The 54,776-nt window shown below is 37.4% G+C and carries 48 protein-coding genes; 46 read left to right on the forward strand and 2 right to left on the reverse strand.

Annotation, left to right across the window (positions count from 1 at the left end; translation table 11 throughout):
- Window positions 1-225: 225 nt before the first annotated feature.
- From argC to HMPREF0381_RS02940, 32 genes are all read left to right on the forward strand, one after another.
- Entirely contained in the window at window positions 226-1,266 is a 1,041-nt protein-coding gene (argC, locus tag HMPREF0381_RS02785; RefSeq protein ID WP_008750349.1) for an N-acetyl-gamma-glutamyl-phosphate reductase, read from the forward strand.
- Entirely contained in the window at window positions 1,233-1,724 is a 492-nt protein-coding gene (locus tag HMPREF0381_RS02790; RefSeq protein WP_050784241.1) for a GNAT family N-acetyltransferase, read from the forward strand. The genes argC and HMPREF0381_RS02790 overlap by 34 nt, the downstream gene beginning before the upstream one ends.
- Window positions 1,725-1,794: 70 nt before the next feature.
- Window positions 1,795-3,021, forward strand: coding sequence for a bifunctional ornithine acetyltransferase/N-acetylglutamate synthase (argJ, locus tag HMPREF0381_RS02795; RefSeq protein ID WP_008750351.1), 1,227 nt, complete (start codon window positions 1,795-1,797; stop codon window positions 3,019-3,021).
- A gap of 11 nt (window positions 3,022-3,032) precedes the next feature.
- Window positions 3,033-3,893 carry an acetylglutamate kinase gene (gene argB, locus HMPREF0381_RS02800; RefSeq protein ID WP_008750352.1) on the forward strand — a complete coding sequence of 287 codons (861 nt, stop codon included), beginning with the start codon at window positions 3,033-3,035 and terminating at the stop codon, window positions 3,891-3,893.
- A gap of 3 nt (window positions 3,894-3,896) precedes the next feature.
- A complete protein-coding gene (locus HMPREF0381_RS02805; protein ID WP_008750353.1) occupies window positions 3,897-5,084 on the forward strand; it encodes an aspartate aminotransferase family protein in 1,188 nt (395 codons plus the stop codon).
- Between the two features lie 14 nt (window positions 5,085-5,098).
- Complete coding sequence (glnA, locus tag HMPREF0381_RS02810) at window positions 5,099-6,403, forward strand: type I glutamate--ammonia ligase (RefSeq protein ID WP_008750354.1); 1,305 nt, start codon at window positions 5,099-5,101, stop codon at window positions 6,401-6,403.
- Window positions 6,404-6,435: 32 nt separating this feature from the next.
- Window positions 6,436-6,987, forward strand: a complete 552-nt coding sequence (locus HMPREF0381_RS02815; protein ID WP_008750355.1) for an ANTAR domain-containing response regulator — start codon at window positions 6,436-6,438, stop codon at window positions 6,985-6,987.
- 18 nt (window positions 6,988-7,005) lie between these two features.
- The gene (gene dapF / locus HMPREF0381_RS02820) at window positions 7,006-7,809 is read left to right on the forward strand and encodes a diaminopimelate epimerase (protein ID WP_008750356.1); all 804 of its coding nucleotides are present in this window, start codon (window positions 7,006-7,008) and stop codon (window positions 7,807-7,809) included.
- 327 nt (window positions 7,810-8,136) lie between these two features.
- Window positions 8,137-9,225 (forward strand): PucR family transcriptional regulator, encoded by a 1,089-nt coding sequence (locus HMPREF0381_RS02825; RefSeq protein ID WP_008750357.1) that lies wholly within the window; start codon window positions 8,137-8,139, stop codon window positions 9,223-9,225.
- 106 nt (window positions 9,226-9,331) lie between these two features.
- Complete coding sequence (locus tag HMPREF0381_RS02830; protein ID WP_008750358.1) at window positions 9,332-10,648, forward strand: S41 family peptidase; 1,317 nt, start codon at window positions 9,332-9,334, stop codon at window positions 10,646-10,648.
- 2 nt (window positions 10,649-10,650) lie between these two features.
- Window positions 10,651-14,079: a DEAD/DEAH box helicase gene (locus tag HMPREF0381_RS02835; RefSeq protein WP_008750359.1), complete on the forward strand. Its 3,429-nt coding sequence runs from the start codon at window positions 10,651-10,653 to the stop codon at window positions 14,077-14,079.
- A gap of 34 nt (window positions 14,080-14,113) precedes the next feature.
- Window positions 14,114-15,043 carry an HPr(Ser) kinase/phosphatase gene (gene hprK / locus HMPREF0381_RS02840; RefSeq protein ID WP_008754372.1) on the forward strand — a complete coding sequence of 310 codons (930 nt, stop codon included), beginning with the start codon at window positions 14,114-14,116 and terminating at the stop codon, window positions 15,041-15,043.
- Between the two features lie 21 nt (window positions 15,044-15,064).
- Window positions 15,065-15,946: a UDP-N-acetylmuramate dehydrogenase gene (gene murB / locus HMPREF0381_RS02845; RefSeq protein WP_040461092.1), complete on the forward strand. Its 882-nt coding sequence runs from the start codon at window positions 15,065-15,067 to the stop codon at window positions 15,944-15,946.
- Window position 15,947: 1 nt separating this feature from the next.
- The gene (gene rapZ / locus HMPREF0381_RS02850) at window positions 15,948-16,823 is read left to right on the forward strand and encodes an RNase adapter RapZ (RefSeq protein WP_008750362.1); all 876 of its coding nucleotides are present in this window, start codon (window positions 15,948-15,950) and stop codon (window positions 16,821-16,823) included.
- Between the two features lie 7 nt (window positions 16,824-16,830).
- Window positions 16,831-17,793, forward strand: a complete 963-nt coding sequence (gene whiA / locus HMPREF0381_RS02855) for a DNA-binding protein WhiA (protein WP_008750363.1) — start codon at window positions 16,831-16,833, stop codon at window positions 17,791-17,793.
- Complete coding sequence (locus HMPREF0381_RS02860) at window positions 17,786-18,046, forward strand: HPr family phosphocarrier protein (protein ID WP_008750364.1); 261 nt, start codon at window positions 17,786-17,788, stop codon at window positions 18,044-18,046. Before whiA ends, HMPREF0381_RS02860 begins: the two co-directional genes overlap by 8 nt.
- Before the next feature lie 209 nt (window positions 18,047-18,255).
- Window positions 18,256-19,083: a basic amino acid ABC transporter substrate-binding protein gene (locus HMPREF0381_RS02865; protein ID WP_008750365.1), complete on the forward strand. Its 828-nt coding sequence runs from the start codon at window positions 18,256-18,258 to the stop codon at window positions 19,081-19,083.
- A 1-nt stretch (window position 19,084) separates the two neighbouring features.
- Window positions 19,085-19,777, forward strand: a complete 693-nt coding sequence (locus HMPREF0381_RS02870; protein ID WP_008750366.1) for an amino acid ABC transporter permease — start codon at window positions 19,085-19,087, stop codon at window positions 19,775-19,777.
- Complete coding sequence (locus tag HMPREF0381_RS02875) at window positions 19,767-20,504, forward strand: amino acid ABC transporter ATP-binding protein (RefSeq protein ID WP_008750367.1); 738 nt, start codon at window positions 19,767-19,769, stop codon at window positions 20,502-20,504. Before HMPREF0381_RS02870 ends, HMPREF0381_RS02875 begins: the two co-directional genes overlap by 11 nt.
- A 145-nt stretch (window positions 20,505-20,649) precedes the next feature.
- Window positions 20,650-22,041 (forward strand): ATP-dependent Clp protease ATP-binding subunit ClpX, encoded by a 1,392-nt coding sequence (gene clpX / locus HMPREF0381_RS02880; RefSeq protein WP_008750368.1) that lies wholly within the window; start codon window positions 20,650-20,652, stop codon window positions 22,039-22,041.
- An 8-nt stretch (window positions 22,042-22,049) separates the two neighbouring features.
- Window positions 22,050-22,529, forward strand: a complete 480-nt coding sequence (lspA, locus tag HMPREF0381_RS02885) for a signal peptidase II (RefSeq protein ID WP_008750369.1) — start codon at window positions 22,050-22,052, stop codon at window positions 22,527-22,529.
- A gap of 13 nt (window positions 22,530-22,542) precedes the next feature.
- Entirely contained in the window at window positions 22,543-23,808 is a 1,266-nt protein-coding gene (locus HMPREF0381_RS02890) for an HlyC/CorC family transporter (protein ID WP_040461094.1), read from the forward strand.
- Window positions 23,808-24,452, forward strand: a complete 645-nt coding sequence (locus HMPREF0381_RS02895) for an HAD-IA family hydrolase (protein WP_008750371.1) — start codon at window positions 23,808-23,810, stop codon at window positions 24,450-24,452. Before HMPREF0381_RS02890 ends, HMPREF0381_RS02895 begins: the two co-directional genes overlap by 1 nt.
- Window positions 24,446-24,766, forward strand: a complete 321-nt coding sequence (locus HMPREF0381_RS02900) for a hypothetical protein (RefSeq protein ID WP_008750372.1) — start codon at window positions 24,446-24,448, stop codon at window positions 24,764-24,766. The genes HMPREF0381_RS02895 and HMPREF0381_RS02900 overlap by 7 nt, the downstream gene beginning before the upstream one ends.
- On the forward strand, window positions 24,754-25,296 hold the full coding sequence (locus HMPREF0381_RS02905) for an NUDIX domain-containing protein (RefSeq protein WP_008750373.1): 543 nt from the start codon (window positions 24,754-24,756) through the stop codon (window positions 25,294-25,296). Before HMPREF0381_RS02900 ends, HMPREF0381_RS02905 begins: the two co-directional genes overlap by 13 nt.
- A gap of 147 nt (window positions 25,297-25,443) precedes the next feature.
- The gene (locus HMPREF0381_RS02910) at window positions 25,444-26,583 is read left to right on the forward strand and encodes a trans-sulfuration enzyme family protein (RefSeq protein ID WP_008750374.1); all 1,140 of its coding nucleotides are present in this window, start codon (window positions 25,444-25,446) and stop codon (window positions 26,581-26,583) included.
- A gap of 11 nt (window positions 26,584-26,594) precedes the next feature.
- Window positions 26,595-27,770, forward strand: coding sequence for a MalY/PatB family protein (locus HMPREF0381_RS02915; protein ID WP_008750375.1), 1,176 nt, complete (start codon window positions 26,595-26,597; stop codon window positions 27,768-27,770).
- A gap of 171 nt (window positions 27,771-27,941) precedes the next feature.
- Window positions 27,942-30,200 (forward strand): endopeptidase La, encoded by a 2,259-nt coding sequence (gene lon, locus HMPREF0381_RS02920; RefSeq protein WP_008750376.1) that lies wholly within the window; start codon window positions 27,942-27,944, stop codon window positions 30,198-30,200.
- A 30-nt stretch (window positions 30,201-30,230) separates the two neighbouring features.
- Complete coding sequence (locus HMPREF0381_RS02925; protein WP_008750377.1) at window positions 30,231-31,400, forward strand: iron-containing alcohol dehydrogenase; 1,170 nt, start codon at window positions 30,231-30,233, stop codon at window positions 31,398-31,400.
- A gap of 97 nt (window positions 31,401-31,497) precedes the next feature.
- Window positions 31,498-31,998: a QueT transporter family protein gene (locus HMPREF0381_RS02930; RefSeq protein WP_008750378.1), complete on the forward strand. Its 501-nt coding sequence runs from the start codon at window positions 31,498-31,500 to the stop codon at window positions 31,996-31,998.
- Between the two features lie 712 nt (window positions 31,999-32,710).
- Window positions 32,711-34,363, forward strand: coding sequence for a glycosyl hydrolase family 18 protein (locus tag HMPREF0381_RS02935; RefSeq protein ID WP_008750380.1), 1,653 nt, complete (start codon window positions 32,711-32,713; stop codon window positions 34,361-34,363).
- A gap of 110 nt (window positions 34,364-34,473) precedes the next feature.
- Window positions 34,474-36,915: an IdeS/Mac family cysteine endopeptidase gene (locus HMPREF0381_RS02940; protein ID WP_008750381.1), complete on the forward strand. Its 2,442-nt coding sequence runs from the start codon at window positions 34,474-34,476 to the stop codon at window positions 36,913-36,915.
- 65 nt (window positions 36,916-36,980) lie between these two features.
- On the opposite strand, the gene HMPREF0381_RS02945 is transcribed toward HMPREF0381_RS02940, so the two are convergent.
- A complete protein-coding gene (locus tag HMPREF0381_RS02945; RefSeq protein WP_008754359.1) occupies window positions 36,981-37,736 on the reverse strand; it encodes a DeoR/GlpR family DNA-binding transcription regulator in 756 nt (251 codons plus the stop codon).
- Window positions 37,737-38,052: 316 nt separating this feature from the next.
- On the opposite strand from HMPREF0381_RS02945, the gene HMPREF0381_RS02950 reads away from it, so the two are divergent.
- The 8 genes from HMPREF0381_RS02950 to fucO are packed head-to-tail and all read left to right on the forward strand — an operon-like array spanning window position 38,053 to window position 47,201.
- Window positions 38,053-39,465 (forward strand): rhamnulokinase, encoded by a 1,413-nt coding sequence (locus HMPREF0381_RS02950; RefSeq protein ID WP_008750383.1) that lies wholly within the window; start codon window positions 38,053-38,055, stop codon window positions 39,463-39,465.
- Window positions 39,466-39,475: 10 nt separating this feature from the next.
- Window positions 39,476-41,257, forward strand: coding sequence for an L-fucose isomerase (locus HMPREF0381_RS02955; RefSeq protein WP_008750384.1), 1,782 nt, complete (start codon window positions 39,476-39,478; stop codon window positions 41,255-41,257).
- A gap of 54 nt (window positions 41,258-41,311) precedes the next feature.
- Complete coding sequence (locus HMPREF0381_RS02960) at window positions 41,312-41,971, forward strand: L-fuculose-phosphate aldolase (protein WP_008750385.1); 660 nt, start codon at window positions 41,312-41,314, stop codon at window positions 41,969-41,971.
- A 12-nt stretch (window positions 41,972-41,983) separates the two neighbouring features.
- The gene (locus HMPREF0381_RS02965; protein WP_008750386.1) at window positions 41,984-43,483 is read left to right on the forward strand and encodes a sugar ABC transporter ATP-binding protein; all 1,500 of its coding nucleotides are present in this window, start codon (window positions 41,984-41,986) and stop codon (window positions 43,481-43,483) included.
- Complete coding sequence (locus HMPREF0381_RS02970; protein ID WP_008750387.1) at window positions 43,483-44,457, forward strand: ABC transporter permease; 975 nt, start codon at window positions 43,483-43,485, stop codon at window positions 44,455-44,457. Before HMPREF0381_RS02965 ends, HMPREF0381_RS02970 begins: the two co-directional genes overlap by 1 nt.
- A 13-nt stretch (window positions 44,458-44,470) precedes the next feature.
- A complete protein-coding gene (locus tag HMPREF0381_RS02975; protein WP_008750388.1) occupies window positions 44,471-45,592 on the forward strand; it encodes an ABC transporter substrate-binding protein in 1,122 nt (373 codons plus the stop codon).
- An 8-nt stretch (window positions 45,593-45,600) separates the two neighbouring features.
- Window positions 45,601-46,032 (forward strand): RbsD/FucU family protein, encoded by a 432-nt coding sequence (locus HMPREF0381_RS02980; RefSeq protein ID WP_008750389.1) that lies wholly within the window; start codon window positions 45,601-45,603, stop codon window positions 46,030-46,032.
- A gap of 20 nt (window positions 46,033-46,052) precedes the next feature.
- Window positions 46,053-47,201: a lactaldehyde reductase gene (gene fucO, locus HMPREF0381_RS02985; protein WP_008750390.1), complete on the forward strand. Its 1,149-nt coding sequence runs from the start codon at window positions 46,053-46,055 to the stop codon at window positions 47,199-47,201.
- Window positions 47,202-47,272: 71 nt separating this feature from the next.
- On the opposite strand, the gene HMPREF0381_RS02990 is transcribed toward fucO, so the two are convergent.
- Window positions 47,273-48,655, reverse strand: a complete 1,383-nt coding sequence (locus tag HMPREF0381_RS02990; RefSeq protein ID WP_008750391.1) for an APC family permease — start codon at window positions 48,653-48,655, stop codon at window positions 47,273-47,275.
- A gap of 221 nt (window positions 48,656-48,876) precedes the next feature.
- Between HMPREF0381_RS02990 and HMPREF0381_RS02995 the strand changes: the two genes are divergently transcribed.
- The 6 genes from HMPREF0381_RS02995 to HMPREF0381_RS03025 all read left to right on the forward strand — a co-directional run bounded on the left by HMPREF0381_RS02995 (window position 48,877) and on the right by HMPREF0381_RS03025 (window position 54,465).
- Window positions 48,877-50,193 carry a YARHG domain-containing protein gene (locus HMPREF0381_RS02995; RefSeq protein ID WP_008750392.1) on the forward strand — a complete coding sequence of 439 codons (1,317 nt, stop codon included), beginning with the start codon at window positions 48,877-48,879 and terminating at the stop codon, window positions 50,191-50,193.
- Window positions 50,194-50,204: 11 nt separating this feature from the next.
- Window positions 50,205-51,194 carry a YARHG domain-containing protein gene (locus tag HMPREF0381_RS03000; protein ID WP_008750393.1) on the forward strand — a complete coding sequence of 330 codons (990 nt, stop codon included), beginning with the start codon at window positions 50,205-50,207 and terminating at the stop codon, window positions 51,192-51,194.
- A gap of 58 nt (window positions 51,195-51,252) precedes the next feature.
- Window positions 51,253-51,708 carry an OTU domain-containing protein gene (locus tag HMPREF0381_RS15265; protein ID WP_008750394.1) on the forward strand — a complete coding sequence of 152 codons (456 nt, stop codon included), beginning with the start codon at window positions 51,253-51,255 and terminating at the stop codon, window positions 51,706-51,708.
- Between the two features lie 156 nt (window positions 51,709-51,864).
- Entirely contained in the window at window positions 51,865-52,509 is a 645-nt protein-coding gene (locus HMPREF0381_RS03015; protein WP_242824384.1) for a hypothetical protein, read from the forward strand.
- 143 nt (window positions 52,510-52,652) lie between these two features.
- Window positions 52,653-53,312 carry a hypothetical protein gene (locus tag HMPREF0381_RS03020; RefSeq protein WP_008750396.1) on the forward strand — a complete coding sequence of 220 codons (660 nt, stop codon included), beginning with the start codon at window positions 52,653-52,655 and terminating at the stop codon, window positions 53,310-53,312.
- A gap of 481 nt (window positions 53,313-53,793) precedes the next feature.
- The gene (locus HMPREF0381_RS03025) at window positions 53,794-54,465 is read left to right on the forward strand and encodes a hypothetical protein (protein WP_008750397.1); all 672 of its coding nucleotides are present in this window, start codon (window positions 53,794-53,796) and stop codon (window positions 54,463-54,465) included.
- Window positions 54,466-54,776: the final 311 nt, after the last annotated feature.

Below are 54,776 nucleotides of genomic sequence, written 5' to 3' on the forward strand. Positions count from 1 at the left end.
ATACCTCCGAATATAAAATATTCTTATGTTTTTAGCATAACACAGTTGTAATCAACTGTAAATATTTGATTACATGAAGCATGGCAGCACCCACATTACGCTGCCGGGCTTTTTATTTGCTCAAAATTTTTATGCACAGAACCTTGATTTTATTCATAAAAAGTGTATAATTATAAAACTATAAAAGTGATTATAACAAAGTAGGAAAGGAAATGAGGTGTTTTTATGATAAAGGCGGGTATTGTGGGAGCTACAGGGTATGCAGGAGCCGAGCTTGTAAGACTGTTGTTACAAAGAGATGATGTGAAAATAGTGGGATTCGGTTCAAAGAGCTTTGCGGGAGAGAGTTACTCACGTATATTTAGAAGTATGTATAAATATGCAGACGATATTTGTGTAAACGACAATGTGTCGGAATTGTCAAAGAAAGCCGACATTATATTTACGGCTACACCTCAAGGTTTCCTTGCTGAAAATATAAATGATGAAGTGCTTGCAAATGCTAAGGTAATAGACCTTTCGGCAGACTTCAGGATAAAGGATGTGGATGTATATGAAAAGTGGTATAAGCTTGAGCATAAGGCTAAGGGGCTTATAGAAGGGGCGGTATACGGTCTGCCTGAGCTTTATCGTAAAGAGATAAAGAAAGCAAGACTGATTGCAAATCCCGGTTGTTATCCTACCTGCTCGATACTTTCATTATATCCGCTGTTAAAGCATAAACTGATAGATGAAAAGAGTATCATAATAGATGCAAAGTCGGGAACTTCAGGTGCGGGAAGAAGTGCCAAGGTTGATAATCTTTTTTGTGAAGTGAATGAAAATATAAAGGCATACGGAATCGGAAGTCACAGACATACTCCTGAAATAGAAGAACAGCTTTCGAAGGTGGCGGGAGAGGATATTGTGATAAGTTTTACACCCCATCTGGTTCCTATGATGAGAGGAATCTTGGTAACGGCATATGCCGCACTGAAGCCCGGAATTGGCGAAGAAGATATAAAAAATGCTTATGAGAGTGAGTATGCAAATGAGAAGTTTATAAGACTTCTTAGAAAAAATGAAAATGCGGAAACGAGATTTGTAAAGGGTAGCAATTTTGTAGATATAGGTTATGTAATAGATAAGAGGACAAACAGGATAGTGGTGACAGGTGCCATTGATAACCTTATAAAAGGAGCGGCAGGTCAGGCCGTACAGAATATGAATTTAATGTTTGGGATAGATGAAGAATGCGGATTAAAAAGTTTACCGATGTCAATATGATGAAAAAAGATATAGAAATAAGGACAATGAAAATCGAGGACTACACCGAGGTAATGTCGCTTTGGCAAAGTATAAAGGGTTTTAGAATCAGGGCGGTTGATGATGATTTTGAACATATAAAAAGATTTCTTGACAGAAATGTGGGGCTTAGCGTTGTGGCAATAAAGGATAATCATATAGTAGGAACCATACTTTCAGGTCATGACGGCAGGCAGGCGACATTTTATCATGTATGTGTGGATTCAAAGTTTAGAGGTGAGAATATAGCGGCAAAGATTGTAAAGGAAGCCATAGATAGAGTAAATGCCGAAGGAATAAGCAAGATAACTCTTATAGCGTTTAAGAAAAATCTTGCAGGGAATATTTTTTGGAAGAGTCAAAACTGGAAGCAAAATAAAGAGATAAACAGCTATGAGCTTGTACTGAATGAGGAAAATATTTCAAGTATAGTAGCATAATCGGCTATACAGGGATTAAAGCTTTGAGTAGATGCTACAGTTAATCATAAAAGCAATATAAGGAGAAAGTATGAAGATAATAAAAGGCGGAATATGTGCAGCGAAGGGATTTTTTGCAAGTGCAACAGAGGCGAATATAAAATATAAAAACAGAACTGATATGGCTATGATTTTTTCAAAAGTTCCTGCCATATCCGCAGGAACCTATACTACAAATCTTGTAAAGGCGGCACCTGTGCTTTGGGACAGAAAAATAACAGACAGTGAAACTTATGTAAATGCAATAGTTATAAATTCAGGTATTGCAAATGCCTGTACCAAGGATGAGGGCATGGAATACTGTAAGATGAGTGCAAAGAAAGCGGCCGACAAGCTTGGAGTGGGAGAGAATTCAATACTTTTGGCATCCACAGGTGTTATAGGCATGCAGCTTCCTATAGACAGAATCTGTGCCGGTATAGAATCACTTTCCAATTCTTTAGAACAGAGCGAAAGGGCTGCAAATGAGGCTGCAAAAGCTATAATGACTACTGATACCGTATCAAAGGAAGTTGCGATAGAGTTTGAAATATCCGGAAAGCCTGTAAAGATGGGTGCTATGTGTAAGGGTTCGGGAATGGTACATCTGAATATGTGTACAATGCTAGGATTTATCACAACCGATGTGAATATTTCAAAGGAACTTTTATTAAAGGCTCTAAAAGAAGATGTTGTCGATACCTTCAATATGGTAAGTGTGGACGGAGATACATCTACAAACGACTCTCTTATAATACTTGCAAACGGACTTGCGGATAATGAAAAGATAGTTAATGAAAACAGTGAGGAGTATAAGACATTTAAGCACAATTTAAATTTTGTCACAACCGCTCTTTCAAAGATGATTGCAGGAGACGGTGAGGGAGCCACCGCACTTTTTGAAGTGGTGGTGAAGGGTGCAAAGACTAAGGAGGCTGCAAGAACTTTGGCAAAGTCTGTAGTCACCTCATCACTTACAAAGGCTGCAATATTCGGACATGATGCCAACTGGGGCAGAATACTTTGTGCTTTGGGTTACAGCGGTGAAAAGTTTGATCCCGATAATATGGAACTGTATTTTGAAAGTGAAAACGGAAGGATTTTGATATATAAGGACGGTGTATCTGTAGGCTTTGATGAGAAAGAGGCTACAAAAATTTTATCTGCAAAGGAAGTAAGAGCTGTTGTAGATTTAAATATGGGAGATTTTGATGCAACGGCATGGGGTTGTGATTTGACATTTGATTATATAAAGATAAATGCGGATTACAGAAGCTAGAGAGGTGTTTTATGGATAAATTACTTGAAAAGGCGGGGACTCTTATTGAGGCTTTGCCGTATATACAGGCATTTAATAAAAAAACAGTGGTTGTAAAGTATGGCGGTTCGGCAATGCTTGATGAGAATTTAAAGAAAAAGGTAATACAGGATATTGTGCTTTTAAAGCTTGTAGGTATGCAGCCTGTTATAGTACATGGAGGAGGCAAGGAGATTTCAAAATGGCTTGAAAAAGTGAATATTGAACCTCATTTTGTAAACGGATTAAGGTTTACAGATGCTGCCACTATGGAAGTGGTGGAAATGGTGTTAAACAAAGTGAATAAAGAGCTGGTGCAGATGATCGGAGAACTTGGAATGAAAGCTGTAGGTATCAGCGGAAAGGACGGATTACTGCTACATTGCCATAAAAAGGAAGTGGAAGGAGAGGATATCGGTCTGGTCGGAGAAGTGAGTGAGGTAAACCCCGATATTATCTTTGATCTTTTGGAAAGGGATTTTTTACCTGTAATATGCCCGGTGGGTTTTGATAAAGAGTATACAAGTTACAATGTAAATGCCGATGATGCGGCATGTGCCGTTGCAAAGGCGTTAAAAGCTGAGAAACTGGCATTTCTTACAGATGTGGAGGGAGTGTACAAAGACTTTGACGATAAGAGCAGTTTGATAGAAAAGATAAGTATAAGTGAAATAGAAAAGCTTATAGAAAACGGACAGATGGGAGGCGGTATGTTGCCGAAGCTTTCAAACTGTGTAGATGCAATAAGAAACGGAGTAAACAGGGTGACAATAGCTGACGGCAGGGTGGCACATTGTCTTTTGCTTGAGATGTTTACAAACAAGGGTATCGGTACCATGATAGTAGGAGATTAAGTTATGAAGATGAAAGAGTCAATGGATTGTGCAGAACAATTATTATTAAAGACATATAACAGGTATCAGGTGGTATTTGATCATGGCGACGGGATAAAGCTTTTTGATACCGACGGAAATGAATATCTGGATTTTTTTGCGGGTATTGCCGTACAGGGGCTTGGGTATAACTATAAGGGAGTGAATGAGGCACTGAAAGCTCAAGCGGATAAGCTTTGGCATATATCAAACTATTTTTATAATGAGCCTGTGATAGATGCAGGGCAAAAGCTTCTTAAAATAAGCCAAATGGAGAAGGTGTTTTTTACAAATTCAGGTACTGAGGCAATTGAGGGTGCGATAAAGATTGCGAAAAAATACGGTACAAAAACCGGTGAAAGATTTGAAATAATTGCGATGGAAGGAAGCTTTCACGGTAGAAGCTTGGGGGCACTTTCAGTAACCGGAAATGAGCATTACAGAGAGGACTTTTATCCTCTGATTCCGGGTATAAAATTTGCAAAATATAATGATATCGAATCTGTAAAAAATCTTGTTAGTGACAAAACCTGTGCTATAATACTTGAGACGGTACAGGGTGAGGGCGGAATACATCCTGCCGCAAAAGAGTTCCTTACAGGTATCAAAAATCTTACAGATGAACATGATTTGATACTGATTTTGGATGAGATTCAATGTGGAATGGGAAGAACCGGAAGGTATTTTGCATGGCAGGAATACGGTATAAAGCCGGATGTGATGACTGTGGCAAAGGCACTTGGTAACGGAGTACCTATAGGTGCCTTTTTGACATCAGGTAAGGCAAGTGGTGTTTTAAAGCCCGGAGATCATGGCTCCACATACGGAGGAAATCCTTTGGTGTGTGCGGTGGCATCCAAGGTACTTGATATCTTTACGGAAGATGATATAACAGGAAATGTAAAAACGGTGGGAGACTATCTCAAAAAAAGCTTGGAAGAGCTGGCAAAGTCATATCCTTTTATCAAGGAAGTCAGAGGAAAGGGATTGCTTCTTGGAATGGAGTTTGACAGACCTGTGGCTGATATTATAAAATCGGCAATTATTGATGAGAAATTGGTACTTATCAATGCCGGAAGCAATGTATTGAGATTTATTCCGCCACTTATTATTTCAAAAGATAATGTTGATGATGCACTCGAAAGGTTAAAAAGGGTGCTTGATAAGTTTTAGAAAAAAGGTGAGCGATGACGAAGGAAGAGATTTTTGCCATAGTTGAAGAGGAAGATGTAGAATTTATCAGATTGCAGTTTACAGATATTTTCGGAACTTTGAAAAATATTGCGATAACTGCAAGTCAGCTTGAGGATGCACTTGAAAATAAGATTCTTTTTGACGGTTCAAGTGTGAAGGGATTTGCGCCTATAGAGGATTCGGACTTGTATTTACATCCGGATCTTTCTACCTTTTGCATCTTTCCATGGAGACCGCAACAGGGTAAGGTGGCAAGATTTATCTGTGATATATACAGAGCCGACGGAAGTATATTCGGTGCGGACCCCAGAGCCGTACTTTTAGATGCATGCAAAAGGGCAAAGGATGCAGGTCTTAATATATTTATAGAAGCTGAATGTGAATTTTTCTTGCTGAATACTGATGACAGCGGAGAAATCAGCCTCAAAGTAAAAGAAAAAGCCAGCTATTTTGATATAGGACCGCTTGATATGAGTGAGAATATCAGAAGAGATATAGTGTTGAATCTTGAAGATATGGGCATAAATATAAAAGCGTCACACCATGAGATTGCCAAGGCACAGCATGAAATAGACTTTACCAATCAGGATGCTCTTTCTTGTGCGGATGCAATACAGACCTTCAGAATGGCGGTCAAGACATTGGCAAAAAGACATGGACTCAGTGCATCATTTATGCCGAAGCCTTTTGGTAATGAGAACGGAAGCGGAATGCACTTTAAAATTTTGATTTTGGATAAGGACGGCAATAATTTGCTTGAAGAAGACAAAAAATTAAGCAAAAAGGCGGGAGCGGCAATAGCCGGAATACTGCACCATGCCTGTGCCGTTTCACTTATAAACAATCCGCTTGTGAACTCATATAAAAGGTTAAAGCCGGGTTTTGATGCACCGGTATATGTGTCATGGAGTTCCAATTCCAACAGAAGCACACTGCTTAGAATAACCGGCGAGAGAAACAATCAGATAAGACTTGAACTTAGAAGCCCTGATTCCGCTACCAATCCATATCTTTGTATTGCAATGCTTGTATATTCAATACTTGAAGGAATAGAAAAAAATTTAGCTTTAGAAGAAGCTGTCAATGAAAATATGTATTCAAATGAGATTACAAATATCAGGAAGTTGCCAAGTACATTAAAAGAGGCTATTGAAGAGTTCAAAAATTCACACTTTGTGAAGGAAAAGCTCGGTACGCATATATTCAGAGAGTATTTAAGTGCAAAAGAGAATGAGTGGGATGAGTTTAACAACGCTATTACAGATTGGGAAATAAAAAAGTATTTGGAAAGATACTGAGTTTATGCGGTATCATTGGAGAAAGGACAATAATGTCAGATATAATCATTGCATTTCCAAATCCCGGTGACAGCAAGGTTTTAAGGTCTATTTTGATAAAAAACGGATATTCAATTGTAGGAGTAGTTGCATCAGGTGCCAAGGCTATAAATCTGTGTGATGATATTGATTACGGTATTGTGATATGTGCTTACCGACTCGGTGATATGCAATATATGGAGTTAAGTGAAAATATCAATGAGAGTTGTGAACTTTTGCTCATCTGTTCTCCAAATAAATTAAATGAGCCGTTGAGTGAGAATATAAATTTTTTGCCGATGCCTTTTAAAGTAACAGAGCTTGTAAAAAAGGTCGGTGAGATATCAGATAAGCTTTATTATGAGAGAAAGAGAAAGAAAAAGCAAACAGAACGTGGCAGTAAGAATTTTCTTACAATACAAAGAGCTAAAGAACTTTTGATAAAGTATAAGAAGATGACTGAGCCGCAGGCACATAAATATTTACAAAGCAGCAGTATGAAAAACGGAGACACTATCATAAGTACGGCAAAAAAGATTTGTCTGTTATATGGTGGTAAGGAATAGATAGATGGAGAAAATTATATGAAGTTTGTAAAAATGCAGGGAGCAGGCAATGACTATGTATATGTGGACTGCTTTAAAGAAAAGATAAAAAATCCAAGTGAGATTGCAATAAAGGTAAGTGACAGACATTTCGGAGTTGGCAGTGACGGACTTATACTTATCTGCCCTTCAGATATAGCGGATGTTAAGATGGATATGTATAATGCGGACGGCAGCAGGGGACTTATGTGCGGAAACGGTGCAAGATGCGTAGCAAAATATGCTTATGATCATGGCTATGTAAAATCTGAAAATTTCACCATGGAAACAGGTGCAGGTATTAAGTATATCAAGGTGGAACCTAAGGACGGTAAGGCGGAATATATCAATGTGAATATGGGAAAGGCCGTTATTACATCTGAATTTCCTGAGAAAATATTGATAAACGGTGAGGAGAAAGAGTTTATAGGAGTTGATATAGGCAATCCGCATGCAGTCTATTATATAGATTCATTGGAGAAACTACAGAATATGGATCTTAACAGAGTGGGAGAATACTATGAAAAGCATGAGAGATTTTCGCAGAAGGTCAATTCGGAGTTCATTTATATAAAGGACAGAAAAAATATCTACATGAGGGTATGGGAGAGAGGCTCCGGAGAGACTCTTGCCTGCGGTACAGGAGCCTGTGCCAGTGCCTTTGCCACAATGAAAAAAGGTGCCTGTGATACATCGGTCAGAGTACATCTGCTTGGCGGAGACCTTGATATCAGCTTGGAAAATGATGAAATATATATGAGGGGAAAAGCCGAGTATGTATTTACAGGTGAAATAAACTTTTAAAGTTTTTAGTTATTATTTACAATAAGCAAGCAAAATATAATTTTCCTGTCAATATCATGGTAATCTTTTAACAGATTGAACTTATACTCAATGGTGTATAGGCAATTTTACATAAACAAAAGTAAAAAAACCTTTTTTGCTATTGATTTACTCGTGATAATGCATTATTATTTATATGAAAGTTGTTAATATCTACTATCAGATATTTAGATAATATCGAATTGTAAAATTAGTCCTTGTCAAAAGTGACGAGTGATTAGTGACTGTCTCATCATATTTTTTGTATGAGATGGTGGGGTAAAGTAATAGAGAAAAGGAGATAAATATATGATCTCAAACCAGATTCTTCAAAATACTATAGACGGACTGAAAAGTATTACAAGAACTGAGCTTTGCGTTTGTGATATTGAAGGCAAGGTCTTGGCAACTACCTTTTCAGAAGCGGAGACCTATGGTTTACAGGTAAACACATTTGCCAATTCATTGGCGGACTCACAGGCTATCGGTGGGTTCCAGTTTTTTAAGATTTTTGATGAGCATCAGCTTGAGTATATTCTTTTGGTAGAAGGTACCACAGATGACACATACATGGTAGGAAGGTTGGCTTCATTTCAGGTGGAGAACCTTCTTGTAGCATACAAGGAGAGATTTGATAAGGATAACTTCATCAAGAATCTTTTGCTTGACAACTTGCTACTTGTAGATATCTACAATAGAGCAAAGAAGTTGCATATTGAGACAACTGTAAGAAGAGTGGTATATATCATTGAGACTAAGAATGAGAGGGATGTATCAAGTCTTGAAGCTGTGAAGTCGCTTTTTTCATCAAGGAACAAGGACTTTGTTACGGCGGTTGATGAGAGAGACATCATCCTTGTCAAAGAGATGAAGGAGGGTTCGGCATATGAGGATCTTGACAGGGTGGCCAGGTCCGTTATAGATGAGTTGAACTCTATAGGTATCTTAAACGTTACCGTCTCATACGGTACTATAGTCAATGAGATAAAAGAGGTTTCAAAGTCTTATAAAGAAGCTAAGATGGCGCTTGATGTAGGCAAGATATTCTATACATCGGAAAATATAGTAGCTTACTCAAGGCTTGGAATAGGAAGACTTATATATCAGTTGCCTATACCGCTTTGCAATATGTTCATTAAGGAGATCTTTGACGGAAAGAATCCTGAGGACTTGGATGAGGAAACACTTACCACTATCAACAAGTTCTTTGAAAACAGTTTGAATGTGTCTGAGACTTCAAGACAGCTTTTTATCCACAGGAATACGCTGGTATATCGTTTGGATAAGTTACAAAAGAGTACAGGTCTTGACCTTAGAATGTTTGAGGATGCCATCACATTCAAGATTGCCCTTATGGTTGTAAAATATATGTCATATATGGATAGGGTAGGTTACTAAAATAAAATATAAAGTTTCAGATAAATATGGGGAGATTTATATCTCCTCTTTGTTTTTTATGTAAGAGATGGTATCATAGAATGAAATATGGATTTGGAGGGTTTATATGTTTGAAAATCATGAAAATGACGATTTAAAAGAATATATCAAAGAACGAAAAGACGGAAAAACAGCTACAGATGCAGGGTACAGGATAGAAGAAAGAGCAAAGCGGCGAAAGGGCAGGCTGAACGGAATTGTATGTTTTATAGCCGGAATGATAGTTTCGTTTGTACTTGTTTATGTGGGATTTGTTATTGCACTGAATAACGGGGGCTTTACATCAGGACTGGCGGCTACTAATGTAAGTAAGCTGGATTATAGAAAGATAGAGGAAAAGACATCACTGTTACAAAGTATTATAGATAAATATTTTCTCTTTGATGAGGATATGACAAAGGTGGAAGACGGTATCTATGCAGGAATGATGAACGGGCTTGACGATCCGTATACGGTATATTATACCAAGGAAGAGTATAAAGCACTCAATGAGGATACTGAAGGTAAGTATTCAGGTATAGGTGCTACAGTTTCACAAAATCCCAAATCAAAGATTATTACAATAGTAAATGTATTTGATAACAGCCCTGCAAAGGAAGGCGGACTGTTGGCCGGAGATATAATATATAAAATAGACGGTGAGGAAGTAACAGGTACAGACCTGGATGTATTGGTAAAAACAAAGATAAGAGGCGTGGAAGGCTCAAGTTTTACCATGACGGTAATCAGAGGTGACGACAGAAAACAGATAGACTTAAATCTTACAAGAAGGTCAATAGAGATACAGACCGTAACATCAAAGATGCTTAATGACGGGATAGGCTATGTGGCTGTAAGTCAGTTTGATGCGTTGACATCGGAGCAGTTTAAGTCAAATATAGAGTCACTGAAATCACAGGGAATGAAAAAACTGATAGTAGACCTGCGCGGTAATCCGGGAGGACTGCTTGATCAGGTTGTGGATATGTTGGATTATATATTGCCTGAAGGTCTGGTTTTATATACGGAGGATAAAAACGGCAATAAAGAAGAGTATTATGCTAAAAATCCGGATGAACTTAAGATTCCGATGGCGGTACTTGTAAATGAAAATTCGGCATCGGCATCGGAAGTTTTTACAGCGACTTTCAAAGATTTCAAATGGGGTAAGGTAGTGGGAAAGACAACATTTGGAAAAGGCATCGTTCAAAATGTGCTTCCTCTTGGTGACGGCACAGCAGTAAAAATCACCACACAGCATTACTATCCGCCGTCAGGTTATGATTTGCACAAGGTCGGTATAAAGCCTGATGTGGATGTGGATTTGAATGACGGTGCAGTGATTGGCAGCGACTCCGACAATCAACTTGGCAAAGCTGTGGAAATACTAAAGAGTGAGGAGTAAATATGAGCTTCAATCCGTTTGAGGGGCTAAAAAAAGCAGGTGAACTGAAAAAAGAAAATGAGAGTATAAAGAAAATAAAGGCGGATATAATATCCGCCTCTGGTACTGATGAAAAAAAGGCTGTTTATAAATACTTCAGCGGAGAGGATATTATAGATAGCCTTTCGATGACTACAGATATTGCAAAAAAAGCAAAGGAACTGATAAAAAAGGGACAGGTAAAACTGGAAAGTGTTGAGGAAAACACCAGAAAATATGATATGGACTACGGCTACTACTTTGAACAGGATACTGGAGTATACGGTAGGGCAAAGGCACATATAGGGTCGGATGATTGTAATGTCAGGATAGATTTCAGTAAAAATGAACTTACAGATGCAACATGTGATTGTGCAAGGTGCTTTAACAAGAACAGAATGAGCATGTATTATGGCAATGACAGGAGAAATTGTGAACATGTAGTAGCTACGGTTTTTTTATTGAATGCATATCTGGACAGCCATGAACTTGGTGATGAGACCAACTACTTTGGAGATTCTTTTCTTTCATACTACGACAATGAGGCAAGTGATGAGGGCAGCATAAATGTGGTTCCGAGACTGATACTTTCAGAAGGCCCGAATGACACTGTCGGAGCTTTTATTCAGTTCAGGATTGGCAAAAAAAAGCTTCTGATGATAAAAAACTATGTGAGCTTTGTGAATGCCATAAAGGGAAATGAAATTTATCCGCTGGGTAAGAAAGACAGTGTCAGACTGTCTTATTCCGTATTTGATGAGGAAAGTCTGAAGTATGTAAAATTTATAGAAACTTTGATTGAAAAAGAGACGGCTATCAGTTATAATCTGCTGGATTATGCCAGAACAAGATTTAATGTCTCAAGAATACAGTTGGATCCGTCAAATGTGGATGATATATTTGATTTACTTGTGGGCAAAAGAATAGAGCTTGTAAAAGAACCGCTTACAAAAAAGAATATTACTACGGAGATTGAGTTTAGAGAACACAGTCAAAAGATAAGGATAAATATAACTCCTATATACAATGACGGGCAGTTTGGAGGAATAAATTTAAGATTAAAATTTCCTCTGTTTATTCAAACCGGCAGAAATGTATATTGTATAAGTGATACATATTTTGATAAATGTGACAATAAAATTCTTGACCTGGTTAAAGCCTTAAGAGTTCAGGATTTCGGATATCATGATGTTAAGATAGGAAGAAAAAATATAGGCAGATTTTATTCAAAGGTGTTGCCGATTATAAGAGACAGTGCGATTATAAAAGATGAAGCACCTGAGGCAATAGAGTTTATACCTGAAGAAGCGGATATTACATTCTATCTGGATATGGAAGGCGACAATGCAATCGGAAAAATCGAGGCAAATTACAGTGGCGGAAAAGTGGATGTACTTTCAGGTAAAGTGCTTGAGAGAACAGAGGGTGAACTGCTTAGAGATCTGAAGCAGGAGAGCAAGGCGGTAGATGTTTTAAAAAAATTTATGCCTGATAATTCAAACGGTGACTATCTGTCAACAAATACTGAAGATGAGCTGTATGAACTTAAGGTATCAGGTATTGATGTTTTGAACAGATATGGCAAGGTACTTGGAAGTGACGGATTCAATAATGTCAGAGTTTATAAAAGGCCGTCTACAAGTATCGGTGTGTCGGTAAAGTCAAATCTTTTGCAACTTGAGTTGCTTTCAGATGATATGAGTCCTGAAGAGCTTGTAGATATTGTGTCAAGCTACAGAAAGAAGAAAAAGTACTACAGGCTGAAAAACGGTGCTTTTGTAAATATGGATTCCGAATATATGGAAAACTTTGATGAGATGCTGAATGTTCTTAATATTTCTTCAAAAGATCTGAGGGCGGGGGCATTAAGTGTACCGCTGTATCGTTCAATCTACATTGATGAGATGATGAAGGAACATAATGAGCTGATTGAAAAAAGAGATAAGAGCTTTGAAAAACTTATTGGTAAGTTTGACAGCATAAAGTCCATAGATTTTATACCGCCTGATGAGGTTATAAATGTCCTTAGAGGATATCAAAAAGAGGGATTTAAATGGCTTCGTTCTGTAGAAGAACTTGGCTTTGGCGGAATATTGGCAGATGATATGGGACTTGGAAAGACCTTGCAGGTCATATCACTTTTGATAGATGCAAAACAAAACGGCAGGTTGACTAAAGCTCTTATAGTATGTCCGGCATCTTTGGTATATAATTGGAGTGAGGAAATCTCAAAGTTTGATAATGAAAATATACTTAAAGTGTCCGTGCTGGCAGCCGCAAAGGAGGAAAGGCAAAAGAGCCTTGAAGAAAATGAAGATGTGGATATATATATCAGCTCATATGATACACTACGAAGAGATATAAGTCTTTATCATGATATGAGATTTTCACATCAAATAATAGATGAGGCACAGTTTATAAAGAATCAAAATACAGGTGTGGCAAAGGCGGTAAAGGCTGTGCAGGCCGATGTAAAATTTGCCCTGACAGGAACACCTATTGAGAACAGACTGAGTGAGCTGTGGAGCATATTTGACTATATTATGCCGGGCTTTTTATATAGTTATACCGCCTTTAGAACCAGATATGAGAATGATATAGTAAAGACGGGAAATGAAGACAGTGCAAAGCTTTTATCTAAGATGATAGCTCCGTTTGTTCTAAGGCGACTTAAGTCGGAGGTGGCACTTGATTTGCCTGACAAGATAGAAGAAGTCAGAGTGTCAAGATTTGACAGGAAACAGCAGTTGGCATATGACGGTGAACTTAGCAATCTGAAGAAGATACTGCTTGGTGACAAAGACTATAACAATAAAAAGATGATTGTTCTGGCAGAGATTACAAAGCTTAGGCAGATATGTTGTGACCCGAATCTGATTTTTGATGATTACAGCGGTGAGTCTGCCAAGCTTGATACATGTATAGACTTGGTGAAAAGCGGTATAGAAGCGGGACATAAGATACTGCTGTTTTCGCAGTTTTCTTCAATGCTTGATATTATAAGTAAGCGATTTGAAAAAGAAAAAATCACAAGCTTTATGATTACAGGTTCTACACCTAAGGATAAAAGGCTTACACTGGTAAATAAATTCAACCATGATGATACAAATGTATTCCTTATCTCACTTAAAGCGGGAGGTACAGGACTTAATCTGACCGGGGCGGATATAGTGATTCATTATGATCCATGGTGGAATTTTGCGGCACAGAATCAGGCTACGGACAGAGCGCATAGAATCGGACAAAAAAATACGGTAACGGTATACAGACTTATTGCAAAAGGCACTATAGAAGAGAGAATAGTCAAGCTTCAAGAGTCAAAGAAGGATTTGGCGGACAGAGTACTTAACTTTGAAGAGGGAATGTCACTGTCAAATATTTCAAGAGAAGAGCTGTTGGAGCTTTTGGGATAAGATTTTGACAGGGGGAGCAGTGATCGGAGGTAAAATGGGAGAAAATGTATCAATTAAGGAACTTATTAATGAGTTAAAGCTGAAGGATTTTACACCGGGAATAGACACCGAGTCTATAATAATAAAGCATCCGGAGATAAACAGACCGGCATTGCAGCTTGCAGGTTTTTTTGATCACTTTGACAGTGAGAGAGTGCAGGTACTTGGTAATGTGGAGAATGCATATATTCAGACAATTGATGAGAGTACAAAGAAAAAGACTTATGACAAATTATTGTCATATAAGGTGCCATGTGTACTATATGCAAGAGGTATAGAGCCTGATGAGGATATGCTCTCATATTGTTTACATTACGGTGTACCATGTCTTGGAACCGAGCAGTCCACCACATATCTTACAGCTGAACTTATCAGATGGCTGAATGTGAAGTTGGCTCCGGTTATATCAATACATGGAGTATTGGTAGATGTATATGGTGAGGGTGTACTTATTACAGGAGACAGCGGTATCGGCAAAAGTGAGGCGGCACTTGAACTTGTAAAAAGAGGACATAGACTTGTATCGGATGATGTTGTAGAGATAAGGAAGGTGTCACAGCAGACACTTGTCGGAACCGCTCCCGATATCACAAAGCATTTTATTGAGCTTAGAGGAATCGGTATCATAGATGTAAAAGCACTCTTCGGTGTACTGAGTGTAAAGGATACTCAGTCAATAGATCTGGTTATACAGCTTGAGGACTGGGTACAAAATAAAGACTATGACAGACTGGGACTTGAGGACAACTACATTGAATACTTGGGAAACAAGGTAGTATGCCATGTTCTGCCTGTCAGACCGGGAAGAAATCTGGCAATCATTGTAGAAACCGCCGCCGTAAATCACAGACAGAAAATGATGGGATACAATGCGGCACAGGAGCTTTATAACAGAGTTCAAGCAAATATTGCCGGAAAAGATTGATAACGACTGGTGGAGATAATGATGGATTTTGAAACTATCCTGGGTGAGAATTGCAAAAAAAGGGAGTTGTTAAAGAATCACACAACCTTTTGTGTAGGCGGTGAATGTGAGTTTTTTTTGACTCCTGTCACTGAAGAAGAGATACGCCTTTGTATGGAGATAATAAGAAAAGAAAATATGAAGTATTATATCCTTGGAAAGGGCAGCAATATATTGGCAGATGATAGAGGCTATGACGGCGTGATTATCTCTACTGTTTGTCTGAACAATACGATAAAGCACAAAAAAGATGTGATAGAGGCTGGAGCCGGACTGAGGCTTGAGAAGGTCAGTGTATATGCTATGGAAGCGGGGCTTAGCGGTTTTGAGTTTGCCTGCGGCATTCCCGGCACTCTGGGCGGTGCTATAGTTATGAATGCGGGTGCCTATGGCGGTGAAATGTCACAGGTGCTGTCTGAGGTAAAGGTTTTATGTCCTGACGGAACAATAAAGTGGAAAAAGAAATGTGAACTTGAGCTTGGCTACAGAAAGAGCAATATCTTGGCTAATAAAGAAATCGTTTTGGCGGCCAGACTGAAGTTAAAATATGGAGACAAAGAAACAATAAAAGCTGCTGTTATAGACCTTAACAATAGAAGAAAAGAAAAGCAGCCGCTGGAGTATCCAAGTGCAGGGTCCACCTTCAAAAGACCTGAAGGATATTTTGCCGGAAAGCTTATAGATGATGCTGGGCTTAGAGGGTTTAGGCTGGGTGGTGCCGCAGTTTCAAGTAAGCACTGCGGTTTTGTAATAAATTATGATAATGCCACCTCAAAGGATGTAAAAGACTTGATACAGTATGTCAAAGACAGAGTATATGAAAAGTTCGGTGTAAAATTAGAATGTGAAGTAAGGATGATTTGATATGAAGATAGTCATTGTAACAGGAATGTCCGGTTCAGGAAAAACTGTTGCATTAAAGATGTTTGAAGATTTCGGTTATTATTGTGTGGACAACCTGCCTGTAGAACTTATTTCAAACTTTGTAGAGTTGACCGTTGATTCGGAAAGAGGAATGAAGGGTGCGGCTTTGGGTATTGATATCAGGAGCGGACTTGACGGCTTGGACAAAGTTATTGATGAGTTGAGACATAAGAAGATAAATATGGAAATCCTTTTTCTTGAGGCGGATGATGAGACACTTATAAAAAGATATAAGGAGACCAGAAGAAGTCATCCGCTGGCGACAGACGGCAGATTGATAGACGGTATTCACCTTGAAAGGCAAAGACTGGCATTTTTAAGAGCCGGAGCGGACAGAATACTGGATACAGGAAGATTCCTTACTAAGGAACTTAAGCAGGAACTGAAGGAAATCTATGTGGACGGCAAGACATTTAACAATCTTTTTGTGACAGTACTTTCATTCGGGTATATGTACGGCATACCTGATGATCCGGATCTTTTATTTGATGTAAGATTTTTGCCGAATCCGTTTTATGACCCTGATCTGAGGCTTAAGACCGGAGAGGAACATGGTGTGGCTGATTATGTCTTTTCAAACGGTGATGCGGAGATTTTTCTTGATAAGCTTGATGATATGATAAAGTTTTTGATACCCAGATATATTGATGAAGGAAAGAGTGCTTTGGTAATAGGTATCGGATGTACAGGAGGACAGCATCGTTCTGTAGCTGTTGCGGCTGCGCTGAAGAGACGACTTGACAATATAGAAGGCATAGGTGTGAGATTGGAACATAGGGATATGGGCAAGAATATTTCACGGATTGCCGGCAGATAGGAGAAAGATGACATTTTCTTGTGAGGTAAAAAATGAACTTATAAGAGCCGTTCCAAATGTCAGACATTGCAAACTTGCAGAAATTTTGGCTATTGTATACTTTATCGGTACAATTTCTTTATCAAAAACCGATGAATTGTCTCTAAAGATATGCACGGAACATTCAGGACTTGCCAGAAAGTACTTTACATTAGTTAAAAAAACATTTAATATAAATACAGATGTAGTGATAAGCAATAGTACTTTGGTCAGGCATAAACATCTGTATTCGGTAAGTATTATAGATGATGCCGGTACTAAAGAGGTGCTTAAGGCTGTAAAACTTCTGAAAAATCAAGAGTTGGTGGACAGTTTGTCACTTGGAAGCAATTCGGTACTGATAAATTCCTGTTGTAAAAAGGTATTTTTCAGAGGCGCATTTCTTTCGGCAGGTTCTATAACGGATCCTGAGAAGGGATATCACCTTGAGATAGTTTGTTCTACTTTGGAAGATGCATTATTTATGAAGGAATTGATGGAAGACTTATTGCTTTTCCCGAAGGTTACCGCCAGGAAGAATTCCTATGTGGTGTATATAAAGGAGAGTGACAGGATATCACTTGCACTTGGTCTGATGGAGGCACCTACATCGCTTATGAAGTTCGAGAATATTCGAATTTTAAAAGGTATGCGAAATGATGTAAATCGAAAGGTAAACTGTGAGACTGCCAATATAAATAAGACAGTGTCGGCAGCACTTTCACAACTTGAGGATATACAGCTTATTAAGGATATGATGGGACTGGATAAATTGACATCAAATCTTGAGGCGGTAGCCGATGCCAGACTGAGAAACCCTGACGCTTCTTTGGTGGAACTTGGCAAGATGATTGAGCCGCAGCTCACTAAAAGCGGGGTTAATCATAGGCTGCGTAAACTCTCAAGTATTGCAGACTCGCTAAGGGAACAAGTAAGGAGAGAAGATGGTTAGGAAGTCAGTTAAGGTTGCAATGGATGCAAAGACTGAAACCAAACCGGTAGCTATGCTAGTACAGGTGGCCAGCCAGTTTGAAAGCAGAATTTATGTTGAAAGTGGTACTAAGAAGGTAAATGCAAAAAGTATCATGGGCATGATGACATTAAAGTTTGGTGATGGCAAAGAGGTATACATATCAGCAGACGGTGATGACGAGATACATGCCGTAGATGAGATGGAAAGATATTTGACTTCAGCAGCGGTATAGCTGATAGAATAGATTGCATTTATCGGGTATGAGGGCTTCGGACAAAGACTCTAATTTTGTATACAGTATGATGATTGGCTTTACCGACATTATAAAGATACACAATTTGGAGTCTTTTTTGATGTAAAATTACTGCTTGCATTATTATAAATAATGGTGTATAGTTATGCAATAAGAGATTATGGATTACATTTTTAACGGAGGATATTATGAAGAAAAAAATATTAACAATAGCTTTGGTAGGACTTATGGCGGCAAGTTTGGCGGCATGTGGAAAGGCAAGTGAGACACAAACATCAAATGCCGCAAGTGAAAGCGCATCAGACGGTAAAGCTGAAAGTAAATCAGACGGTACCGCTAAAATTAAGACGGTAGAGGCAGGCAAACTTACATTAGCTACAAATGCGGAGTTCCCGCCATATGAATATCATGACGGAGATAAGATTGTAGGTATCGATATGGATATAGCGGATGCCATAGCTAAGAAGCTTGGTCTTGAAGTACAGATTGAGGATATAGCATTTGATTCTGTAATCCTGGAGGTAACTTCAGGTAAAGCGGATATCGGACTTGCAGGTATTTCAGCTACAGATGAGAGAAAGCAAAGTGTAGATTTTTCCGATACATATACTACATCAAAGCAACTTATTATAGTAAAAGATGATTCACCTATAAAAGGTTCCAAGGATCTTGAAGGAAAGACTGTCGGAGTACAGACAGGCACTACAGGAGATATCCTGGCAAGCGATATAAAGGATGTCAAACCTGAGAGATATGATAAGGGAATGGATGCGGTACAGGCACTAAGTCAAGGAAAAGTGGATGCGGTTATTATAGACAGTGAAGTTGCCAAGAAATTTGTTGAAGAAACAAGCGGACTTAAAGTTTTGGATGAGGCTTTTGCAGATGAGAACTATGCTATAGCAATCAAAAAAGGTAATAAAGAGCTTTTGGACAGTGTAAATAAGGCACTTTCAGAATTAAAGTCTGACGGAACAATAGACAGCATTATTGCAAAATATATTAAGGCCGAATAATATGTTTGAAGAATTAAAAGCACAATTTATTCTAAACTTTATAACAGACGACAGGTGGATGTCACTGTTAAGAGGTCTTGCAGTTACACTGAAGGTTACATTTTTTGCGGTTATCTTAGGATTCGTACTTGGATTTAGTGTGGCGATAGTAAGGGATGTATATGAAAATACAAAGAAACTTAAAGTTTTAAATTTCTTATGTAATGTATATCTTACAGTAATCAGAGGAACTCCGGTAGTGGTACAGCTTCTTATAATATACTTTGTTATATTCAGTTCTATAAAAATTGATAAGAGCATTGCGGCTGTTTTGGCTTTCGGAATAAATTCGGGGGCATATCAGGCTGAGATATTCCGTTCAGGAATCAACTCTATACCTAAGGGACAGATGGAAGCAGGCAGAAGTCTCGGATTCAACTATCGACAGACAATGGTAAACATTATAATGCCTCAGGCTATCAAAAATGTATTGCCGACACTTGGAAATGAGTTTATTGTGCTTATGAAGGAAACTTCAGTGGCGGGATATATAGCCCTTGAGGATTTGACTAAGGCGGGGGATATTATAAGAAGCAGAACCTACTCTGCAATGATGCCGTTTTTAGCTGTAGCATTATTATATCTTATAATGGTAATGTTCTTTAGCCATTTATTAAAGATGTTTGAAAGGAGATTGGCCGGAAGTGGCAGGTGATAAACTTATAGAAGTAAAAAATCTATGTAAAGAATTTCATGGCAAAAAAGTTTTGAAAAACATCTCACTTGATATCAATAAAGGTGATGTAGTCTGCCTGATAGGACCGTCCGGTTCCGGAAAGTCGACTTTTCTCAGATGTTTGAATAAATTAGAGGTGGCAGACAGCGGAGAGATACTTTTTGAAGGTGTGGATATCTGCAAAAAAGATGTAAATATTGATTTGCACCGTAGGAAGATGGGAATGGTGTTTCAGCAGTTTAACCTTTTTCCACATATGACTGTGTTGGATAATCTTACTATAGCACCTATAAAACTTCAAGGTGTGGATGTGAATATTGCAATTGACTATGCTATAAGCCTGCTTGAGAAGGTAGGACTTGCAGACAGGGCGGACGAGTACCCGTCAAAGCTTTCAGGAGGTCAGCAACAAAGAGTTGCAATAGTAAGAGCATTATGTATGAAGCCTGATGTGATGCTTTTTGATGAGCCGACCTCGGCACTTGACCCTGAGATGGTTGGGGAAGTGCTTTCCGTTATGAAAGACCTTGCAGAGCAGAAGATGACCATGGTGGTGGTCACGCATGAGATGGGTTTTGCAAGAGAAGTAGCCAACAGAGTGGTGTTCTTGGATTCGGGAGAATTTGTAGAAGAAAATGAACCGAAAGAATTCTTTACAAATCCGAAGAATGAAAGATTAAAGATCTTTTTAAGTAAGGTGCTTTGAGTAAAATGCATTCATTGCAAAATCTTATTAATAGAAGAATGATAATAAAGATATACTGAAAATGTGCCATTGTCCCTATGTGGCACATTTTTTCTTTTTGTGCTAGAATAGCATAAAACTGTTTAAAAACATTAGGAATGGAAAGATGGAAGATAAAATAGAATATAATACAAAAGATAAAGATGATAAAAGCGGTAACTATGAAAAAATATGTTATATGTGCAGGAGACCTGAGTCAAAGACAGGTGCTATGATATCTATGCCGGGCGGAATAGATATCTGTCCTGACTGTATACAAAAAACTTTCAACTCCATGCAGAGTATGGATATGAGTAAGCTCTCAGGCATAACAAATATAGACGATATAAAAAATATTGATTTGAGCAGCTTAAATATTCCGAATATGAATGTAAATCCGATACCTGAAAGAGCCAGAGTAAAGAAAAGAGACAAAAAGAGAACGGAGCCGCTCTTTACAATGAAGGATGTGCCTGCACCGCATAAGATAAAAGAGATGCTTGATGAGTATGTGATAGGACAGGATGTGGCAAAGAAGGTTATCTCGGTTGCAGTGTACAATCATTATAAAAGAATATTTCTTGATAAGGACAAGGAAGGTACAAGGATTGAAAAGTCAAATATACTTATGATAGGTCCTACAGGAAGCGGAAAGACTTATCTTGTAAAGACTCTTGCAAAACTTCTGAATGTACCGCTTGCAATAGCTGATGCCACCTCACTTACAGAGGCAGGATATATCGGAGATGATATAGAAAGTGTAATATCAAAGCTTTTACTTTCTGCCGGAAATGATGTGGAGAGAGCGGAGTGCGGAATAGTATTTATAGACGAGATAGATAAGATTGCAAAAAAGAAAAATACCAATACCAGAGATGTAAGCGGTGAGAGTGTACAACAGGAACTGTTAAAGCTTTTGGAGGGCAGCAAGGTTGAAGTGCCTGTAGGTACCAATCAAAAGAATGTACTTGCACCGATGGAAACCGTAAATACGGATAATATATTGTTTATCTGCGGAGGCGCATTTCCGGCACTTGACGATATTATTAAAGAAAGACTGCAAAAGAATACAAGTGTAGGTTTTAATTCAGAACTTAAGGACAAGTATGATAATGAGACCGACCTGTACTCAAAGGTGACCAATGAGGATATCAGAAAGTTCGGTATGATTCCTGAGTTTATAGGAAGACTTCCTGTGATATGCACACTTTCAAAGCTTGACAAAGATGCATTCAAAAAGATACTGAACGAGCCGAAAAATGCAATATTAAAGCAGTATAAAAGATTGCTGGAGCTTGATGAAGTGGAACTTGTATTTGATGATGATGCAACGGACTATATTGCAGAGCAGGCAATGAAAAAAGATACAGGAGCAAGAGCACTTCGTTCTATTATAGAAGAGTTCATGCTTGATATCATGTATGAGATACCTAAGGATAAGAATATAGGTAGAGTTATAATTACAAGAGATTATCTGGAACATAAGGGGGCTCCCAATATAGTATTTAGAAATGTATAGGAGGGAATATGTTTGTTATTTTGATACCGGTACTGACCTGTCTTGACCTTATATTAAAGTATGCGGTAAGTTCCTTTGATAATAAGGATTTGCCGAGAACATTTGCAAAAAAGATAGAAATAGATAAATTTCATAATAAAGGATTTCCTTTCGGTAAGTTGAAAGAAAATCAAAAAGCGGTGAAATATTTTCCGGTATTTATTACATCAATACTGGTCGGGATACTTTCATTCTTACTTCCTAAAAAAGGAAATAAGGTAAAGAAGTTATCACTTTGTCTTATCATTGCCGGTTCGCTCAGCAATATATTTGACAGATTTACCCGTGGATATGTGGTGGACTATATTCGTATCAAAATGAAAGGGCTTGATAAAGTAATATTCAATCTGGGTGATGTTTTTATACTGCTTGGAAGCTTGATGATGCCTTTTGGAACAAAGAAAAAGACAGAAGAAATCTCGGCAGATAATATATCCGCTGAGGAATAATATAGGAGTAATTTTGGAAACGAGTGACATATTACAGTTGGTCATATTGGTGATACTGTTGTCTGCTTCAGCTTTTTTTTCATCAGCTGAAACGGCACTTATGACTTCAAACAAGTTAAAGATAAGAAATTTGGCGGAAAACGGTGATAAAAGGGCTAAGAAGGTCTTAGATATCACTGCAAATACAGATAAGATGCTCTCGGCTATTCTTATAGGAAACAATGTGGTGAATCTGACCGCCTCATCACTGTCTACCACACTTACACTCAAGATTTTCGGCAGCAGCCTTGTAGGCATTGCAACAGGTATACTTACATTTTTGATACTGGTGTTCGGTGAGATTACTCCGAAGAATGTGGCATCAAAAAATGCAGAAAACATGGCACTGGCATATATCGGTGTGATTTCTGTTATAGTTACCGTTATGACTCCTGTTATCTTCATAGTAAATAAAGTGGCGGGAGCGGTTATATCCATCTTTACTAAAAACAGTGATGAAAATAATGCGGTTACAGAAGAAGAGCTTAGGGCAATGGTAGAGTACAGCCATGAAGAAGGAGTCATTGAAAACGAAGAAAAGAAGATGATTGTAAATGTGGTGGACTTCGGTGATACTGTAGCAGGTGATATCATGGTGCCGAGAGTGGATATGGTAATGGTGGATGAAAAGTCAAGCTATGAGGAGATATTACAGGTATTCAGAGAGGAAAGATATACAAGGATACCGGTATATGAGGAGACTCCGGATAATGTCATCGGCATACTTAATGTAAAGGATTTCCTTCTTATAGAGGACAAGGAAAACTTTGTTATGAAGGAACTCTTAAGAGAACCGCTTTATACTTATGAGTACAAAAAAACTTCCGCACTTATGATGGACATGAGAAAGACAGGTGCAAATATAGTAATAGTACTTGATGAATACGGTATAACCGCAGGGCTTATCACTTTGGAGGATATGCTTGAGGAGATAGTAGGTGAGATAAGAGATGAGTTTGATGCGGATGAGGATGAGGGCATAACAAAGGTATCGGATTTGGAATATCTGATAGACGGTTCAACCAACCTTGACGATATCAATGACAGAATAGGACTGGAACTTTCTTCTGATGAATATGAGTCAATAGGCGGACTTATAATGGAGAAACTTGGAAGGATACCGGCAGAGGGTGAAATAATCAATCTCGACAGTATTGTATTGACAGTAAAGAAGATGGATCATGCAAGAATAGAAAAGGTCTGCTTGAAACTTAAGCAAACTGTAACTAAGGAGCAGTAATGAGGCAAAAGCATATTTTATTTGATTTGGACGGCACTATAGTAAGGTCGGATCCGGGTATTACAAAAGGGGTGCAAAAATCCTTGGAACATTTCGGAATATATGAAAAGCTTGAGGATTTAAAAAAGTTTGTAGGACCTCCGATGGTTGAAAGCTATACATCATTCTACGGATTTGATCTGAAGCAGTATGAGGAGGCACTTTCCGTATTTCATAAGTATTATAAGAATACAGGGATATTTGAATGTGAACTGTATGACGGAATAGAAGAGTTGTTAAAAGAATTATCGGTTAATTATAAGCTTTATATAGCCACCTCCAAGCCGGAGTTTGAAGCAAGAAGGGTTATAGAGCATTTTGAACTGAATAAATATTTTACATTTGTAGGCGGATCGGACGGTGACTTTAACACAAAGAGAGCTACAAAGGCGGCTGTAATAGAGTATGTGCTTAAGTCAAATAAGATAGAGGACAAAGATGCTGCTGTAATGATAGGTGATAAAAGCCATGATATTGTGGGAGCAAAGAATTTGGGATTAAAGAGTATCGGCGTACTATATGGCTATGGAGGACTTGATGAGTTTACCGATGCGAATTATATTGTAAAGAGTGTTAAAGATTTAAGAGAAATGTTTATATGCTGAAAAAAGGTGATTTGCTGAATATAGGATATTATGATTATGGTCAATATTTTACAGGAAGTCTGGACGGTTTGAGATTCAGACTTGGCAGAGACCCGCTTGAAAAAGTGAATTTTACACCGAAAGATAAGAGGGGCGAGGCAAAGCTGAAACTGACAGTGTGGCCTGAGCCCTTCAGTTTTGACCATACAGAGGATGACAAGAAAAAAGACCATTATTTTGAATATTCAAATAAAGGTCTTGATAGTATAATTGAGTTTCTAAACAATGTGGCAAGTATTGTAAAGTCAGGTAAGGAGCAAAAATGGGAGAGATAAAAAGAGAGAGCAGGGAGCTTGCATATGAAGGGACTATCGTAAAGGTATATAAAGACCATGTAGTAATAGACGGCAAGAAGGCTGTATGGGACTATATACAACACAACGGTGCGGCAGCTGTAGTGCCGATACTTGAAAACGGTAAGATTCTTTTGGTGCGTCAGTACAGAAACGCACTTGACAGATATACACTTGAGCTTCCGGCAGGTAAGGTGGATGCAGGGGATGAACCGAGAAGGATATGTGCTTTCAGAGAACTTAGAGAAGAGACAGGCTACAGTGTGGATTCACCGAATGAGTTGGAGTTTCTTATAAGAATTGATACAATGGTGGCATTTGGAGATGAGGAGATAGATATCTTTGTAGCAAAAAATCTGAAAAAAGGTGAACAGGACTTGGATGAGGATGAGAGCATAGATATTGAAGAGTGGGAACTTGATGATTTATTGGAACTTATCTACAAGGGAGAATTAAAGGATTCAAAGACAGTGGCTGCAATACTTGCCTATAAAAACAAGTATGCGGTATAGCTTTTATTTATAACCAGAGCAAGAAAACATCTTATTGACCATGGTATGTACAGCCTGTAAAATACTGCTTATTGATAAGTTGATATGTTTTGATTTATTTATCAAAAATAATATAAGCAGATAGTTTTAGAAAAGTCAGGTGAATTTATGAATATTGAAACATTATGTGTACATAGTCCAAATGAAGATAAAATTGCTCATGCATATGGAGCAATGACAGTGCCGATCTTTCAGACGGCAACCTTTTCACATCCGGGAGTGGGAGAAAGTACAGGATATGACTATTCACGCCAGTCAAACCCTACAAGAACGGAGCTTGAGGAGAGTATATCGGCACTTGAAGGTGCTTATGATACAGTTGCAACATCTACAGGAATGGCTGCCTGCATGCTTGTATTGGAACTTTTTAATTCGGGTGACAATATCATATCACAGGAAGATATATATGGCGGAAGTACAAGACTGTTCAACACTCTCGGAACAGAGCGCGGCAGAACATTTACATATGTAGATACCACTAAAAAAGAGAATGTATTGAACGCTATAAATAAAAATACCAAAGCAATCTTTATTGAAACACCCAGTAATCCTACAATGCTTGTTACAGATATAAAAGAAACGGCAAAGATTGCAAAGGAGCATGGCCTGCTACTTATAGTAGATAATACATTTTTAAGTCCGTATTTTCAAAACCCTATAAAACTTGGTGCAGATATAGTCATTCACAGCGGAACAAAGTATATTGCAGGTCATAATGACACACTTGCAGGCTTTGTATGCAGTGCAAATGCAGAACTTTCAGAAAAAATCAGATTTATGTATAAGACTGTAGGGCCAAGTCTTTCACCGTTTGACAGTTTTTTGGTGCTTAGAGGACTGAAGACTTTAGCGGTAAGAATGGATAGGGTACAGGAGAATGCATTAAAGATTGCAAATTTTCTAAAGAACCATAAAAAGATTACAAATGTCTACTATGTTGGACTTCCGGACCATCCGGGATATGAGATAAATAAGTCTCAGTCAAGAGGTTTCGGTGGAATGATAGCATTTACCACAGATACCGCAAAAACTGCTTTGAATGCATTTGAAAAAATAGAGATAATAAAGTATGCGGAAAGTCTGGGCGGTGTAGAGTCTTTGATTACTTTCCCGATGATACAGACTCATGCAGATGTGCCTGTGGAAGTGAGAGAGAGACTTGGAATCACCGACAAATTCCTTAGACTTTCAGTAGGAATAGAAAATGCAGATGATCTTATAAAAGATTTGGAGAGAGCATTGGAATAGAGAAAGGTTTTATGTACGATTTTGATAAAATTATAGACAGGCATGGTACAGGCAGTCTGAAGTTTGACTTTGCAAAAGAGAGGGGTAAAAATGGTGATGAACTTTCACTTTGGGTTGCAGATATGGACTTTCAGGTGGCAAAGCCTATTACAGATGCCTTGCAGGCTCAGATAAACCATGGAATATACGGTTATACTGAGGTAAAGGCCGACTATTTTGATATAGTAAAAAATTGGTTTAAAGACAACTTTGACTGGGAGGTAAAGAAGGGAAGCCTTGTAAAGACTCCGGGTGTCGTATATGCCATAGCTATGGCAATAAAGGCATATACAAAAGAAGGAGAAGCGGTTATTATACAACAACCTGTATACTATCCGTTCGGCGAGATGATAATTGCAAACAACAGAAAACTTGTCAATTCTCCATTGGTGCTTAAAGACGGTCACTATGAGACGGATTTTGATGACTTTGAGAAAAAAATAGTGGAAAATAATGTTAAACTTTTTATACTATGTTCTCCACACAATCCGGTAGGCAGGGTATGGAGTAAGGAGGAACTGAAAAAAATCGGAGATATCTGCATAAAGCATAAGGTGACGGTTTTCAGTGATGAGATTCATGCAGACTTTGTATATTCACCGAATAAGCACCATGTATTTGCCTCACTTGGAGAAGCTTATGCGGATAATGCGGTAATTGCAACTGCTCCAAGCAAGAGCTTTAATATAGCAGGGCTTCAGGTATCAAATATTTTTATAGAGAATAAAAAGCTTCGTGATGCTTTCAGAAGTGAAATAGTAAAGTCCGGATATTCACAGCTAAATACAATGGGACTTGTAGCGGCGAGGGCTGCATATGAGTCGGGAAAAGAGTGGCTTGATGAGGTGAGAGCCTATATAAGAGATAATCTTATATTCTTCAGAGATTACTTAAAAGAAAATATCCCGGAGCTTAGCCTGATAGAACCGGAAGGAACATATCTTTTATGGGTGGATTTTGGAAAATTAGGACTTAGTGAAAAGCAAAGAGAAGATCTTATAGTGAACAAGGCAAAGCTTTGGATTGATTCGGGAGCCATGTTCGGTACAGATGGCGAAGGTTTTGAGAGATTTAATATAGCATGTCCTAAAAGCTACCTGAAGAAAGCACTTGACAGTCTTGCAAATGCGATAAGAGAATATAAATAGAAGTATACTTTTATATTTTGCAAAATATATTTATCACTTGACGAATGCGAGTGCCAGTGATATACTCTTAGAATATAAATGGGGAGGTTGTAGACAAGCCATTGTTACAGCCTCTTTTTTATAAATGTTTTTTAGCACTCTATCAATAAAAGTGCTAACAAAGGAGGTTATATGATTTTAATACCGACATATAATACTGTGGTTTTACCGGGTTCAAAGATATATTTCAGAAAAGACTATTTGCAGGAGGCAGGAGTAGATAAGATATCTGTTGGCGAAAAAGTGACATTTCTTTACCTAAAAGAGCCGAAGGATAGAGATATCACTATGGATGATATTTATCCTATAGCGATCGCAGGGCAGGTGCTGTCTATAGATGATGAGGGCGGTGCCAATTTGGAAGCTTTCGGCAGGATAAATGTTGAATATATAGATTTTAAAAATCAAAATGTAGTGGGAGTGCAAAGACCTGAGATAAATGATTTGGATCCTCAAAGTGCCAATACAATGATTATAGGACTTAGAGATGAACTCCTAAACTATGTAACCAAGTTCCAGTGGGGACTTATGGCAAGAGGCTATGTGCTTGCATGGAAGAATATGAATGAGCTGATGGTGGGACTTTCTCCGTTTATGAATATCACACCTGAGGAGAAGTATGCCGTACTTGCCGAGGATTCTACAAAGGCAAGAGCCGGGCTTATAGCAAAATATGCAAGAGAGTTTATGGCAATCAATGAAGTGAGTGAAGAGGCAAAGCAGGCACAAAAGGAGATCCATGAGAAAGCATATAGAGAAGATGCTATTAAAAAGCAGATAAATTTCTTACAGAAAGCTTTGGATGATATGCATCCTGAAAACATCTCGGAGGTGAGAAAATTTGAAGAAAAGATAGAAAATTCAGGCATGAACGAGATTGCAAGGAAGGAAGCCGACAATGTATTAAACCGTATGAAGCAGGAGGGCAAGGACAGTCATGAGTACGGACTGCTCTATAACTATCTTGACTTTGTTACCTCGCTACAGTGGAAGAAGGAAGAGCCTAAGGAAATAGAACTTGATAAGGCTATGGAAGTTCTTGACAGAGAACATTATGGTCTAAAGAAAGTCAAGAAAAGAATAATTGAACAGCTTGCTGTAATGTCACTTAATAAAAAACAAAGCGGTTCAATACTTCTTTTTGTAGGTGCTCCCGGTACAGGTAAGACCAGTATAGGAAAAAGTATTGCGGAAGCACTTGGAAGAGAGTATGTGCGTATTTCTTTGGGCGGTATAAGAGATGAGGCGGATATAAGAGGACACAGAAGGACTTATATAGGAGCTATGCCGGGAAGAATAATGGACGGTATGAAAAAGGCAGGTACATCAAATCCTGTAATGGTTCTTGATGAGATAGATAAGCTGGCATCATCCTATAACGGTGATCCTGCAAGTGCATTACTTGAGGTGCTTGATCCTGAGCAAAACAATACCTTTACCGACCACTATATGAATGTACCTTACGATCTTTCGGATGTATTGTTTGTATGTACCGCCAATTCACTTGATACTATACCGGGACCTCTGCTTGACAGAATGGAGGTTATCAGATTTACAGGTTATACCGCACTTGAGAAGTTTTCTATTGCAAAGGACCATCTGATACCTAAGGCAAAGAAGAAGGCAGGTATCAGTGATGAGAACCTGATTATAGAAGATGATACAATAAAGGCACTTATAAACGGCTATACTATGGAAGCCGGTGTGCGCGGACTGAAAAAGCAGATAAGCTCACTTTGCAGATATGCTGCCGTAGAGCTTGTAAGAAATAATAAAGAGATACTTGATGTAAAGCCTGAGGATCTGAGCGATTACCTTGACCAAAGACCTATAAAGCATGAGAGTATTTTAGAGAAAAAGCAGGCAGGTGTGGTAACAGGTCTGGCTTGGACCGCTGTAGGCGGTGAGATACTATTTATAGAGACTATGTTTACAAAGGGCAAGGGCAATGTAAAAGTCACAGGTCAATTAGGTGATGTCATGAAAGAAAGTGTGGACATTGCACTTAGCTTGGTGAAGTCTATGTATCCTGACAAATCAGAGATATTTGAAAAAAATGATATCCATATCCATGTACCTGCAGGTGCCGTACCTAAGGACGGACCGAGTGCAGGTATCACAATGACTACTGCAATTGCATCACTTATAAACAATATTCCCGTATCTCCCGAGTATGCTATGACAGGTGAAGTTTCACTGCGTGGCAATGTGATGCCTATCGGCGGGCTGCCTGAAAAGCTTATGGCGGCAGCCAGAGCCGGAATAAAGAAGGTATTTATTCCGGAGGAAAATGAGGATGATCTGAAGGAAGTGGCTAAGGAAGTCTTGGACGAACTTGAGATTATCCCGGTAAAAAGGGTTGAAGATGTGTTGAAGATTGTTCTAAAATAAGAATAATAAAATTTTGAAAAGAGGTAGTGTATGCTGAATTTTAAACATGATATCCCGACCAAGTTGTATTTCGGTGAGGGACAGATAAAGAAATTGGCAAGCTCATTGGAGAGATTCGGTAAAAATGTACTGCTGGTGTACGGCGGCGGATCAATCAAGAAAATAGGTCTTTATGATGAAGTTATAAAGATTTTAAAAGAAAACAACTTCAATGTCACAGAATGTGACGGAGTGGAGCCGAATCCGAGGATTACCACAGTAGAGCGAGGCGTAGGACTTTGTAAGGAGCATGATATTGATGTGGTTTTGGCTGTAGGAGGTGGAAGTACCATCGACTGCGCAAAGGCTATTGCAGTGGGACGCTACTATGAAGGCGATGACTTATGGGAGATGGTAAAGACAAGTTGGAATCTTGCAAAGGCTCTACCTCTTGTAGATATTCTTACACTCAGTGCAACAGGCTCGGAGTTTGATGCAGGCGGTGTAATCACAAATATGGATACTAATGAGAAGCTTGGTGCTGTATACACATATCCTGCAGTAAGTATATGCGATCCTACATATACTTATACGGTATCACCTTATCAGACAGCTGCAGGCAGCGCGGATATAATGAGCCATATATTCGAAGGCTACTTTTCAAGGACTATGGACAGCGACCTCTCGGACGGTATAGCTGAAACCGTTCTTAAGTCCGTAATGAAAAACTGTAAGATTGCACTTAAAGATCCTACAAATTATTCCGCAAGAGCCAATTTGATGGCGGATGCTTCTATAGCCTGTTCGGGAATTCCGGAGTACGGTAAAAAGGAAACAGGTTGGCCTTGTCATGCGATGGAACATGAGCTTTCAGCATACTATGACATTACACATGGTGTAGGTCTTGCAATACTTACAATCAGGTGGATGCGTCATATCCTCAATAAGGATATAACTGCAACAGAGAGATTTGTAAAGTTTGCAAGAAATGTAATGGGGCTTGAGGGTGATGACGACAGAGCATTGGCATTTGCAGGAATAGATGCACTTGAGTGCTATTTTAAGGAGACAGGTATACCTATGAATCTTAGAGAGCTGGGTATTGACAACAAGTATTTTGAAGCTATGGCTGCCCACGCAAATGTGGACGGATATTTAAAAGATGCTTTTGTTGCACTTGATAATAATGATATAGTGGAGATTTATAAGGCCTGTTTATAAAAAAGACTTGATTTATTTTACTTAATGTCTTAAAGTATCAAGCGTAATCGGTGAGTTCGAGACCTTCCTCACCTAAAACAAAACTAAAGGAGAAGATATGAAGAATATTACAACAAAGATGACGGCACAGGGGGCAGTCATAGCGGCGGTATATGTAGTGCTTACTCTTGCATTTGCCCCTATAAGCTTCGGTGCCGTTCAATTCAGAATTTCAGAGGCACTTTGTATATTGCCGTTTTTTACAGTGGCGGCAGTACCGGGAGTAAGTATAGGTTGTCTTTTGGCAAATATACTTGCCGGAGCGGCACTTCCGGATATTATATTCGGAACATTGGCGACACTTATAGGTGCAATAATAAGCTACAGACTCAGAAGCGTTTCAAAGTGGCTTGTATGTGTGCCGCCGATACTTGCAAATGCAATCATTATTCCGTTTGTGCTTAAGTTTGCTTACGGTATGACAGATTTGATACCGTATATGATGCTTACAGTAGGAATAGGAGAAGTACTTGCAGTAGGTGTTTTGGGAAATTTACTTATGTTGGCTCTTGAACCGAAAAGTTCATTTATCTTTGGAAATGAAGCAAGAGCTTGTTAAGGCGGTAAATATGGAGTCGGTTTTGCCGGCTCTTTTATTTTGCACAATTATTCTTGCCATAAATCGACCGAACATCGGTTTAGTATTGCATCCGGGCGGTATGAGATTTATAATATTATTACAGACGGAGAAAGGAGAGTTATTGTAAACAGCTTTTATAAATAATAGTATCTTCTATTTAAAGTCCCCAATATAAAAGTTGTATCAAAAAAGTTGTATAAAGAAAGTTATATCAAAAATATCTGATTTTAAATTTTAAGTTATATTCTAAGATGATCATTCAATCAAATATCCAAAAGATTTATACATATAAAAATAAGAATATTATTTGTTTGCACAGCACACACTGCTATAGTGAACAGAAAAGAGGTACATACAGATATTTTCTATATTTTATTAAAAACCGTCTAAGCCCTGATATATGTAGAAATCGAAGGTATAAAAATCTATCAATGAGAAAAATTTGGAAAGTGTCACAGAAAGGTTATACTAGGTAGCCGAACATTGATAAAACATATCAAAAAATAAAATAGCCATGTAAGTTAAACTGTCAGGATAATAAAATATTTTGACAGTTTTTTTGATATATTTGTAATTATTTTAAAAACGATACAGTATTAAATATTTATACATATTTATACTGTATAATACTACAGTCGTCTAAGCGATTTTAAATTTGTATTGTTAATTTGTATTATTATATGGAGGAAATGTGAAAAAAAGGGTTTTAGCAGGTATTGCAATAGTGCTATGTATTATACTTGGCATTATGTTTTTGCCAAGAGAAGTAGAAGAACTTGTCGGTTCAAATGAGAAAGTGAGTGAAGCACAGATTTATCAGGTAAAGGATGATGAAGTGGCACTTATATACAATTATTCATTGCAGAAGGCAAAGGCGGTATATAAGGATGAAGTGGTATATATACCTTTAAATTGGACAAGGTCGATACTTAATGACAAGTTTTATTACAGTGATGATGAAAAACTGCTTTCATATGCACTACCTACAGAAATAGTATATGCAAATTTTGATAATGTAGATAAGAACGGTAAGCCTCTTCTGATTGAAAAAGACGGTAAAGCATATATTTCTATAGAGACAGTCAAGACATATACTGATATTTGGACAGATATATTTGCTGATGGTAATATTAAAAAGATATATATAAACAATAACTTCGGAGAATTTGAGGAAGCAAATATAAAATCAAAGTCTGAACTGAGAGTGGATGCCGATATGTTCTCTGCAAGTATAGAAAATGTTGAATTGGAAAAGGGCGAGAAGGTGACTGTAGTGGAGCAAAAGGGTAAGTGGGACAGAGTACTTACTGAAACCGGATTGCTTGGCTATATAAAGAGAAAGCATCTAAAGAATATAACTAAGGGTAGCAGAGTAAGCAGCTTTGATAAGCCGGAGTATACATCTATTTCAATGAATGAAAAGGTGGTGCTTGGATGGCATCAGGTTACAGCAACAGCGGCAAATAAAAATCTGTCAAAGGTGGTAGATAATACTAAGGGTATGAATGTTATATCTCCTACATGGTTTAAGCTGTCTGACAATAACGGAAATTATACTTCTATAGCAAGCAAGGACTATGTGGATGCGGCACATAGCAGCGGTTTGAAGGTGTGGCCGCTGATTGATAATTTCAGTGATAAGATAAGTACACTTAAGATATTATCGTCCTCAACAAACAGGAAAAAACTGATTTCAAATCTTATGAGTGATGCAAAGGAATACGGGTTTGACGGTATAAATATAGACTTTGAGTCATTGACTCAGGACAATGCTCCACATTTTATAGAATTTATCCGTGAGCTTTCAGCTTCTTGCAGAAATAACAGGTTGGTTTTAAGTGTGGATGTGCCGACTCCGGCTTCTTACAATATGTACTATGAAAGAGATGCTTTGGCTGAAGTTGTCGACTATGTTATAAATATGGGATATGACGAACACTACAGCGGTTCAGATGAGGGCAGCAGTGCATCTATAGATTTTGTAAAAGATTCAATTACAGACAGTCTGAAGGAAGTGCCTAAAGAAAAGCTTATCAATGCAGTGCCTGTATATACCAGAGTGTGGACTAAGGAAAATGACAAGGTGAGTTCAAGTGCCGTAGGAATGTCTGCCGCATCAAACTGGGTCAAGGAAAACAATGTAAATTTAATCTGGGATGATAAAGTCGGTCAGTATGTAGGTCAGATAAGTGTAGGCAATGCCACAAAGTATATATGGATGGAAGATGAGAAGTCTATGAAGTTAAAAATAGATGCAGTTAGGGAGGCGGATCTTGCAGGTGTGGCCGTCTGGAAACTTGGACTTGAACCAAGAGAAATCTGGGATGTAATATCATATAAATAATAGTGGATATTTACAAAAATATGTAGTATCATAGCACCGGTATGCAAAAATTCAGTCATAGAGATAATGGCTGTTTTTTTGCGTCATTTTGATAATGAAAGGGTAATACAATGAAAAAGTGTAACGGAAGTCCTGTTTTTTTAGGGATTACAATGTCAATATTGTTTTCATTTAATGCTTATGCCGGCACAGAAGGATGGAAACTTGAGAATAATAACTGGAAATATTATAAGGAAAATAAGACATTAAAGGCATGGCAGAAGATAAATGATAACTGGTATTTTTTTAATGAAGACGGAAGTTTAAAAACGGGCTGGCTTCAGGATGCATCTGATAACTGGTACTTCTTAGACAGCAGTAAAAACGGCAATGAAGGTGTACTTTTATCAGGTTGGCAGTGGATTGACGGATATTGCTACTACTTTGAAGGAAGTAATAAAGATACATTTGGCAGAATGTATGCAAATACAGTGACAGGCGGATATAAGATTGATCCTACAGGCAGATGGATTGATGAAAACGGGGTATGGCACTATGAAAAAGGAAAAGGAATAAGTACATCTTCCGTGAACATAACAAATGCAGATAAAAAGGCATCAGATGGTGGAGCAGGCAACAGTGTCGGTAGAGGAGGAGGCTCCAGCGGTGGTTCAAGCAGGGGAGGAAGCACGGGTGGTGGCTCAAGTAGAGGTGGAAGTTCCGGCAGCGGTTCAAGCAGAGGCGGGAGCGCAGGCGGTGGTTCAAGCAGAGGTAGAAGCTCCGGCGGTAGCTCAAACAGGAGTGAAAACTTAGGAGCCGACTTAAGCAGGGGGGGAAACTCAAATATAGGAAATATCCAAGAGATAAATAAAGATAGAAGGATAGAAAGTCAGGGCGGAAATACCGCACAGAATTCAGGTTCAAATATAGCAGGAAGTTTGAATGAAAATATCCGTACTGAAAATGAAGGAACGACCGATAATAAAACTTCTGACAGCGGTAAGGTACTGCCAAATAACAGCCAAAACAGATTAGATAATGTAGGCAGTAAAGCCTTGAATCGGGACGGTAACATAGCTGATGAAACAGGCAAATCCGCAACAAAGGAGAACTATAATAAGGTTACAAAAGATTCCGATAATAAAATACAAAATAATATAAATAATAATATTTTGGAGCAAAGCAGTAACCAAGGCGGTAACAGTAATATTTTAGAGCAAAACAATTCAAATAATGCTCAAAATCAGAACGGCAATACCTTGGAGCAGAGCCAATCAAATAACACTCAAGGTAATGTAGGCAATACACCAAACCTAAGCGGTACGGAATCAAATGATACCGGCAATACTTTAGAACAAAGTAACACAGACAATACTCAAAATCAAAACAGTGCAAAATCAAATAATTTTGCAAACGAAAATAACACCGGCAATAATTCAGAGCAAAGTAATACAGAAAGAAAAAATCCGGGTGCAAATACCGAAAGTAATCTCTCTCCGTCTACAGAGGAAAATAAGCCTTCTGCACCAGATAATACAAAAAATCCTACAGAGCAGAAAAACATACAGGAGCAGCCGAACAATACCGTAAATGAAGATAATGCCGAGGATAAGGCTGAGAGGATAAAGGACACTTTAACTACACCGAAGAATAACAATGTTGTACAGTATACCGATGAAGATGGAGAAGTAAGAACCATAATATGGGCAAAGGGTATAAACGCTCCTGTTATGGGAGAAGGTGGAGATTTTCATAAGGAGATCACACAGGGCGGGTCTGACACCTATGAAATCTATAAAGCACCGTTTTCAAGCGGAGACGGATGGTATGATGTTAATAAAACAAGAAGCGGAGGAAATATTGATATAGATAAGAACCTTTGCTTTGCTGCGGTAGCATCAAATATGTTGCACTGGTGGTTTGATCAAAATATTGAGAATGTTGATAATTATATAGCGAAAAACGGAGATATAACCCGTGCAAACAGGCAACTCTCAGATTTAAAGACCTCTTTTGAAAGTCAGGAAGACAGTAAAATATTTGAACTTTATAAGGTTTTGTACGGCTATAATGAGAGAGGTTTTTACACCGATCTTTTGGTGGATTTATTTATCAACGGGTATACACCTAAACTTAGCGGTGCCACCAATATAGAAAGGGATGATCTCATTCCTGATAATAACGGTGGATTTTTCTATGATGTATTTAAAGGGGAGAAACTTACAGACCGCACTTATGGAGGCAACTATGAATCTTTAAGTGAAATCCTTAAAGAAGTACTGGGAGACGGCGGTTTAGTCGGTTTATCTCATAAGGTATTTTCAAAAAATAATCATATAGTAACCCTATGGGGTGCCGAGTATGATTTAAACGGAAAGTTAAGAGCCGTATATGTCAGTGACTCGGATGATCAGGATGAAAGCAATGTCGGAATGAAACGCTACGAAATTCGAAATGTGGGCGGAATTGCAAAGTTATCCACAAATATTACAGATAAGTCGGCAGGTGCCGCTGTAGGCTATCTCCATATCCTATACCTTGGAAGTGAACAGTGGAATAATTATTTCAGATAAAAATAAAGGTCTGAATCTTACACAAGCAGTCTTGTGATATAGATTCAGACTTTTTATTATACAACTTATATTATCCTCTTTATATTATTTGCCAATATATTATTCAGTTCCTCTGAAAATTTCCCGTTTGAAATAAGTGTATCAATATCATTAAAATCAGACAGCTTAAAAAAACCTACAGCTTCTTCCTTTGTGTTGTCACATAGAAGTACTGTTTTATTTGCATTTTCTATCATGCTCTTTTTTACAAGTCCCTGTGAATCATCTCCCTCAAAAACTCCTTTGGTATTTATTGCCTTACATGACATTATGGCAAGCTCCGCATTGAAGTTTTTGATAAAGTTTGAAGCAAATTCCCCTACAACGGACAGACTCTTATGCTTCAACACTCCCGGGCATAGGAAACATTTAAGATTCTGAGCATTTGAAAGTTCATTTGCAATATTTATTCCGTTAGTAATGACAGTGATATTTTGTCTTAGCTTTAACATAGGGGCTAATTGGCAAACTGTTGAGGACGAGTCAAGAAATATGACCATGTCGTCCTTTAAAAGTGGGGCAGTCTTACCGGCAATAAGCTGCTTCTTATCAAGATTTTCTATTCTCCTCATGCCGATAGGGCTTTCATTGGCGGACTTGACAATGACAGAGACATAGCCATGAGATCTCTTTACAGTGCCTTCTTCTTCAAGTGCAATCAAATCCCTTCTGACAGTGGAACGTGAAGCATAAACACGTTTACATATACTGTCTATTGTGGATATACCGTTGCACTTATTAAGTACTTCCAGTATCTGTTGTTTTCTCACATTTGAATCCATAAAAATCCTCTTAATTTGTCTTTTGATATTTGATTGCAGTAATAGAGCAATAGCAATCAGATCAAAGCAGTGTATTGAATAAAAAAGTTCACATATGAACATTATATCATAAAATAAAAAAAAGTATTCAAGAATATATCCATATATATATTTTTATTATTAAGTATGATATATTGTATTTACTGAAAAATATTTTCGATAGTGCTTTAGAGATATGAAATAGAAACCAAAATAAAGTTATTGAGCTTTAATTTTTTGATAAACGGATGAAATATTTCTAAAGCATTACCAATTTATTGTTGAAAGTTGGTGAAGTATGAACAAAGTATTGGCTTTTGATATGGGAGCAACTTCCATCAGAGGTATTGTCGGATATATTGAGGGAGGAAAGCTTATAACAGAGGAAGTTATGAGAATGTCTCACAGTATAAAAAATAAAAACGGCAGACTGTATTGGGACTTTGATACGATTTTAAATAAGATAGCGGATACAATTATTGAGAACAAAGATGTGTCATGTATAGGTATTGATACATGGGGGGTTGACTTTGGAGTACTTGATAAGAACGGAGAACTTATAGATACTCCGTTTTCCTATAGAGATGAGAAGTATTCTATAGGGAGAGAAGCAGCCAAAGAAAAAATGAGCGAGCTTGAAATATTTAAAAACAGCGGCAATCAGATAATGACTATAAATACAGTATTTCAGCTTCTCACACTTAAAAAGCTGAACCCTGATATATATGAAAAAGCGGATAAGATGCTTATGATGCCGGATTTAATCTTTTATATGCTTACAGGTAAGAAGATAGGTGAAGAAACTATCTGGTCTACAACGGGGCTTTATGATATGGGACAGAGAAAGGTTTCAGATACTATATTTGAAAAACTTGAACTTAAAAAGAGTTTGGTTCCTGAAATTGTAAAAGCTACAGAGGCGATCGGCAGTACAAGGGATTCAAAGATAGAGGCACTAAGAAGTCTTGATATTGATGTGATACCTGTATGTACACATGATACTGCAAGTGCACTTTTAATGACAGACAGTTTCCTTGACGAGGACAGTATGTTTTTAAGTTGCGGTACATGGTCATTGATAGGAAGTGCAGTGGATAAATGTATCATAAATGATAAAGCATATGAGAACAATCTGACAAATGAACTTGGGTTTAACTCAAAGCCTATGTTCTTTAAAAATATCACAGGTCTTTATCTGCTTGAAAAATATAAATCACAGCTTGAAAAAAAGCTTGACAGAAAAATTTCATTTGATGAAATAAGCGATTATGTAAAATGCTTGGATAAGAATCTTCCGCTTATAGATATGGATGCTGAAGTTTTTGCAAGAGAAAGTATTGATGTAAAGACTGAAATAGATAAATTTATTGAAAATAACGGAGATAAGATTCCACAAGATGACTTTGACTACTTTGCAATTATATATGAGAGCATGGTAGATAAGTATATTGAAGTGAAATCCGATATAGAAAAGATTTTAAATAAGAGTTTTAAGAAAATTCATATCATCGGGGGCGGTGCAAAGTCAAGCGTACTTACATCTATGATTGCAGATAAAATGTGGGTAGAGGTAAAGGCGGGACCTTATGAGAGTTCAGCCCTTGGAAATATACTTCTTTCATTACTACATTTGAAGGAAGTGAAAGACTTAAAAAACGGTATTGAATTGATCTTAGGATCATGTGAGATAAAAAGAATAGATTCAAAATAAGGAGGGAAATATGAATCATCCAAAGATAGGAATCAGACCTACAATCGACGGCAGATGGGGCGGCGTTAGAGAGTCCCTTGAAGAACAGACAATGAACATGGCAAAAAGAGCGGCTAAGCTTATAGAAGATAACCTCAGATATCCTGACGGAGAAAAGGTGGAAGTGGTTATTTCACCTACAACTATAGGAGGCGGTGCAGAAGCTGCCGTCTGTGAAGAGTTTTTTGCAAATCAGAATGTAATAGGAACTCTTACAGTTACACCATGCTGGTGCTATGGAACAGAAACAATGGATTTGAACCCTAATACAATAAAGGCTGTATGGGGATTTAACGGAACAGAAAGACCGGGTGCGGTTTATCTTGCGGCAGTTATGGCGGCATATGCACAGAGAGGACTTCCGGCATTCTCAATCTATGGAACGGAAGTTCAGGATAAGGATGATGAAAGTATTACTCCTGATGTTGCAAAGAAGATTTTAGACTTTGCAAGAGGTGCTGTTTCAGTCGGAATTATGAAAAATCAGTCCTATGTAAATATCGGTGCGGTATCCATGGGTATTGCAGGAAGTGTGGTAAATGTAGACTTTTTACAGAAGTATCTCGGAATGAGAACCGAGTGGGTTGATATGACAGAGGTTCTTAGAAGAATCACACTTGGAATATATGATCCGGAAGAGTTTGAAAGAGCTTTTGCATGGGTAAAGGAATACTGCAAAGAAGGTATGGATATCAATGCAGGTAAGGACTTCCCTGAGATTATAAAGAGGTCAAGATATATTAAGGATGACGAGCAGTGGGCTTTTTGTGTAAAGCATGCAATGGTGGTAAGAGATATCTTAGAAGGAAATCCGAAGCTTGCCAAGCTTGGTTGGCATGAGGAATCACTTGGAAGAAACGGTATCGCGGGCGGATTCCAGGGACAGAGAATGTGGACAGACTGGCTTCCAAATGCAGACTTTACAGAGGCTGTTATGGCTTCAGGATTTAACTGGAACGGTAAGAAGATGCCTACTCCGTTTGCAACGGAGAATGATACATTAAACGGTATTGCTATGATGTTCGGATGGCTTTCTACAGGAAAGGCTCCAATCTTCTCAGATGTAAGAACATACTGGTCACCGGATGCTGTAAAGAGAGTAAGCGGTAAGGAACTTAGCGGATATGCTAAGAACGGTATTATCCACCTTATCAACTCAGGTGCGAGCTGTCTTGATGCAAGTGCTGCCGCTAAGGATGAGAACGGCAACGGAACTATGAAAGAGTGGTGGAATCTTAGTGATGAGGATATCAAAGCTTGCTGTGAAGCTACAGACTGGTGCAGAGCCGATTATGAGTACTTTAGAGGCGGCGGTTTCTCATCACATTTTAAGACATCGGCAGAGATGCCTGTAACAATGATCAGAGTAAATATTGTTGAGGGTGTAGGACCTACACTTCAGGTAATAGAAGGACATACCTGTGTACTTGATGAAGATGTACATAGAATACTTGACGAGAGAACAAGCAAGACTTGGCCAACAACATGGTTTGCTCCGAAGATCGGCGTAGGTGCGGCAGATTCAGTATACAATGTTATGGCAAAATGGGGTGCAAACCATGGTGCAACGGTAGAAGGACATGTAGGAGACAGACTTCTTACACTTGCTTCAATGCTTAGAATACCTGTAGCATTCCACAATGTAGAGGAAGAGAGAATATTCAGACCTCATTCATTTAACGGATTCGGAACAGCCGACTTAGAGGGACAGGACTACAGAGCATGTGCTTACTATGGTCCGCTTTATAAATAAAAATCAAATACAGGAGGGCAGTACATGCCCTCTTTATAGTAAAGGGGAAAGATTATGTTGATGGAGAAGGAAAGACTGCTTTTAATAGAGTACGGAAAGAAATTGGTAGAAGCAGGTCTTACCAAGGGTACAGGCGGTAACTTAAGTATATTTGACAGAAAAAACGGACATGTAGCAATCACTCCTTCAGGAATAGACTTCTTTGAGATACAGCCTGAGGATATCGTTATCATAGATGTGGACGGAAATATAATAGAAGGAAACAGAGTACCGTCATCAGAGTGGGCAATGCATGTAATGCCGTATAAGTATAGATATGATATTGATGCCGTAATTCATGCACATACAATGTATGCAACAGTTATGGCATGCTTAAGAGAAGACTTGCCTGCAACACATTATATGATTGCAGTGGCAGGTGAGAATGTAAGAGTGGCTAAATATGCCACATACGGAAGCCCGGAATTAGCTAAGAACGCTTTTGAAGCTATGAAAGACAGAAAAGCCGTTATACTGGCAAACCATGGAATACTTGCAGGTGCAAATGATCTGCTTAACGCATTCAATATAATAGAAGAAGTTGAGTACTGTGCAGAGGTTTATACTAAAGCAAAGGCAATCGGAGAGCCTGTAATATTGCCTCATGAAGAGATGACTTTGATGGCGGAAAAATTTAAAACATATGGTCAGAGGGTAAGTGTTAAAGAAAAATAGGAGGGAGATTTTATGTCAGCATTACTCACAATGAAAAATATAAAAAAATCTTTCTCCGGTGTTGCAGCACTGAAAAATGCCGAACTTGAACTTAATAAGAGTGAGGTGGTGGCACTGATGGGTGAAAACGGTGCCGGAAAGTCCACTCTTATGAAGATTTTAACAGGTATATACTCTAAAGATGAAGGTACGGTCACCTTTGAAGGAAAAGAGGTGGAGTATAAGTCGGTATCGGAATCTGAAGAGGCGGGTATTGCAATAGTTCATCAAGAGCTGAATATGATGAATGATTTGACAGTAGCACAGAATCTTTTTATCGGTAAGGAAAGAAAAAAAGGTTTCTTTATAGATGATGCAAAGATGGCGGAAGATGCAAAGGAGCTGTTTAAAAAGCTTAATGTGGATATAAATCCTAATGTAAAGATAGGAAACCTGACTGTAGGAAAGCAGCAGATGGTCGAGATTGCAAAAGCTATTTCAACCAATGCAAAAGTGATTGTATTTGATGAGCCTACAGCAGCTCTTACAGACTCTGAGATTGAGGAGCTTTTCAAAGTTATAAACGATCTTAAGGCTAAAGGCACAGGAATAATATATATTTCACATAGAATGGATGAAATCAATGTTATCTCAGACAAGGTTATTGTTATGAGAGACGGAGAATATGTAGGAACTTTGGTGACTAAGGAATGTACCAAGGATGATATCATAAAGATGATGGTCGGAAGAACTGTATTTATGGATCCGAAGACCAAATCCGATGTCGGTGCCGATGCGGAAGTTGTTCTTAAATGTGAAAATCTGAACAGAGGAAAGCATGTAAAGGATGTTTCCTTTGAACTTAGAAAAGGTGAAATACTCGGATTTTCAGGACTGATGGGTGCAGGAAGAACTGAAGTTGCAAGACTTATATTCGGAGCGGATCCTATGGATTCGGGGAAAATTTTTATACATGGCAGGGAAGTCAGTATAAAATCCACTAAAGATGCCGTGAATGCCGGTATCGGATATCTGTCAGAGGACAGAAAGAGATTCGGTCTGCTTGTAGATAAGTCGGTAGAAGAAAATACAACACTTTCTTCACTGGAAAAGTTTACAAAAGGACTGTTTATAGACGGAGGAAAGGAAAAAACTGTCAGTGAAAAGTATGTTCAGGAATTGAAGACCAAGACACCGAATGTAAAGCAGATTATAAAGAAACTTTCAGGCGGTAATCAGCAGAAGGTAGTTATAGCAAAGTGGCTTGTAAAGGATTCTGAGATACTTATATTTGATGAGCCTACAAGAGGTATTGATGTAGGTGCAAAGAGTGAAATATATGATTTGATGGAAAGATTGGTTAAAGAAGGCAAATCTATTATAATGATTTCTTCAGAGTTACCTGAAGTGCTTAGAATGAGTGACAGGGTCATTGTAATGTGTGAGGGCAGAATAACAGGATGCCTTGATATATCTGAGGCCAGTCAGGAGGGAATCATGACATGTGCAACAAATAGACAGGGGGCAAAATAATGAACTTAAAAAAGATTTTTTCAAACCAGCAGGCGGTAGTTATTGCTGCACTGGTATTGATATGTATAGTTTTTTCATTACTGACAAACAAGTTCTTACAACCTACAACATTTACCAATATTTCAAAGTCGGCATACTATGTAGCATTTATGGCAATCGGAGTTACCTTTGTTATCGCTACAGGAGGAATTGACCTGTCAATAGGTACGGTAGCTATATGTTCCGCACTTATAGGCGGAACCTTTATGGAAAAGGGAACACCGATGTTTATTGTCATTTTGATAATGCTTGCGGTAGGTGGAATCTTCGGACTTATAAACGGTATTTTGGTATCACATTTTGAACTGCCGGCATTTATAGCCACTCTCGGAACTATGATGGTATCAAGAGGACTTGGTTCAATAGTGTCACAGACAAAGACAATCTCATTTCCACAGGGAAACAGTGCAGGTGCATGGTTTAGAGAGATATTTATGGTGACAAAAGACGGTGGCGTGCTGCCGAAGAACTTTCCTACAGGATTTATACTTTTAGCGGTATGTGCTGTAGTAATGGCAATAGTGCTTAATAAGACAAGACTTGGAAGATATATACTTTCAATCGGCTCAAATAAAGAAGCTACCAGACTTTCAGGTATTGATGTAAAGAAATATGAGACTTTGGCATATGTGTTCTCAGGTCTGTTTGCGGCACTTGCAGGACTTGCATATGTAGCGGTATTCTCAACAGCACAGCCGAATACAGGTAACGGATTTGAGCTTGATGCTATCGCAGGTGTAGTTATCGGCGGTACATCACTTTCAGGCGGTGTAGGTTCAATAGTAGGAACCATAATCGGTGTATTTATTATGACAGTACTTAAGATCGGTTTCCCATATATCGGAGTACAGTCACACTATCAGCTCTTTATCACAGGAATCATATTGGTATTCGCTGTGTATATGGATATCTTAAATAGAAAAAGAAAGGGTTAATAAGGAGGAAATTATGAAGAAGAGATTTTTGGCAGTTGCAGTAGCAGGTTTGATGGCAATATCACTTGCAGGATGTGGAGGCGGCTCAAACAGCGGTTCAAGTGAGGCTGATAAGACCACAGCGGCAGCAGCGGACAGTTCAAAGGCAGATGCTTCAAAGACAGAGGCGAGTGCAGGCGGAAAGAAGATCAATGTTATTGCAAAGGGATTCCAGCATCAATTCTGGAAGGCTGTAGAAAAGGGAGCAATGCAGGCAGGTACTGAATTAGGTGCAGAAGTAACTTTCCAGGGACCTGACAATGAGTCTGCAATTGCACAGCAGATTGAGTACTTGGATGCGGCAATTGCACAAAAACCGGCAGCTATATGCTTTGCGGCACTTGATACACAGGCAAGCTTAGGTTCAATTCAGACAGCAATGGATGCAGGCATTCCGATTATCGGTTTTGATTCAGGTGTTCCTGATGCACCGGCAGGAGCAATCAAGGCAAATGCATCTACAAACAACTTAGAGGCGGGAAAACTGGCAGCTGATGAGACATACAAGCTTATCAAAGATAAGATTGACGGCGCTTCAGGTACAGTAAGAATCGGTGTTGTTGCACAGGAGTCAAACTCACAGTCAATTGTTGAGAGAACAAAGGGATTTGTTGAGGAGATGAAGAAGAATATCGGAGAAGATAAGGTTTCTGTAGAAGGACATGACAGCTTAAAGGCGGAAAAGAGCGGCGCTCCTGTAGTTATTGATGTAGGTATCCCGGCAGAAGTAAAGGATGCGGATGCGGCAGCGGTGGCATCGGCAATCTTAGAGAAGTCAGACCTTATTGCAATCTACGGTTCAAACGAGTTTGCAGCAAATGCAATCATTACAGCTAATGAAGGTCTTGATAAGATCGGTGACGGCAAAGTTGTTGCAGTAGGATTTGATGCAGGTAAGAAGCAGCTTCAAGCAATCAAAGACGGTTTATTTGCAGGCAGTGTAACACAGGATCCTGTTCAAATCGGATATAAGGCGGTAGAGCTTGCAGTAAAGGCTGCAAACGGTGAGAGTGTATCAGATGTTGATACAGGTGCATTATGGTATAACAAGGATAACATGGAAGATCCTAAGATTGCTCCATGTCTTTATGAATAGAGGCGTTTATGCTGAAAGGTATACCTAAAATAATTTCACCGGAACTTTTGAAATACCTTTGTGAAATGGGTCATTCTGACAGGCTTGTAATTGCGGACGGCAATTTCCCCACACATAGTGTGGGGAAGAATGCCCATATCATAAGGATGGACGGTCATGGAGTATGTGAGATACTTGATGCGATTTTGAAGCTTTTCCCGCTTGATACTTATGACGAACATCCGGTAAGAATAATGGAAAAGGTACCGGGAGATACTGTAGAAACACCTATTTGGGATGAGTTTAAGAAGATAGTGTCAAAATATGACAATAGAGAAGATATAATGGGTGGAATTGAAAGATTTCAGTTTTATGAGGAAGCAAGAAAAGCATATTTGATAATTGCCACATCGGAAGAAGCGCTGTATGGCAATATAATGTTACAAAAGGGCGTTGTATAACAAAATTAGGGGGATTCATTATGGCTAACAAAATTGTATTAAACGAGACATCTTATCATGGAAAGGGCGCAATCTTAAATGTTCCGGCAGAGGCAAAGCTTCGCGGATTTAAGAAGGCGTTTATCTGTTCGGATCCTGATCTTGTTAAGTTTAATGTAACAAAGAAGGTTACTGATTTACTTGATAAAGAGGGACTTGAGTATGAATTGTATTCCAATATCAAGGCAAATCCTACTATTGAGAATGTTCAAACCGGAGTGGAAGCTTTCAAAAAATCAGGAGCGGACTATATAATAGCTATCGGCGGAGGCTCATCTATGGATACCTCAAAGGCTGTCGGTATAATCATTGCAAATCCTGAGTTTGAAGATGTAAGAAGTCTTGAGGGACTTTCACCTACAAAGAATCCAAGCGTTCCGATATTTGCAATACCTACCACAGCAGGTACGGCGGCAGAGGTAACTATAAACTATGTTATTACAGATGTTGAGAAGAAAAGAAAATTTGTCTGTGTAGATGCACATGATATTCCTGTAGTGGCATTTGTAGATCCTGATATGATGTCAAGTATGCCGAAAGGGCTTACAGCATCAACGGGTATGGATGCACTTACACATGCTATAGAGGGATATACTACAAAGGGTGCTAATGTAATTACAGATATGTTTAACTTAAAGGCTATTGAGCTTATAGCAAAATCACTTCGCGGTGCGGTAGAAAACACTGCCGAGGGTAGAGAAGGTATGGCTGTAGGTCAGTATCTTACAGGAATGGGATTTTCAAACTGTGGACTTGGTATAGTTCATTCAATGGCACATGGGCTGGGTGCATTATATGATACACCTCATGGAGTGGCAAATGCTATCATCCTTCCTACAGTTATGGAATATAATGCAGATGCGGTCGGCGAGAAACTCAGAGATGTAGCTAAGGCTATGGGAGTGGAAGGCACAGAGAAAATGAGCGAAGCGGAGTATAAAAAGGCTGCTGTGGATGCTGTAAAGAAGCTTTCAGAGGATGTAGGTATTCCGAAGGATTTGAAAGAAATTGTAAAACCTGAGGATGTGGACTTCTTGTCACAGTCGGCTATGGATGATGCTTGCAGACCGGGCAATCCGAGAGATCCGAAGTTTGAAGAGATTAAAGAATTATTCTTAAGTTTGATGTAATTGATATCTTCTATATTATTTTAAAGCAAAGGGCATAGTAATGCCCTTTGCTTTACTTATTACAATGTTATTTACCTATGTTTTGTGCTTGAGATTATATAGCAGACAATACCAAGCAGTATCCATAATGCTGCGATTATAAGTTCTTCTTTAGAAAATCCTGACGGTAATCCGGGCAAATAAAGTATAAGCATAGCACCGGTCAAAATAACCGCCATGGTTCCTACAAGTTTTGGGAATCTGACCTTGTAAGGTCTTTTCATATCAGGTTCATTTTTCCGCAGAAGAATAAAAGAGAGTGCAACAAAAAAGTATGCAAGTACAGCACCGAAACTTCCTACATTTGTAAGCCATGTAAGCATTTGATGTCCGAAGAACGGAGCCGTCATTGAAAGTACACCTATAAAAATTATTGAAATATAAGGTGTTTTATATTTTTTATGTAGCTTTGAAAAAACTCCCGGTATAAGATTGATTTGAGATAAGGCAAATATGGCTCTGCTTCCACCTATAAAAAAAGAATTCCAACTGCTGAGTATACCGGCAACACCTCCGATTATAACAATATCCGCCGCAACTTTTTGATTATTACAAAGTTTTCTCATAGCATCTGCTGTCACAAGTTTTGCTGAAAGCATTTCATCGGCATTCATAGCAAGTGAGACGGCAAAAATTATCGCAATATACCAAACTGCCGCCATAGCAATAGAAAAAATCATTATCTTTCCGACTTTTTTGAACGGAACATTGATCTCCTCTGCGGCCTGCGGTATTACACCGAATCCCAAAAACATAAAAGGTGTCATTACCGTAACACTTAAAATCCCTTTATAGCCGTCTTCAAATAAGGGATTCATGTTATTTACATTTCCCTTTGCAACAGATAGGGCAATCAAAGCAACACCTATAAGTGCAATTATATATGTCAACAGATTTTGCACCTTTGCAACCGCTTCCACACCCCTGATATTTAACACGGTAATTATAAGTGCTGAGGCCGAACCGACGGCAACCCAGGATGCATGCACATCAAAGCCTGCTATAGTATACATATATCCCTTCATCATATGCGGAAATATATATTGCAATACTGAAGGCAGGGCGCAGGCTTCAAAAGCTACAACACCTATATAACTTAATATAATTCCCCAAGTGCAAATAAACGATCCTGTCTTGCCCATTGCTCTCATGCTGAATTGCTGTTCTCCTCCTGTAAAAGGCATTGCACTTGTAAGCTCCGCATAAACCAATCCCTCAAATATAATCATACAGGCGGCTATCAAAAAAGATATCATAGCTCCTAAAGACCCTGCACTGTTTACCCATGAACCTACCAACACTACCCAGCCCCAGCCAATCATTGCACCGAAAGCTATTGCAAAAACATCCCTTTCTTTTAAAATCCTGTCAAACCGATTTACTTCACTGTCAATGACTTTCTTTTCATTATTCACGATTACCTCCAATAACTGAATATTCAACCAAATATTTTAATTGTTTCAAAAGATTTATATAAGATAACTGACTACAATTATAATATCAATAAATTTTAATATAAGCAATACCGATATCAAATATATGGCTCCGGAAATAAAAAATGCCTAAAGATTGTTTCTTATTTTTTATAGTTTCTAAGTAAAATCTATGGTGGTGAATAATTCAGGATAAGAGTATAATGTTATATGAAGATGGTCATATGGCAAAGTCTGAAAAAATACAAGGTGAAGATGGGAAAATATATGATATTGATGAAAATAGAGTTTGCAGTAATAACTCTAATTCAGCAGAAGATGAATGGAATAGAAAGATAGACAATTTTATAAATATTGCACTTAATGAAAGAGTTGAGAACACCGGTTTTATTGAGAATCAAGTAAAGAAAATGAAAAGAAAAAGGAGAATTGGATGTATTTTGATGGATTTTGCAACAATGGAGGTGCTGATTATTGAGATATACCAAATAGCTCATCATGGAGAGGAGGAGAAAGTGAAATATAAAAAATTATATATAGTTTTTATAATACTTTTAATATTGTGTCTTAGTTGTGGATGTAGGACAAATTTACATGCAAAGGGAGAAAGGTTTATTGATTACAATGATGGTGTGGAAACGCTTTCTAATGAAGAGGCTATAAATCTTGTAAAGGAAATCACAGCTTTTATGGATACCGGTATAGAAACCGGTGAAGATGTTGAAGGTTTGAACGGGGAGAACTTTGCCTATTTTAAGAACAAAGAAGATGAAAACACCTTGGAAATATATCACAGAAATTATATAAAAGATTCTGCCTATGAATATTTGACGGGTATGTATAAAATTACCGGATTTAGAGAAAGAATGGGAAAAGCAAAAAAAAATCTTAACAGTGGTTATATCAGATATAAGTTAAACAGTACAGGAGATTTTTATATTTTGTCAAGAGAAGACAACGAGATATGTATTGAGGCGATTTTCAATAAGGACAGTAGTCTTGGAGAGGGTATGCCGGATACAGATAAGGGACAGATATTTCTCACTTTATGTGACGACAATAAATGGAGAATATCTAGGATTTCTCAATGGTATGATGATTTGGTATTCTATGAATTGGAGGAATATATAGACGAATTTTTTGACACTCAAAATAATATAAAAGAAGATTACGAAGCTTTTATTAAGGAATATGGGTATGATAAAAATGGAAATAAAATACCTATGCAGGTTTTGAGATATCTTCCAAAAGATGAAATTTTGATAAATAGTGGTTCCGGTTCGTTGGAAGAATTTGGTAATATGTACATATTAAGAATTCTTTCTAAGCTTGCAACACATTTAGTTTATGAAGAGATTTATGCAAGGCATGGGAAAATATATCCGAAATATTCCATAGAATATAATTATTTCAACGGATTGGACTGGTATAAAGAAAATAAAGAATTCAGTGAAAATGATTTAAGTGATATTGAAAGACATAATTTGGAGATTATAAAGGCACACTTGGAAGAATTTTAGGAGAAGAGAGTATGAAATATAAATTATTAAGCGTATTTTGTATAAGTTTTATATTACTTTTTGTATTTAAAGTCAAAACCGTTGCCATTGAAAATAAAGATAACAATTCTGAAATGAGTGATGAAAGAGTTATAGAGATTATTAAAGAAATTTCTGATTTTATGGACTCTAGAGAAAAACTTGGTGTTGAAATATCATATAGAGAGTCGGATGGATATCATGATTATTATTTTGAAAATCCTGAGGATGATGAAAAACTGTATATATATCATAGAGATTATATTAAGGATGAGGCATACCACTATCTGTGTAAGATGTATGATATAGGATTTTATAGGGGAAGGAACACACAGTCGGGAGAATCCAGAAGTGGATTAAGTAATTATATGTACTATAAAATTGATACAAATGGTAAGTTTTATTTAAAGAATAGAGATGAAAAAAATATATGTGTGCAAATACAATTTATAAAAAGTGAAATCTTAGCTGAGAATATGCCCCAAATCAGTGAGGGTGAGGTGTATTTTGAACTGTGTGAGGATAATAAATGGAGAATATCTAAAGTTTCTCAATGGCTTAATGATTTGGCATACTATGATTTGGGATATGAAATGAAGGTATTTTTTGATCCTGAATATAATTCACTACTCGAGTATGAGGAATTTATAGAAAAATACAGTTATGACTCAAAAGGTAATCGAATCAGTATGTATATAAGTACAGATGATAATGATGAGATTTTTCATGGAAGTGATACAGAACTTATTAGTGAATCATCAAATTTAGAAAAGCTGAAAAAACTTTCTAAGTTGGCGGCATGTATGGCTCGTGAAGAGATATATGCAAGACATGGAAAGATATACCCCAAGTTTAGTACGGAATTTAACTATTTTATAAGAAAAATATGGTATGAGAAAAATGAAAATTTCAGTGAGAATGATTTAAGTGATATTGAAAAAGAAAATATAAAGATAATTTCTGAATATATTAAAAGCTTTTAGCAGATATTTAGAAGTTGATTTGCTACTTAATGCAAGAAAAAATAATACATGGAGGTGTATGGTGAGAGCGGAACTTTTAGAAACAGTCGGTTTTGAGTTTATTGATATACAGGAATTTTATTCAGAACTTTTGCCTAATAAACATGGTAGGGCAATTATCGGAGGTACTATAAGTGGTGCGAACAAAGAAGAATACTTATCATCCGGAGGAAAGCTGACACAAATAATTACTAAAACTGATGAAGACAAGAGTATAGTGCTGTTTTGCAGAATTGTTACTTCCTGTAATATAAAAAGTAACGGAGATGTTCAATATATGACTCCAGGCTTGATGACACAAAGTATACTTATGGATGGGAAAAAGCATATAAGAACATTTCAAAATAAAGGAACTGATTACAGAGATATTATTGATATTATCATAGAAAATTATAATAACAGTGCATTTATAATGACTTCAGGTGATGATTTGATGACGGTACGAAAAAAGTTATATACGAAGATGATTTTTTAAACTTACCAATACTATTTAAAGATAATAGACTATAACTATTTATAGTCAAAAAATTTAAAGTTGCAGTAGTGTAGAAAATGCTTTTCAACACTATTGGCGGTGTGTATTGTAAAAATAACTGTTAACATTGAGCAGAGGCAAAAAATGGAGAGCTATATGCATAAAAAAATAAATGTGGCTATATTATTGATATCAATATGTTTAGTATTTATATTTATTTATGTAGAACATACAAATAGTAAAAGAAAGGAAAATGCATTGAGATATTATAATCAAATCATACCAATAATAACTTTGGCTGATGTATTAGATGCAGACTTAGAGTATAGTGACAATTATGGTAATAAAGGTATATTAAAAGGTAGAAAAGGAAATTTAACAAGAAGAGTGAGTGATGATATAATGGATTATATTACCAAGCAAAATAATCATATGTATGAATACAGAATAATAGAATCTGAAAGTATTTTGAAATATATAGGTAATTTTAATAATAATATGAAAAATATCAGAATCTCGAGAAGCGACATGAAAGATGGATGTATAGTTAAAAAGACAATATCTGAGGGAGAGGGATTGGGAGAGTTTCATGAGTGTAATGATTTAAGTGCATTGATTGATTATATGAGTAGTAAAACTGCTGATGGAGAGTATTTTATAGAAGTGTTGGATGTTATAGGAGTGAATGGGTCAGACATACTGGGTAGGATAGTATATATATTAGGCGACGGAACAGAGAAAGTTATGTATGAGAATGACACTTTAAATCTTGCTATGTTGTTTAAAGATAATAGTAGGTAATATTTGAATATTTATTTTGCTGATAACACAATTAAGTCATAGTATTTTAAGGGATAGTATTTTTAGTGTATATTAAGGACATGATAAAACAGTTTTGATTAAATATTACAATACTATGGAAATATTTTAGCTAAGGAGAATATATGAATGTGGTTGAGAAAAATAAACTTAAGATAATCCTAGTAATTACAAGTATATTAGCTTTAATGTTTATAGCGATAGTTGGCATAGAGTATTTTAATGAGAGAAGAAGAAATAAGGCACTTAAATATTATAATGAAATATCCACTATAGTAACTTTGGCAGATACACTGGGAACGGATTTGGAATGCAGTGATAATGCAGGGAAAAGTTGGGTGATTACGAATCAGAATGAAGACTTTACCGGCATAGTCAGCCGGGATATTGATGACTATATATCAGGGAAGAAAAGCAGTCTTTATAACTACAAAATTATAGAAAACGAAAATACACAGAAATATATAGATAATTTTAATGACAACATGAAGCATATAAGGATAAGTGGTGAGAATGGAGCTGAAAATCCTATTCCACCCAAGACTATATCTGAGGGAGAGGGGATGGAAGAGTTCAAAGAGATAAAGAATTTGGAGAAACTGGTAAATTATATGCATAAAGTAACGAAAAATGGTGAATACTATTTATATGCTCTTTCTTTGGTTGGCTTAGACGGATCGGGATTTAATGGTAGAATAACATATATATCAGATAATGGAGAAGAGAAAATATTGAGAGATTCAGGAAGGCTTAGCTTGTTTGATTTATTTGAGAATTGGGAGTAAAAGTTGTTACTTAAAAAGTTGATGAATTTTGTGAATGTTGTTTTATAGATAGGGAATATAAGCGGAAAAGAATAATATGTTCCGGCAGGAGCATTTTCAGGGGAAATGACAAGAAAAGGTATAAATATTTCGTTACAGACTGTTTATCCTGAATTATTCACCACAGTAGATTTTACTTAGAGACTACGCAAAATAAGGTGTTTATAAAAATATCTTATTTGTAAATAAGAAATTGCTATAAAAAAGGGCGTACTACTCCTATGTACTAAAAATCACTGTTTTATATTTGATTTTCAAGGCTCATAAGTTACCTTCATTCGCTATTCCAACTGCTGTGATAATTTCCTGATGTTTGGAATTGTTTCGTAAAACTCTTTCTTATAGAGTCAACTGCTACATAGCTTGAATATAGTATATGAGGCAAAATCAAATACTGATTTCCCTTCCTTAGATTTAAATTTTAAACAAAGAGGAGCTTTTGATGGGAGTATATAAAAATAGGAGACTTAATATATTTATTTTAGTATTTTCTTTAGTTATATTAGTTATTTTTATATTGTTATATTTTGAGTATAGTGCTGAAAAGAGAGAAGAAAAAGCTATGAGATATTACTATGAAATAATTCCGGTAATTAAATTATCCCATATTTTAGGGACAGACATTGAATGTAATGATGAGAAAGGAAATAAATGGATTATAAAAGCAGATGGAAATATGGAGAACATTGTATATGAATACACATTAGATTATATACATGGGAAAATTAGCTCTTTGGTCAGATATAGGATTATTGAAAATAAGAATACAAACAGATATATTAAAAACTTTAATGCTAATATGAGAAACATACGAATTTCCGGAATAGATGGCGTAGGAAATACAATATATCCTAAAACAATATCGGAGGGCGAAAGATTGGATAGTTTTACAGAGTGTAAAGATCTGAATGATCTGATTGAATATATGAAGAAAATAAGTAAAGATGGAGGATATTATATTGACGAATTGGATACCATAGGATTGGACGGTTCAAGCTTTGAAGGAAAGATTGTATATGATACAGGGAAAGGTTATGAAAAAGTAATAACAGAGTGTGGGTCAATTACTTTGAATCAATTATTTAAAAATGATTATAGTACAGATGGGTATTAATTTTTCAAGAATGTTTTATCTATGTAATATATAAAATGTTTTTGAGACTATTTATAAAAATGAAGGATTGGAAGAACTTCGGGAATTGAAAACTATATCATAAGCTTTCAAATATATGAATAAGCGAAATGATGGAAAATGTCTTATATATCAATGAACTTGATATGGTTGAGAGCAGATAGGAGATTTTATGTATGATTATGTAAATGGATCAGAGAAGATTTTAGAAGAATATAATATAATTGGGTTATTAGATTTGTTTAAAGACAGTTCTTTGAGGTAGATGATATATGGATTTAGAAGTCAAAAGA

It is taken from the genome of Lachnoanaerobaculum saburreum DSM 3986, assembly GCF_000185385.1.
GTDB classification, from domain to species: Bacteria; Bacillota; Clostridia; order Lachnospirales; family Lachnospiraceae; genus Lachnoanaerobaculum; species Lachnoanaerobaculum saburreum.

Bases quoted from the DNA above. Each gene is read 5' to 3' on its own strand.
- HMPREF0381_RS03015 (WP_242824384.1), top strand. From the start codon at position 51,865: ATGCATAAAAAAATAAATGTGGCTATATTATTGATATCAATATGTTTA.
- HMPREF0381_RS02915 (WP_008750375.1), top strand. From the start codon at position 26,595: ATGTACGATTTTGATAAAATTATAGACAGGCATGGTACAGGCAGTCTG.
- HMPREF0381_RS02955 (WP_008750384.1), top strand. From the start codon at position 39,476: ATGAATCATCCAAAGATAGGAATCAGACCTACAATCGACGGCAGATGG.
- hprK (WP_008754372.1), top strand. From the start codon at position 14,114: ATGGGAGAAAATGTATCAATTAAGGAACTTATTAATGAGTTAAAGCTG.
- HMPREF0381_RS02950 (WP_008750383.1), top strand. From the start codon at position 38,053: ATGAACAAAGTATTGGCTTTTGATATGGGAGCAACTTCCATCAGAGGT.
- HMPREF0381_RS03025 (WP_008750397.1), top strand. From the start codon at position 53,794: ATGGGAGTATATAAAAATAGGAGACTTAATATATTTATTTTAGTATTT.
- HMPREF0381_RS02825 (WP_008750357.1), top strand. From the start codon at position 8,137: ATGATCTCAAACCAGATTCTTCAAAATACTATAGACGGACTGAAAAGT.
- HMPREF0381_RS02805 (WP_008750353.1), top strand. From the start codon at position 3,897: ATGAAGATGAAAGAGTCAATGGATTGTGCAGAACAATTATTATTAAAG.
- HMPREF0381_RS03000 (WP_008750393.1), top strand. From the start codon at position 50,205: ATGAAATATAAATTATTAAGCGTATTTTGTATAAGTTTTATATTACTT.
- HMPREF0381_RS02970 (WP_008750387.1), top strand. From the start codon at position 43,483: ATGAACTTAAAAAAGATTTTTTCAAACCAGCAGGCGGTAGTTATTGCT.
- argC (WP_008750349.1), top strand. From the start codon at position 226: ATGATAAAGGCGGGTATTGTGGGAGCTACAGGGTATGCAGGAGCCGAG.
- whiA (WP_008750363.1), top strand. From the start codon at position 16,831: ATGACATTTTCTTGTGAGGTAAAAAATGAACTTATAAGAGCCGTTCCA.
- HMPREF0381_RS02995 (WP_008750392.1), top strand. From the start codon at position 48,877: ATGTTATATGAAGATGGTCATATGGCAAAGTCTGAAAAAATACAAGGT.
- HMPREF0381_RS02945 (WP_008754359.1), bottom strand. From the start codon at position 37,736: ATGGATTCAAATGTGAGAAAACAACAGATACTGGAAGTACTTAATAAG.
- argJ (WP_008750351.1), top strand. From the start codon at position 1,795: ATGAAGATAATAAAAGGCGGAATATGTGCAGCGAAGGGATTTTTTGCA.
- HMPREF0381_RS02860 (WP_008750364.1), top strand. From the start codon at position 17,786: ATGGTTAGGAAGTCAGTTAAGGTTGCAATGGATGCAAAGACTGAAACC.
- HMPREF0381_RS02830 (WP_008750358.1), top strand. From the start codon at position 9,332: ATGTTTGAAAATCATGAAAATGACGATTTAAAAGAATATATCAAAGAA.
- HMPREF0381_RS02900 (WP_008750372.1), top strand. From the start codon at position 24,446: ATGCTGAAAAAAGGTGATTTGCTGAATATAGGATATTATGATTATGGT.
- clpX (WP_008750368.1), top strand. From the start codon at position 20,650: ATGGAAGATAAAATAGAATATAATACAAAAGATAAAGATGATAAAAGC.
- HMPREF0381_RS03020 (WP_008750396.1), top strand. From the start codon at position 52,653: ATGAATGTGGTTGAGAAAAATAAACTTAAGATAATCCTAGTAATTACA.
- rapZ (WP_008750362.1), top strand. From the start codon at position 15,948: ATGAAGATAGTCATTGTAACAGGAATGTCCGGTTCAGGAAAAACTGTT.
- HMPREF0381_RS02960 (WP_008750385.1), top strand. From the start codon at position 41,312: ATGTTGATGGAGAAGGAAAGACTGCTTTTAATAGAGTACGGAAAGAAA.
- argB (WP_008750352.1), top strand. From the start codon at position 3,033: ATGGATAAATTACTTGAAAAGGCGGGGACTCTTATTGAGGCTTTGCCG.
- dapF (WP_008750356.1), top strand. From the start codon at position 7,006: ATGAAGTTTGTAAAAATGCAGGGAGCAGGCAATGACTATGTATATGTG.
- HMPREF0381_RS02980 (WP_008750389.1), top strand. From the start codon at position 45,601: ATGCTGAAAGGTATACCTAAAATAATTTCACCGGAACTTTTGAAATAC.
- murB (WP_040461092.1), top strand. From the start codon at position 15,065: ATGGATTTTGAAACTATCCTGGGTGAGAATTGCAAAAAAAGGGAGTTG.
- HMPREF0381_RS02815 (WP_008750355.1), top strand. From the start codon at position 6,436: ATGTCAGATATAATCATTGCATTTCCAAATCCCGGTGACAGCAAGGTT.
- HMPREF0381_RS02940 (WP_008750381.1), top strand. From the start codon at position 34,474: ATGAAAAAGTGTAACGGAAGTCCTGTTTTTTTAGGGATTACAATGTCA.
- HMPREF0381_RS02865 (WP_008750365.1), top strand. From the start codon at position 18,256: ATGAAGAAAAAAATATTAACAATAGCTTTGGTAGGACTTATGGCGGCA.
- HMPREF0381_RS02835 (WP_008750359.1), top strand. From the start codon at position 10,651: ATGAGCTTCAATCCGTTTGAGGGGCTAAAAAAAGCAGGTGAACTGAAA.
- HMPREF0381_RS15265 (WP_008750394.1), top strand. From the start codon at position 51,253: ATGGTGAGAGCGGAACTTTTAGAAACAGTCGGTTTTGAGTTTATTGAT.
- HMPREF0381_RS02910 (WP_008750374.1), top strand. From the start codon at position 25,444: ATGAATATTGAAACATTATGTGTACATAGTCCAAATGAAGATAAAATT.
- HMPREF0381_RS02930 (WP_008750378.1), top strand. From the start codon at position 31,498: ATGAAGAATATTACAACAAAGATGACGGCACAGGGGGCAGTCATAGCG.
- fucO (WP_008750390.1), top strand. From the start codon at position 46,053: ATGGCTAACAAAATTGTATTAAACGAGACATCTTATCATGGAAAGGGC.
- lon (WP_008750376.1), top strand. From the start codon at position 27,942: ATGATTTTAATACCGACATATAATACTGTGGTTTTACCGGGTTCAAAG.
- lspA (WP_008750369.1), top strand. From the start codon at position 22,050: ATGTTTGTTATTTTGATACCGGTACTGACCTGTCTTGACCTTATATTA.
- HMPREF0381_RS02895 (WP_008750371.1), top strand. From the start codon at position 23,808: ATGAGGCAAAAGCATATTTTATTTGATTTGGACGGCACTATAGTAAGG.
- HMPREF0381_RS02965 (WP_008750386.1), top strand. From the start codon at position 41,984: ATGTCAGCATTACTCACAATGAAAAATATAAAAAAATCTTTCTCCGGT.
- HMPREF0381_RS02870 (WP_008750366.1), top strand. From the start codon at position 19,085: ATGTTTGAAGAATTAAAAGCACAATTTATTCTAAACTTTATAACAGAC.
- HMPREF0381_RS02925 (WP_008750377.1), top strand. From the start codon at position 30,231: ATGCTGAATTTTAAACATGATATCCCGACCAAGTTGTATTTCGGTGAG.
- HMPREF0381_RS02905 (WP_008750373.1), top strand. From the start codon at position 24,754: ATGGGAGAGATAAAAAGAGAGAGCAGGGAGCTTGCATATGAAGGGACT.
- HMPREF0381_RS02790 (WP_050784241.1), top strand. From the start codon at position 1,233: ATGCGGATTAAAAAGTTTACCGATGTCAATATGATGAAAAAAGATATA.
- HMPREF0381_RS02975 (WP_008750388.1), top strand. From the start codon at position 44,471: ATGAAGAAGAGATTTTTGGCAGTTGCAGTAGCAGGTTTGATGGCAATA.
- glnA (WP_008750354.1), top strand. From the start codon at position 5,099: ATGACGAAGGAAGAGATTTTTGCCATAGTTGAAGAGGAAGATGTAGAA.